General features: G+C 37.4%; 52 protein-coding genes and 5 pseudogenes (2 of these 57 only partly in view). 13 read left to right on the plus strand and 44 right to left on the minus strand.

Annotated features, from left to right (window positions below):
* The 5 genes and pseudogenes from ACFVS1_RS11975 to ACFVS1_RS11995 form a co-directional block, all read right to left on the minus strand.
* Positions 1–122, minus strand: a pseudogene (locus ACFVS1_RS11975) (VOC family protein); it reaches 234 nt to the left of the window's first position.
* A 225-nt stretch (positions 123–347) separates the two neighbouring features.
* Positions 348–1,445: an L-dopachrome tautomerase-related protein gene (locus tag ACFVS1_RS11980; protein WP_387547590.1), complete on the minus strand. Its 1,098-nt coding sequence runs from the start codon at positions 1,443–1,445 to the stop codon at positions 348–350.
* A 482-nt stretch (positions 1,446–1,927) separates the two neighbouring features.
* The gene (locus ACFVS1_RS11985) at positions 1,928–2,425 is read right to left on the minus strand and encodes an LURP-one-related/scramblase family protein (protein ID WP_387547592.1); all 498 of its coding nucleotides are present in this window, start codon (positions 2,423–2,425) and stop codon (positions 1,928–1,930) included.
* A gap of 200 nt (positions 2,426–2,625) precedes the next feature.
* Complete coding sequence (locus ACFVS1_RS11990; protein WP_352921037.1) at positions 2,626–3,528, minus strand: aldo/keto reductase; 903 nt, start codon at positions 3,526–3,528, stop codon at positions 2,626–2,628.
* A gap of 222 nt (positions 3,529–3,750) precedes the next feature.
* A complete protein-coding gene (locus tag ACFVS1_RS11995) occupies positions 3,751–3,960 on the minus strand; it encodes a PTS lactose/cellobiose transporter subunit IIA (RefSeq protein WP_387549326.1) in 210 nt (69 codons plus the stop codon).
* A 304-nt stretch (positions 3,961–4,264) separates the two neighbouring features.
* Here ACFVS1_RS11995 and ACFVS1_RS12000 point away from each other — a divergent pair, with 304 nt between their 5' ends.
* On the plus strand, positions 4,265–4,537 hold the full coding sequence (locus tag ACFVS1_RS12000) for a ribbon-helix-helix domain-containing protein (RefSeq protein WP_387547595.1): 273 nt from the start codon (positions 4,265–4,267) through the stop codon (positions 4,535–4,537).
* 210 nt (positions 4,538–4,747) lie between these two features.
* Here the strand turns inward: ACFVS1_RS12000 and ACFVS1_RS12005 are convergent, their stop codons facing one another.
* Positions 4,748–5,173: a VOC family protein gene (locus ACFVS1_RS12005; RefSeq protein ID WP_352921041.1), complete on the minus strand. Its 426-nt coding sequence runs from the start codon at positions 5,171–5,173 to the stop codon at positions 4,748–4,750.
* 193 nt (positions 5,174–5,366) lie between these two features.
* Between ACFVS1_RS12005 and ACFVS1_RS12010 the strand changes: the two genes are divergently transcribed.
* A complete protein-coding gene (locus ACFVS1_RS12010; protein WP_352921043.1) occupies positions 5,367–5,714 on the plus strand; it encodes a potassium channel family protein in 348 nt (115 codons plus the stop codon).
* Positions 5,715–6,143: 429 nt separating this feature from the next.
* On the opposite strand, the gene abc-f is transcribed toward ACFVS1_RS12010, so the two are convergent.
* The 4 genes and pseudogenes from abc-f to ACFVS1_RS12030 all read right to left on the minus strand — a co-directional run bounded on the left by abc-f (position 6,144) and on the right by ACFVS1_RS12030 (position 10,611).
* The gene (abc-f, locus tag ACFVS1_RS12015) at positions 6,144–7,772 is read right to left on the minus strand and encodes a ribosomal protection-like ABC-F family protein (protein ID WP_387547599.1); all 1,629 of its coding nucleotides are present in this window, start codon (positions 7,770–7,772) and stop codon (positions 6,144–6,146) included.
* Between the two features lie 453 nt (positions 7,773–8,225).
* Positions 8,226–9,095 carry a cation diffusion facilitator family transporter gene (locus ACFVS1_RS12020; protein ID WP_387547602.1) on the minus strand — a complete coding sequence of 290 codons (870 nt, stop codon included), beginning with the start codon at positions 9,093–9,095 and terminating at the stop codon, positions 8,226–8,228.
* A gap of 367 nt (positions 9,096–9,462) precedes the next feature.
* Positions 9,463–9,678, minus strand: a pseudogene (locus ACFVS1_RS12025) (dihydrofolate reductase family protein); the annotation flags it as partial.
* A gap of 87 nt (positions 9,679–9,765) precedes the next feature.
* Positions 9,766–10,611 carry a nucleotidyltransferase domain-containing protein gene (locus ACFVS1_RS12030; protein WP_387547605.1) on the minus strand — a complete coding sequence of 282 codons (846 nt, stop codon included), beginning with the start codon at positions 10,609–10,611 and terminating at the stop codon, positions 9,766–9,768.
* A gap of 207 nt (positions 10,612–10,818) precedes the next feature.
* Between ACFVS1_RS12030 and ACFVS1_RS12035 the strand changes: the two genes are divergently transcribed.
* Positions 10,819–11,145 (plus strand): antibiotic biosynthesis monooxygenase family protein, encoded by a 327-nt coding sequence (locus ACFVS1_RS12035; RefSeq protein WP_387547608.1) that lies wholly within the window; start codon positions 10,819–10,821, stop codon positions 11,143–11,145.
* 438 nt (positions 11,146–11,583) lie between these two features.
* On the opposite strand, the gene ACFVS1_RS12040 is transcribed toward ACFVS1_RS12035, so the two are convergent.
* Together ACFVS1_RS12040 and ACFVS1_RS12045 are read right to left on the minus strand one after the other, a co-directional pair.
* The gene (locus ACFVS1_RS12040; protein WP_387547611.1) at positions 11,584–12,141 is read right to left on the minus strand and encodes a GNAT family N-acetyltransferase; all 558 of its coding nucleotides are present in this window, start codon (positions 12,139–12,141) and stop codon (positions 11,584–11,586) included.
* Between the two features lie 159 nt (positions 12,142–12,300).
* Positions 12,301–12,603, minus strand: a pseudogene (locus ACFVS1_RS12045) (class I SAM-dependent methyltransferase); the annotation flags it as partial.
* A gap of 291 nt (positions 12,604–12,894) precedes the next feature.
* Between ACFVS1_RS12045 and ACFVS1_RS12050 the strand changes: the two are divergent.
* On the plus strand, positions 12,895–13,317 hold the full coding sequence (locus tag ACFVS1_RS12050) for a hypothetical protein (RefSeq protein ID WP_387547614.1): 423 nt from the start codon (positions 12,895–12,897) through the stop codon (positions 13,315–13,317).
* Between the two features lie 234 nt (positions 13,318–13,551).
* The gene (locus ACFVS1_RS12055) at positions 13,552–15,336 is read left to right on the plus strand and encodes a laminin G domain-containing metallophosphoesterase family protein (protein WP_387547617.1); all 1,785 of its coding nucleotides are present in this window, start codon (positions 13,552–13,554) and stop codon (positions 15,334–15,336) included.
* A gap of 134 nt (positions 15,337–15,470) precedes the next feature.
* Here ACFVS1_RS12055 and ACFVS1_RS12060 read toward each other — a convergent pair whose 3' ends face one another.
* Positions 15,471–16,367 (minus strand): DMT family transporter, encoded by an 897-nt coding sequence (locus tag ACFVS1_RS12060; RefSeq protein WP_387547620.1) that lies wholly within the window; start codon positions 16,365–16,367, stop codon positions 15,471–15,473.
* A gap of 454 nt (positions 16,368–16,821) precedes the next feature.
* Here ACFVS1_RS12060 and ACFVS1_RS12065 point away from each other — a divergent pair, with 454 nt between their 5' ends.
* Positions 16,822–17,067 (plus strand): hypothetical protein, encoded by a 246-nt coding sequence (locus ACFVS1_RS12065; RefSeq protein ID WP_387547623.1) that lies wholly within the window; start codon positions 16,822–16,824, stop codon positions 17,065–17,067.
* A 180-nt stretch (positions 17,068–17,247) separates the two neighbouring features.
* Here the strand turns inward: ACFVS1_RS12065 and ACFVS1_RS12070 are convergent, their stop codons facing one another.
* The 6 genes from ACFVS1_RS12070 to ACFVS1_RS12095 form a co-directional block, all read right to left on the minus strand.
* A complete protein-coding gene (locus tag ACFVS1_RS12070; protein WP_387547626.1) occupies positions 17,248–17,436 on the minus strand; it encodes a hypothetical protein in 189 nt (62 codons plus the stop codon).
* A 219-nt stretch (positions 17,437–17,655) separates the two neighbouring features.
* Positions 17,656–17,928, minus strand: coding sequence for a DUF1796 family putative cysteine peptidase (locus tag ACFVS1_RS12075; protein ID WP_387547629.1), 273 nt, complete (start codon positions 17,926–17,928; stop codon positions 17,656–17,658).
* 362 nt (positions 17,929–18,290) lie between these two features.
* Positions 18,291–18,563, minus strand: a complete 273-nt coding sequence (locus ACFVS1_RS12080; RefSeq protein WP_387549328.1) for a VOC family protein — start codon at positions 18,561–18,563, stop codon at positions 18,291–18,293.
* A 131-nt stretch (positions 18,564–18,694) separates the two neighbouring features.
* The gene (locus ACFVS1_RS12085) at positions 18,695–19,822 is read right to left on the minus strand and encodes an Ig-like domain-containing protein (protein ID WP_387547632.1); all 1,128 of its coding nucleotides are present in this window, start codon (positions 19,820–19,822) and stop codon (positions 18,695–18,697) included.
* A gap of 444 nt (positions 19,823–20,266) precedes the next feature.
* Positions 20,267–21,955, minus strand: coding sequence for a hypothetical protein (locus tag ACFVS1_RS12090; protein ID WP_387547635.1), 1,689 nt, complete (start codon positions 21,953–21,955; stop codon positions 20,267–20,269).
* 281 nt (positions 21,956–22,236) lie between these two features.
* Positions 22,237–22,539: a hypothetical protein gene (locus tag ACFVS1_RS12095; protein WP_387547638.1), complete on the minus strand. Its 303-nt coding sequence runs from the start codon at positions 22,537–22,539 to the stop codon at positions 22,237–22,239.
* 543 nt (positions 22,540–23,082) lie between these two features.
* Between ACFVS1_RS12095 and ACFVS1_RS12100 the strand changes: the two genes are divergently transcribed.
* The 3 genes and pseudogenes from ACFVS1_RS12100 to ACFVS1_RS12110 all read left to right on the plus strand — a co-directional run bounded on the left by ACFVS1_RS12100 (position 23,083) and on the right by ACFVS1_RS12110 (position 23,988).
* Complete coding sequence (locus tag ACFVS1_RS12100) at positions 23,083–23,286, plus strand: hypothetical protein (protein WP_387547641.1); 204 nt, start codon at positions 23,083–23,085, stop codon at positions 23,284–23,286.
* Positions 23,287–23,349: 63 nt separating this feature from the next.
* Positions 23,350–23,475: pseudogene (locus ACFVS1_RS12105) on the plus strand (transposase); the annotation flags it as partial.
* 78 nt (positions 23,476–23,553) lie between these two features.
* Complete coding sequence (locus tag ACFVS1_RS12110) at positions 23,554–23,988, plus strand: molybdopterin-dependent oxidoreductase (RefSeq protein WP_387547644.1); 435 nt, start codon at positions 23,554–23,556, stop codon at positions 23,986–23,988.
* 256 nt (positions 23,989–24,244) lie between these two features.
* Here ACFVS1_RS12110 and ACFVS1_RS12115 read toward each other — a convergent pair whose 3' ends face one another.
* Together ACFVS1_RS12115 and ACFVS1_RS12120 are read right to left on the minus strand one after the other, a co-directional pair.
* Positions 24,245–26,209: a PhoX family protein gene (locus ACFVS1_RS12115; protein ID WP_387547646.1), complete on the minus strand. Its 1,965-nt coding sequence runs from the start codon at positions 26,207–26,209 to the stop codon at positions 24,245–24,247.
* A gap of 1,122 nt (positions 26,210–27,331) precedes the next feature.
* Complete coding sequence (locus ACFVS1_RS12120) at positions 27,332–28,021, minus strand: GNAT family N-acetyltransferase (RefSeq protein ID WP_387547648.1); 690 nt, start codon at positions 28,019–28,021, stop codon at positions 27,332–27,334.
* A gap of 411 nt (positions 28,022–28,432) precedes the next feature.
* Here ACFVS1_RS12120 and ACFVS1_RS12125 point away from each other — a divergent pair, with 411 nt between their 5' ends.
* Positions 28,433–28,834: a hypothetical protein gene (locus tag ACFVS1_RS12125; RefSeq protein ID WP_352921065.1), complete on the plus strand. Its 402-nt coding sequence runs from the start codon at positions 28,433–28,435 to the stop codon at positions 28,832–28,834.
* Positions 28,835–29,082: 248 nt separating this feature from the next.
* Here ACFVS1_RS12125 and ACFVS1_RS12130 read toward each other — a convergent pair.
* The 10 genes and pseudogenes from ACFVS1_RS12130 to ACFVS1_RS12175 form a co-directional block, all read right to left on the minus strand.
* Positions 29,083–29,640, minus strand: a pseudogene (locus ACFVS1_RS12130) (FAD-dependent oxidoreductase).
* A 159-nt stretch (positions 29,641–29,799) separates the two neighbouring features.
* Entirely contained in the window at positions 29,800–31,263 is a 1,464-nt protein-coding gene (locus ACFVS1_RS12135; RefSeq protein WP_387547651.1) for an NAD-dependent succinate-semialdehyde dehydrogenase, read from the minus strand.
* A gap of 105 nt (positions 31,264–31,368) precedes the next feature.
* Positions 31,369–32,541 carry an iron-containing alcohol dehydrogenase gene (locus ACFVS1_RS12140; protein ID WP_387547654.1) on the minus strand — a complete coding sequence of 391 codons (1,173 nt, stop codon included), beginning with the start codon at positions 32,539–32,541 and terminating at the stop codon, positions 31,369–31,371.
* Between the two features lie 62 nt (positions 32,542–32,603).
* Positions 32,604–33,656, minus strand: coding sequence for an alpha/beta fold hydrolase (locus ACFVS1_RS12145; RefSeq protein WP_387547656.1), 1,053 nt, complete (start codon positions 33,654–33,656; stop codon positions 32,604–32,606).
* 146 nt (positions 33,657–33,802) lie between these two features.
* Positions 33,803–34,087, minus strand: coding sequence for a hypothetical protein (locus tag ACFVS1_RS12150; protein WP_387549330.1), 285 nt, complete (start codon positions 34,085–34,087; stop codon positions 33,803–33,805).
* A 154-nt stretch (positions 34,088–34,241) separates the two neighbouring features.
* Complete coding sequence (locus ACFVS1_RS12155; protein ID WP_387547658.1) at positions 34,242–34,697, minus strand: flavin reductase family protein; 456 nt, start codon at positions 34,695–34,697, stop codon at positions 34,242–34,244.
* 183 nt (positions 34,698–34,880) lie between these two features.
* The gene (locus ACFVS1_RS12160) at positions 34,881–35,663 is read right to left on the minus strand and encodes an SDR family NAD(P)-dependent oxidoreductase (protein ID WP_347942008.1); all 783 of its coding nucleotides are present in this window, start codon (positions 35,661–35,663) and stop codon (positions 34,881–34,883) included.
* A gap of 44 nt (positions 35,664–35,707) precedes the next feature.
* Positions 35,708–36,790, minus strand: a complete 1,083-nt coding sequence (locus ACFVS1_RS12165; protein ID WP_352921076.1) for an LLM class flavin-dependent oxidoreductase — start codon at positions 36,788–36,790, stop codon at positions 35,708–35,710.
* 479 nt (positions 36,791–37,269) lie between these two features.
* Complete coding sequence (locus ACFVS1_RS12170) at positions 37,270–39,117, minus strand: sigma-54-dependent Fis family transcriptional regulator (RefSeq protein ID WP_387547661.1); 1,848 nt, start codon at positions 39,115–39,117, stop codon at positions 37,270–37,272.
* A gap of 416 nt (positions 39,118–39,533) precedes the next feature.
* Positions 39,534–39,692 carry a hypothetical protein gene (locus ACFVS1_RS12175; RefSeq protein ID WP_387547663.1) on the minus strand — a complete coding sequence of 53 codons (159 nt, stop codon included), beginning with the start codon at positions 39,690–39,692 and terminating at the stop codon, positions 39,534–39,536.
* 70 nt (positions 39,693–39,762) lie between these two features.
* Between ACFVS1_RS12175 and ACFVS1_RS12180 the strand changes: the two genes are divergently transcribed.
* Entirely contained in the window at positions 39,763–39,921 is a 159-nt protein-coding gene (locus tag ACFVS1_RS12180) for a hypothetical protein (protein WP_387547666.1), read from the plus strand.
* A gap of 169 nt (positions 39,922–40,090) precedes the next feature.
* On the opposite strand, the gene ACFVS1_RS12185 is transcribed toward ACFVS1_RS12180, so the two are convergent.
* Positions 40,091–40,945: an ABC transporter ATP-binding protein gene (locus ACFVS1_RS12185; protein WP_352921082.1), complete on the minus strand. Its 855-nt coding sequence runs from the start codon at positions 40,943–40,945 to the stop codon at positions 40,091–40,093.
* 1,464 nt (positions 40,946–42,409) lie between these two features.
* Between ACFVS1_RS12185 and ACFVS1_RS12190 the strand changes: the two genes are divergently transcribed.
* Positions 42,410–42,745: a hypothetical protein gene (locus tag ACFVS1_RS12190; RefSeq protein ID WP_387547669.1), complete on the plus strand. Its 336-nt coding sequence runs from the start codon at positions 42,410–42,412 to the stop codon at positions 42,743–42,745.
* A 365-nt stretch (positions 42,746–43,110) separates the two neighbouring features.
* Here ACFVS1_RS12190 and ACFVS1_RS12195 read toward each other — a convergent pair whose 3' ends face one another.
* From ACFVS1_RS12195 to ACFVS1_RS12230, 8 genes are all read right to left on the minus strand, one after another.
* A complete protein-coding gene (locus ACFVS1_RS12195; RefSeq protein WP_352921085.1) occupies positions 43,111–43,239 on the minus strand; it encodes a hypothetical protein in 129 nt (42 codons plus the stop codon).
* 42 nt (positions 43,240–43,281) lie between these two features.
* Positions 43,282–43,545 carry a hypothetical protein gene (locus ACFVS1_RS12200; RefSeq protein ID WP_387547672.1) on the minus strand — a complete coding sequence of 88 codons (264 nt, stop codon included), beginning with the start codon at positions 43,543–43,545 and terminating at the stop codon, positions 43,282–43,284.
* Positions 43,546–43,647: 102 nt separating this feature from the next.
* Positions 43,648–44,688 (minus strand): acyltransferase family protein, encoded by a 1,041-nt coding sequence (locus ACFVS1_RS12205; protein WP_387547675.1) that lies wholly within the window; start codon positions 44,686–44,688, stop codon positions 43,648–43,650.
* Positions 44,689–45,034: 346 nt separating this feature from the next.
* Positions 45,035–47,191, minus strand: a complete 2,157-nt coding sequence (locus ACFVS1_RS12210) for an LTA synthase family protein (RefSeq protein WP_387547678.1) — start codon at positions 47,189–47,191, stop codon at positions 45,035–45,037.
* 167 nt (positions 47,192–47,358) lie between these two features.
* Positions 47,359–47,514, minus strand: a complete 156-nt coding sequence (locus ACFVS1_RS12215; RefSeq protein WP_352921093.1) for a hypothetical protein — start codon at positions 47,512–47,514, stop codon at positions 47,359–47,361.
* A gap of 194 nt (positions 47,515–47,708) precedes the next feature.
* Positions 47,709–47,996: a hypothetical protein gene (locus tag ACFVS1_RS12220; RefSeq protein ID WP_352921095.1), complete on the minus strand. Its 288-nt coding sequence runs from the start codon at positions 47,994–47,996 to the stop codon at positions 47,709–47,711.
* 815 nt (positions 47,997–48,811) lie between these two features.
* Entirely contained in the window at positions 48,812–50,224 is a 1,413-nt protein-coding gene (locus ACFVS1_RS12225) for a DHA2 family efflux MFS transporter permease subunit (RefSeq protein WP_387547682.1), read from the minus strand.
* Positions 50,225–50,950: 726 nt separating this feature from the next.
* Positions 50,951–51,715: a hypothetical protein gene (locus ACFVS1_RS12230; RefSeq protein ID WP_352921097.1), complete on the minus strand. Its 765-nt coding sequence runs from the start codon at positions 51,713–51,715 to the stop codon at positions 50,951–50,953.
* Between the two features lie 669 nt (positions 51,716–52,384).
* On the opposite strand from ACFVS1_RS12230, the gene ACFVS1_RS12235 reads away from it, so the two are divergent.
* Positions 52,385–53,071: an ArsR/SmtB family transcription factor gene (locus ACFVS1_RS12235; protein ID WP_352921099.1), complete on the plus strand. Its 687-nt coding sequence runs from the start codon at positions 52,385–52,387 to the stop codon at positions 53,069–53,071.
* 97 nt (positions 53,072–53,168) lie between these two features.
* On the opposite strand, the gene ACFVS1_RS12240 is transcribed toward ACFVS1_RS12235, so the two are convergent.
* From ACFVS1_RS12240 to ACFVS1_RS12255, 4 genes are all read right to left on the minus strand, one after another.
* Complete coding sequence (locus tag ACFVS1_RS12240; protein ID WP_387547687.1) at positions 53,169–54,053, minus strand: DMT family transporter; 885 nt, start codon at positions 54,051–54,053, stop codon at positions 53,169–53,171.
* 198 nt (positions 54,054–54,251) lie between these two features.
* A complete protein-coding gene (gene gloA2 / locus ACFVS1_RS12245; RefSeq protein ID WP_352921103.1) occupies positions 54,252–54,638 on the minus strand; it encodes an SMU1112c/YaeR family gloxylase I-like metalloprotein in 387 nt (128 codons plus the stop codon).
* A 323-nt stretch (positions 54,639–54,961) separates the two neighbouring features.
* Positions 54,962–56,215 carry an MFS transporter gene (locus tag ACFVS1_RS12250; protein WP_352921104.1) on the minus strand — a complete coding sequence of 418 codons (1,254 nt, stop codon included), beginning with the start codon at positions 56,213–56,215 and terminating at the stop codon, positions 54,962–54,964.
* A gap of 162 nt (positions 56,216–56,377) precedes the next feature.
* Positions 56,378–57,671 carry the 3' portion of an amidohydrolase gene (locus tag ACFVS1_RS12255; protein WP_387547691.1) on the minus strand. The gene runs 368 nt beyond the window's last position, so only the last 1,294 of its 1,662 coding nucleotides appear in the window; its start codon lies beyond the right edge, outside the window; the stop codon is at positions 56,378–56,380.

The following is a 57,671-nucleotide window of genomic DNA, read 5'->3' on the forward strand; positions in this document are numbered from 1 at the left end:
TAATCCCAGGTTCATTCTAAATCGCCAGTCACCGCTCCCAAGTAAGGCATTCCTGCGAAATCACTCCAATCTTGAAATGACCATCCAAATACCTCACCATAAAATTTCTTTGCCCGTTCCATGTCATCCACATGAATTTCGAAGTGAACTAATCTTCCCTGATTACCTCCTGGTTTTGTTCAAAATTTTTCCTCTTACCGTAAGTTGATACTTATGTAGCTTCATGCCTATGGTGCTTTATTTTTTCAATTTGAGTTAAGTCACTTCATTATTATAGGACAGTGGCGGGAATATCTGACAAAAAAGGCAGCTCCCTAATGTGGGATAGCTACCTTCGTTTACGATTACTATGAAAAGGTAGGAGCAGGGAATTCATCAATTTTCATACGAAGTAAACTATATGGTTTTTCCCGCAGGTCTCTTCCATAATGAAACCTCGCCTGCCGATGTAATTGATTCACTATGACATATAAATATTGATCGGTGCCAATCGAAAAAGTATCCGGCCATAAAATTCTCGGGTCATGTGCGATGGTTTCCATTGCCCCATTCGGCAATATCTTCCGGATACTATTGTTTTCATAGTCTCCCGCATAAACGGTTCCTTTTGCGCCGGTGATCATTCCATCAGACGCACCTTTTTCCCCCAAATACTGCACATATTGAGATAAATTCAGGTCCTGTATCCTTCTGTCCCTTAGGGCTTCAGTTGAGATTGAGAACAGCTGACGGCTGGTTAGCGGAGCATAAAATAAAACCTTTCCATCAGGAGAAATCGCTAAACTATCGGAAGCCAATCTAAATGGGGAAGTCGAGCCGTCCGGGTTTCGATTCATTAAAATTTCACCTTCTACTTTCGGTAAAAAATAGGGATCAGGTGAAGTTGATATTGCCCCATTTAACCGTCTAAACGCGTTCCCATTTTCTAAATCTACGACGATAATAGCCCCTGGCCCTCTGGAAGAAGAATCCGTTATATATGCAAAGCCTGCTCTTCCAACCCGAAAATCTAAACGGACATCATTCAGATAAGTTGTTGGCAAGACAACATCTTCTGTAAAGGTATATACTCTCCTTATTGTATTCGTGCTTAAATCAACAGCAACTAATTTTGCCCCCCCTTGAATAGGTTCAGAAAAATTTGGTGCCCCTGTATCTAGTACCCAAAGTGTTCCTCTTCCATCAGCAACGATACTTTGGACACTGACGAAAGACATCGTAATATTCTCAGTATTAACTAAATTGGTTTCTATACTGGGATAAGGCTGCAATTCACCTTCAACAATTTCCGCCACAGTAAATTGAACGTCGTCTCCCCATTTCGGAAAGCATACAAAAATACGACCGGTTTCGGAAACGCTGACACCTGTAGGCATAGCCCCATAAAAAGCATGCACCAGTTCAAACTGTCCAAAATATTTTTCCATAGGTAACATAGGTTGCATGATATCCTCCTCATCAAATCCAACTGATATCACCTATATATGATGAAATTTTTTTGTAGTGCCTGGTTCTTGATAAATTTTCTATCTTGATGGATGCTGTGGATTTATTAATCCAGGAGAAACATGGGAGTTTCGATAAATTGATTCAAACTTCCACTGGCTTTCCAAAGACGGGGAATGAGAGCATCTGAATTTACGGTTGCAGTCAATTTTAGAACTAACATTAAAACTATTATGATTTGCTCCCGTCCAGCAGCCTGGTTAGAAAATAAATCTGTCTCCTTTAAAAGGGAGTATTTTTAAGTTTAGTGTAACTTTTTCATCCTGAGCATTAGTAAGAATTTTTAGAAGCCGATAAAGTAGGCGGATATTCATTTAAAATAGATTATTTAAGAACCTCATTTACTTATGATACGGTTCGTCGCACCTATTCAAGCAGTGACTTTTTAAAAACTGTCAGCCTTTTAACTTTACACTCTACTTTAAATCGACGCTGCTGAGGAAGAAGCTGCTTGATCAGCCTTCACACAATCAATTGCAACAACGAGTGCAATAATAATGGTTTCCATCTCTTCATCAATTATTTGAACCTTGTAGCTATCGCCCCAAGTGAACCACTCCTTGCCCACTTCACCTACGATTTTGCCATGCTGTAAAACTTGAAAATCCATATCCCACCAATTACCATGTACTTCAATGCCTGCCGCATCAATTGTATATCGTGCTTTTAAGAAGGAAAATTCCTTCTTTATTGTTAATACCTCTCGACCATTCACCTCAACCAAAAACTTTGGTAAAAAGCTGAACACCTTTTTCGTAATAAGTGCTACTTCATCTCTTGCTGTATTCATAATGGAGAAAGTCTTTGGTACTTGCATAAAACTTCCCTCCACGTAATATATATCATTCTCCTGCTGATCCTTTACTGTAAATTTCCCGCTAAGACTGAATACCTTCTGCTTTATATAAAGCTGACTCATACTTATGCCTCCCAACCTTAAGTCTTTTACATTACTTACGTTTGAAATGGGCATTGGTTTCAAGCTTATGCATTAAATTCCAAATAATAGCTTCACTCAAAAGCGCCCTCCCTGTCTACAACTGAGTGATTCCCAATTTTTACGCAAAAAGAAAAGACCCCCTCTTGGAAGTCCCATTCTTTTTGTTCATGGTCTGTTTATTAGGGAATATCATGTCCCATCGAGCTGGTTAAAATGTTAAACCATTGCTCTTTTTCCATGCTTAGGTTCAGTGAATCAATGGCGCTGTCCAGTCGTTCTTTCTTACCGGATCCAACGATTGGAATGATTTTTGCAGGATGTCTCAACAGCCATGCATACATCACTTCATCTATTCCATTGGCCCCGATCTCTTCTTTTACGATTTCTAACGTTTTTCTTAAGCGAACAGCCTTTTCATTCGATTCCTCAAAAATGCTTCCACCTGCAAGCGGTGACCATGCCATCGGCGCCACGCCCTTTTCCTGACATAAGTTCATGGTTCCATCTTCGAAGTTTTCAAGATTGTATGCAGAAAGCTCCAGCTGATTCGTCACAAGCGGATATTCTAGATAAGATTGAAGCATATCCCATTGCGGTTTTTTGAAGTTGGATACTCCAAAGTTTCGGACCTTTCCTGATTCCTTTAATTGATTAAACGCCTCAGCCGTTTCCGCAGGGTCCATCAGGGGATCAGGACGATGAATGAGTAACAGATCAATATAATCCGTTTTAAGATTCATAAGAGATTGATCAACAGACTTTATGATATGGGCTTTACTCGTGTCATAATGGTGACTTTTATGAGAAGGACGGTTTTCTGATTTAAGAACTATGCCACATTTCGTAACAATCTCCATTTTATCGCGTAAAGATGGCTTTAATGAAAGTGCATTCCCAAAAATCTCCTCACACGTATAACTTCCATATATATCGGCGTGATCATATGTAGTGATGCCCCGATCCATTCCGTGTTCAATAAGAGATAGGATTTCCTCGCTAGAAAATCTCCAATCTGCCAATCTCCACATACCGTGTACAATTCGTGAAAGGCTAAGCTCATCAGTTAGATTGACTCTTTGCATGTTTTTCTCCCCTTTTATAACATGATTGGGCTTGCTAATTAGTTTTTTGTTTTCTATCATGACTACCCTTCGCTAATCAGTGTCAGTATCCATAGCTACTACTGCCATGAACCTTAGTATAATTTAAATTTTCGGAGATTCCTAATCTTGAGTGACCCTTATCTGCCATATTTATTTAGCTTAGGTTCATGAAGAATTATATCGCCGCCTTCTCGTGCAAGTTCATACGTTATGAACATAGAAAAAGGCTGCCGCAACAAACTCATGATCAGCTTCCTTTAATTTATCCTGAGCATCACTTGATTTACCTTGTTTTTGCAAGGCGATGGCTTCCATTGCACAACTGCGGGCATTCCCGCTATGGAGAATGAATTGAAATGATAATTCTGATAGATCCTCTTTCGTTTTTGCTTTATTAACACTCCTTTTGATAGTATGTTATTTTGAAATTAATTGGGGGCCGTACGCCATACTTCCTTGCCATTACATGATCCATAGTGCATTGGATTTATTGTATCTACAGGTACTCCTTTTTCATCCCCCATGTCAATATTTTTATTGAAAATATGGTTTGTGTTACAAACTTTTAAATCATAGGAGTGTAGAATCCTTGCTTCACCTAAAACAGCAAAAAAAAGCTCCCTGCCTCTTCCATTCTGTACAAGCCGTCATACATTTCCCTACACATATTTGTTTAACTTCAAACAAAGGTATATGATAGATAAAAAGATTGTAGGTGGAACGACTTATTAATTCTGAAACGAGAAAACCAATTAACATTACTTTCAATCCGTACTTGACCAATAGACTCGCTAATCTGGCTGAAGAAAGAAATATCCCTATCGAAAGATTGATGGATAAAGCTGTAGACCTGTTGCTTGAATACATGGAAGATAATGAGACCGTTAATCAGGTGAAATACAGTAATAACGAAGCGATAGAAAAGAATAAAGAAATGATTGCAAAGAGTAGAGAATTCATTAATAAAAAACAAGCACTTAACCCCTAGGTAAAGTGCTTGTTCATACAGTAGGCAAACTCGATGAAAATCGAGTTTGTCTGGTGTTTTTTGGCTTGTACAATTTGGACGTTGCTTTCCGCGGGTTGTCCGGGAGCCTCCTCGGCTTTCGCCTGTGGGGTCTCCCGTAGACACGCTGTTCCCGCAGGAGTCTCGTACCTTCTGTTCCAATCAGCGAGATCAACTTGAAATGAATCACATTCATGATTCTGTGATGTCCCACTGCGGATTCCAAACGACTTCCCAAAGGTGTCCATCAGGGTCTTGAAAGTGTGCAGAGTATCCTCCCCAGAAAGTGTCATGTGCCGGATCGGTTATGATCGCGCCAGCTTTTTTTGCTTTTTCCAACACAATATTCACTTCCTCTTTACTACCTACATTGTGACCAAGGGTAAATTCAGTAGGACTTGCCGGAGACAAAGGAACCTTGGCCTCATGAGCTATATCCCTTCGATTCCATATGGCAAGCTTCAAGCCTTTTTGCAGGTCGAAAAAGGCAACAGCTCCATGCTCAAATTCTTTGCCCACTATTCCTTCTGTTTGAAATCCCAGGCCATCCCGATAGAATTTCAGCGATTTTTCCAAATCTTCCACAGCTAATGTTATGACAGTAATACGTGGTTTCATGATTGACCTCCTTCTTATTTACTTTCACCTTCTATTGGCACCCAACGCTTTAATTTCATACCAGATTAGAATCAATACGTTATTTTGTCCATTTAATAGGAATTCCTGTATAGTAAAATGATTAACTGATCAAGCTCGATATACTAATTCACTTTACTTATTGAAATGAAACAGAAAGGAAAAGAAATTACCAATGATTTCATTTATCCTCACCTTGAAACGTTTCCTAAAAGCTCTGTGGTCCGCTTTTAAATTGAAGAACTTCCAGGTTCTTTTCGTATTGGTCCTGGTTATGTTACTTTCCGGCACAATTTTCTATGTTAAGCAGGAAGGTCTGACTGTGATTGAATCCCTTTACTTCTGTGTTGTTACTCTTAGTACGGTTGGGCATCCCAGTTTTGAACCCCAGACAGCATTAGGAAAAGTGTTTACAATGATTTATATTGTAGGCGGCACCGGATTATTTATGGGGCTAATAGGATACCTTGCATACGCAATCATAAAGAAACCGGAAAACGAAAGCAACAGCAGCAAAATCTGAATGCATAGGAATGCTTACAATAATTAGCATTCCTTTTTGATTGATGTAAATATCGCCGTTTAAAAGGAACCAAGTGAAGATTCTCCCCCAAATTACTGAAGTTTGTGCAAGGACCTCTATTTCTCTATGTATTGGTTTTCTTCAGTTGTTTTGATCACAAGTCTATCATGGCAGGATACGGATTACTGATTTTAATCGTAATTTCCCCCTTTCCCCATATAGCGTCATCCAACGTATATTACTATGAAGTCCGGGATGGGGATTATATGTCGGAAAAACTGCCATTTGATAGAATCTCCATTTAATACCAATCAAGGTTAATTAGGTCTAATCCATTTTATTGCTATTTTCTCTTCACCTACTTTTACGGCTCTTTATTCATCAAATGGCCCCTCTCGATTAAGAAGGGCCTTTAATAATGGATGGCACTTATTCTTCCAGCTCCTTTTTCTTCTTCAAGAGTTGGAGGTATTCCCTATCCAATTCACCTTTCTCCTCTTCCTTCGTAACACTGGACAGCTTCCCAAGTGTCTCGATGATTTGCACTTCAATCATAAGAAGTTCAGCCTGATTATCTTGATGTTCATCTTTAAGCGTGGACGATTTAGTTGTTTCCTGATTGATAGCACTTACTCTCGGAGGTTCATCTTCAAATGAAAGTGAATGCGTTGCAAGCGATTGGACCAATGAACGATCATGAGTCACAAAAACGATGGTTCCTGGATATGCTTTTAACACTTCGGTTAAAGCCTCTTTAGTATGAATATCCAGGTAATTTGTTGGTTCATCCAAAACCAATACATTATAGTTCCCCAAAAAAACTTTAGCTAGGGAAGCCCTGACTCTTTCCCCACCGCTTAAAAGTGATACTTGTTTGTGAACGTCATTTCCTTTAAAAGCTAATCGTGATAATAGCGTACGAATAAAAGCCTGATTGTAGGGACTGTCCTCCAATATATTTTCAAGTACCGTTTTACTTTCATTCAAATTTTCTTGTTGTTGTGCAAAAAATCCAATCTTTGCCGGCTTCGCGACATATAAATCTGGGTGCCGTTCTACTATCTTTTTCAGTAATGTCGATTTTCCTGAACCATTTTGACCATTGATGGCGAGTCTGCAAGCTAGTTGGACATCTCCAAAAATATGTTGCTTCAGCATACTTGACCCGACTTTCAGTGAGCAGCCATTAAATCGAATGACCCTTTTGCTATGCAAAGATGAAAATTCTGAAATATCAAAAATGATAGGAGGATCTTCCGTCGGTTTTTCTTTTTTTGCTAATTTTCCGATCCGAGTTTCGATTGCTTCGGCAGAACGGTTCAATTTCGCCTTCTGTTTCCCTGCGCTCCGTTTATGCAGCCTTGCTTCTGAATTACCCATTCGTTTAGGGGCTTTCCTAATTGAATCAGATTTGGCTTGGAGGTTTTGTGCAGCCTGTTTCAACCGGTTCTTTTCGCGGGTATACTCTTCATATTGCTTATTTTCCTTTTCTGTTTTTGCTTGCTTTTGTTTGATATAGGCTTCGTAATTCCCTTCATATACCGTTACCTTGCCTTGCTCAACTTCCCATATTGTTGTACACAGATGATTCAAGAATGCTTTATCATGTGAAGTAAGCAAAATAGCGCCATTAAAAGATTTTAAATCCTTTTCCAATTGTTCAATTCCGGACATATCCAAATGACTGGTAGGTTCATCCGCAATCAATACATCACAATTGGAAGAAAGGGCTGCGGCGATTTTTCTTCGAGTACGTTCGCCGCCGCTTATGTTTTCTTGATCCTCACTGGGCACTTTCCATATGCTCGTTAATATACCGCTTATTTCTTGTTCAGTTTCTTCCATCTGCGGGATATAGCTTATTGTTCCATAGCTCTCTATATAGCCGGAATCGGGTTCCCTCACGCCCGCAAGTATAGAAAGCAGTGTCGTTTTACCTTCTCCATTCCTGCCAACCAAACCAACACGGTCATGACTGTAAAGATGAAGTGTATCAACAGAAAGAACTTCACGGGTCCCGTAGCTTTTCTTTAAATCATTCACTTTTAAAAATAACATAAAAAAATCCCCCTCCAATTTTCTAGAGAGAGATCGCCTGCTACTAAATTAATATACATAAACCAAATATACTTCATCTGATTTGATAACAGAAAAAGTAGTTGTATATGAATTAGTACCTATAAACGAACAGACGTATCCCATCTCTAAACATAATCATTAAAAAATCTCACATGGGTATCTAAAATGATTCTTGTTCAAATGAAAAAGTGAATTCACTTAACTTACCGAAAAATACGGTAAGCAAACAAAGTGACACGTATTTTCATTGAATATATCTAACCGTTAACACCCATTGAAATTGATTTAGATTTACTGTTTATTTGATAAGATTACTGCTTCATTGTATAAGGTACCTATTCCTTCCAATGTAATGAATTAATGATTGCATATTATTCATATGTTTGTAAAGCAGATTTATACCCTTTTTTTCTTAATTCATAAAAAGAGAAATTAATTGGGCTCGACATGGACATGAACATCAAATACTCCATGATCTTTCATCATCACTTTTTCTACATGTGTCGCTATATCATGTGCTTCTTTAATATCCAAGGTAGAATTGACAAGGATGACAACATCAATCACTTCATTGTTCCCGTAATTTCTCCCTTTAATTGCTTTTATCCCCTTGACTCCATTGACATTTGTAATTACGTCCTTATATAGATGAATTTTATTTTCATCAAATCCGTCAGAAAGTTCATGCGAGGCTTGAATGAAAATCTCCCAGGCTGTTTTGCATATTAATAATCCAACAATGACTGCAGTAAGTGGATCCAACCAAGGCATGTTCAATTGGGAGCCGAAAATCCCTATAGCAGTTCCGATACTTACCCAAGCATCAGAAATATTATCTTTCGAAGCTGCCATAACGGCTTTACTGTTAATTTTCATAGCAAGCTTTTTATTATATCGGTATACAAAATACATGGCTATTGCTGATAAAACACCTACATACCCGGCAATAATGTCAGGTGATTCCTTACCCCCTTTAAGCATGGAAGCAACGGCATCTATCAATACTTGTACACCAACAGCAAACATGATGAATGAAGCTACCATCGATGCAATCGTTTCACTTTTCCAATGACCATAACCATGATCTTTATCGGGGGGTCTTTGAGCTAGCCTTAAACCGATCAGTACGGCAATGGACGCGATAATATCAGTCGTGTTGTTCAAACCATCCGCTTTCAAGGCCGCTGAGTCGCTTATGTATCCTATAACCAGTTTCATTATTGATAGACAAATATACGCAATTATACTAATGATTGCACCACGTTCGCCTAATTTGAGGTCATTATATTTTTCTTCTTCCATTCAACTTCCCCCCACAATTAAGTACCTGAATATCATATCAACTTAAAAATGGGTGGGTCTATAGCAACCTTTTTGTATCGCTTTATATATGTAAGATATAGATAACTATGTTGCATATGGCAAACTATCTGAAAAGAATGATATTGATGAATCCTCGACCAAATCCCCGTATGTCATCCCCGCAAAATAACCAACTTCAAATGAGATTTATATCGTTTTTTCGGCAGTAAAACGAAATAATGTTCCGCTTTCATTTGATTGCAAAAAATAAATTTCTAATTAATTTTCATTTTATATCTTCAATAAAGAAAAATTCACCTTTTTAATGTTCATTGATGTGCATTAAAAAAGCTGCACCAGCGCAGCCCTAAGTATAAATAATATTATATGTCGGTTTAATCACACCGTTTGGATATTGTTTCATTTCAACTAAATCTAATTTTAGACTTGGTTTAACGCTGCCGAAAAGAGGAATGCCTTCACCGATTATGACTGGATTCACTTTCAGCACCAATTGATCAATGAGTTTATGTTTTAATAACGTTCCAGCCAGTTCTCCGCCCCCGCAAAGCCATAGCTTTCCACGGCTACATGATATACCAATTCTGCCACTTAGTCACCCCTCCAAAAGTGATTACGCATTTTACACGATGAACGAGTGTCCTATAACTCAGATAGCCATATCCATTATCCTCTTGATATGGTCTTCATTTATTTCGACACCCACTTGCGTACATAGGTATTTATTTAGTCTAAGGAATTCTGGGATCATACATCTCAATGTTTTTATCATTTCATTTGAATCGCGGCCACAATCCCAACTTTCCAATAGGGTTAATTGCTTTCCAGCTAATTTACTTCTATTGCCCTCGATCTTTGTCCATACTCCATAGGGCACATCTACATGTTTTTCCATTTCCATATACCACCCAGACACAATCAGCCACCGTATCCTATCAAGATTGGATAGTGCATATAACATTTCTCTTCTCATAACGGCCCTATAGGTTTCATGGACAAAAGCAAGCAGCTTTCCTCTCCAATGTTCAACTTCATCAGGTGAAGGTTTATACACTAGCTTAGCTGATTCCTTAACAACATGACTCATAATATTAAAAGGATCATAGAGAACATCAACCTCTTTTAACCAAATGGAAGGTACAATTTCCTCAGGTGCATGATACCAGCTATCCACTTTCACAAAGATATTATAATGAGTGACGACATAAGGTGAAGAGGGATTGCAGTCTTCGTGAAAGGACACATCTCCCCAATTGTTGGCTCTATTCCTTTTTCCCTTTAAAAAATCTCCTTTCCGTTCAGGTATGACAATAGTGTGCAAATCTATATCAGAGTAGTTATCATGGTTTCCTTTTGCTAATGAACCGGCTAAGTAAATAGCCAAAACATCAGGATCTGCCGATAAATCTTTTAATGCATTTTCCAAAAGAATATCGCGTTGTTTCGGTAAAATTGCATCTCTTTCTATATGTTTGCTAACAAATCCCGCACACAAAACCATCTCCTTTTTTTGTAAAAGCGTCAAAGTAATATATATTCGTGAATCAGAATGAAATCCCTTCCGTAGAATTCCATGTCAGTGACATATACAGCTTCTTACCTCCTCGTTTTCTTTACTGAGTACCTCTTTACCGAGCATCTATCCTCATTCTCGCCTATGTGGTATTATTTTGAATATTGAGTTAAAAGGAGGCATCATTTCATGTTTTTTGCAAATACTCCCGAACCGCCCTATTACGCTTGTATTTTCACTTCGCAAAGAAGCGATACGGATGCCGCAAGCTATAATTCAACCGCTGAATTCATGGATGAACTTGCCGCCCAACAAGACGGCTATTTAGGAGTCGAAAGCGTAAGAGATCAAAACGGTTTAGGAATTACCGTATCCTATTGGAAGTCATTGGATGCCATTAGGCTTTGGAAGGAAAATGCGGCTCACAAAAAGGCACAAGAAAAAGGGATGAAAGATTGGTACTCGTCATACACTACCCGAATTTGTAAGGTTGAAAGAGATTATACGAGCAAATAATGACTTCAGTTAAAAAAACGTTCTAACCGCAAGCGTCTTTTGGTATCTGCCAGTTACTCTCCAGTAGTAAGAGTAAATATCTTCAATCTAATAATTGTTTCATAAAACAGTAAAAACCTATAATGGAAACTAGTCTTAAACAATGGTTTGGGATGAACAGCCTAAAGTGCAAAATAACTCTAGTTGATTGGAATGGAAGGTACGAGACTCCTGCGGGAAAAGGGAGGCTCCCGGACCGCCCGCGGAAAGCGAGTGCCTGGAATGGAAATCAACGTTCAAATTTACAAACCCCCAAAAAGTAAAAGTGGTTTTTTTATGGGTGAAATTCATAAATTTTAGTTCTAGCTTTCCATTGAGTTTGTCTTCAACATGAAACCGCTAAAATCCCCTTATAATTGGAAATTATTACCTCAGGAAAGTAAAAGAGCTTCGGAATAATTAAAAGGAAATGCCGGTAAAATCTTCTTTTATGAGTGAGTACATATATAAATCATCGAATTTGCCACAGGTATATTCATAATGCCTTAGCAATCCTTCTCTTCTAAAGCCTTGCTTTTCCACTAGTTTTTGGGATGGGAGATTATCCGGTTCAATCAAGGCTTCAATCCTTTCCAGGTGAAAGTGATGATAACCATACATAACAACTGCTTCCAACGCTTCACTCGCAATGCCTTTTCCCCATTGATCTTTAGTTAATTCATATCCAATTTCAGCTCGATGATGTTTGGTGACCATATTCAGAAAACCACAACTTCCTATAACCTTACCGGAATTCTTTAATGTAATTCCCCATCTGATTCCCGAGCATTCTTCGAATATAGATTCGTACCACTTAATTTCATCCCATACGTCATTTACGGTTTGACATGGATCTAATCCCATTGGCTTCACTACATCCGTATCAGATAGATATTTAAACATATCATTCGCGTCTTCTATTGTTACTTCCCTTAAAATCAATCGTTCTGTTTCAATAAGCGGAAATACCTTCTTCATCATTCCCTCCTCGAAATCTCTTTTCCATATTTAACTATTTTAATCATTACCTAATTAAAGCAGATAATCAATGCATTATTGCTTAAAAATTAATGTTAATAACTAAAAGGCGTCCCTACTTCGTAGAAACGCCTTTTTCCCATTTATTTAATTCCTTCATTAAAAGAATTTTTTTTCCTTTACTGCTGAAATGATTAAAAACATGGGCCTTCGATTTTCATCTTTCATTTCAGGAACACTTTTTAACATTTCACTGAAACCAGCACAAATTAAGTCATTCATATATGTTGATATCGTACCATGATACTTGACTACGTTTTCGGTTAAGAAGGTCGTTTCCCTCACACCTTCGGAATGATAGTTGTCAACTGGCCAATGCAGATGATTTCCGTGATCATCTACATACCAAGCTTGTTCGTTGCGGGAAGTAAAGATTGGATGTTCAACCGAGAAAACAAAAGTTTTGTTAAGTCAAAAAGGGATAATTTTTTTCTTATTATTATCACAAAATAACTTAAGCACCCATAGTGTTTAAAATTCATTAGGAGGTGAAAAAAAAAACAGCCATTAATATTGTTGTCTTTTATTTTGACAACAATAAATAGGCAGCCCTGTTTTGTTGTCCATCATTGTCCATATAGGACCCTTCTCACCCTTTGTACATAGTCTGAAAGGGTAAACAAAAAAGGAGGATTTCTTGAATGTATAATTATAATTACGCTTATTACCCTAATAATGTGCATTATTATATAGATGGAGAACAAATACCTGGCCCGGGCGGTCGTCAATGGGACGGACACGGTGGTGGTCATGGCGGTGGTCATGGCGGTGGTCAGTGGGACGGACATGGCGGTGGACATGGCGGCGGTCAGTGGGACGGACACGGCGGTGGTCATGGCGGCGGTCAGTGGGACGGACACGGCGGTGGTCATGGCGGCGGTCAGTGGGAACACGGACAATGGAATCCACGCTGTAGGAGAGTATGGGTTCCCGGATTTGGTTGGACTTGGATTTGTAGGTGGTGAAAAAAAGACAGCTTATGGCTGTCTCTTTTTTTGCTTTTTCTTCGTTTTGTCCAATAACTCCAATTACCAGTATGCTTGTTTTCCTACCACCCCATCTGAAGTTCAAATTACTGCAAACAAAACCCTTCATATTGAAATTGATCTCTTTTGATAATTACCTGATTTCAACAAGATAAATTGCACATATCAGGACTTATCTCCTAAATCATTTTAAAAGAATAAGACTTTTTTACTCATCCTTAATAAGTTATCGAGAAGATAAGCAAACTATACCATATTGCAGCTGTACGGAATCTACCTAGGCTTAGTTCGCAACAAATTAATCCAGGTAGTAAAAAGGATAAATGTATATCGATTAATCAAAATGTAATGGGGTGAATGTTTTATGAGAATGAAAAAAGCATTAATAGGTCTCTCACTCTTATGTATGATTGTTCCTGGTATTGCCAAATCGGCTGATTCCGTTGCTGAACATAATCGAAGTCATATCGTGGCAAATTGGAAATTCACAAAACAACATGTAAAAAGCGGTTCAATCGATAAAGGTAATTTAATTATAGAAGATACAAGCAAACATGGAAATGATTTAGAGTTAGTGACGATAGGGGATCCTGCCTCGCCTGAATTAAAAAATATGATTCAATGGTCCGAAGAAGATTATCATAATCAAGAAGAAGTGGATAGCTTGAAGTTCGCTAATTACGAAAACGCCCCTTCAGGAAGATATTTTAAAACCAAAAAGAGTTCCCCTATCAATTCGGAGATATTCGATAAGGGGTTTACCATTGAAGCAGTGTTCAAGTTGCCAAGTGATTCCAAGAATGTCATGGGGCTTTTTTCTAGACAAGGGCAGGCAGCAGATCTTAATAAAATGGAAGGCGAGAAGAAAATCCTTTCTGCTTTAACTGTATCAAGTGATCAAAAAATCCACTGGACAAGCCATCCATCTAATTTAAATTATAATGTAAGTAATTGGTCTCGATCATTAAATGCTGAGGAATGGTACCATTTGGCGGTTGTTAATGATGGTAACACGACGACTCTGACTTTGAATGGCGTCAGTGATTACGGAAAATCGGAAAAAGTAATCGGTATTGCAGCAGTTATAGGGAAAGGCTGGAACATTGGAGCATCTGAGTGGGGAAATAAGTTTAATGCACTATTCAAAGGGAATATCCAGCAAATACGAATTGCTAATAAGGCTTTAACTGAAAAAGAATGGCTTGTACAGGATGCCCGTGACGATGAACCATTTGAAGGATCAAACAAAGCTTTACCCTTTCTAACGAATAAAAAGAATTATAATTTTCTTTTTGTCCCGGATACCCAGAAATATTCAAGCCAAAATCCAGAGATTTTCAATAGCCAAATGAACTGGATTTCAAATAACACCAAGAAGAACAATATCATCATGAATACATTTGTCGGGGACATAGTCGATAGTGATTCAGAAAAACAATGGCTGAATTCCCTCGGAGCCATTTCCCATTTGGATAAAAAGGAAGTTCCATATATGATGGCGGCTGGGAATCATGACTATGCGGACGGCGATCCTTTTTTAACGCATTATGGGCCTAAGCGTTTTTTAAATAAAAAATACTATAAGGGCTCGTCACACTCTCAGTATAGTTCATATGCAATCGCCAAGGCTGGGAGTTATGAATATCTGATTTTAATAGTGGATATGAAAAATCTGAATAAGGACTTGGAGTGGTCAAAAAATGTTCTAAATCAGCATAAAGATAAACCGACAATCCTCGTCTCGCATGATATCATATTCCCGAAGGTTAAGGATGATAAGACCATTGCCGTCGAATCGTCTAATGGCCGGCTGATTTGGGATGAACTGGTAAAGAACCATAATCAAGTATTCATGACGGTTAATGGACATTATTATGGGATAGCACATCGGGTAAAACAAAACTCAGCAGGAAATGATGTCATTCAAATGCTGGTCAATTACCAAACAAATTATCGAGGAGGTAATGGCTGGCTAAGACTTGTAGAATTTGATGAAAAGAAAAATGTATTGCTATTCCGGACCTATTCCCCATTTGTCGACGAAATGTCTAAAAAAGAAAAATCCTATATCGATTATAAATTTTTAACAGATGAAAATAATTACTTTAAAATGGCTTGGGACTTTAAAAAAAGATTTAGTTTTAGGTAAATGAAATTCAATTCCCCAGGTGTAACTGATCGATCTAAAGTAACCTGGGTGAATTCCTTTAATGGGTGCCCTCCTATGTTTAGAGTCGTTCAAATAGGATAAGGTTGATTTCTTCCAGTTAGTTTAAACAACTTTCATGCTGCTTTTTTCATCACCGATTTATACTTTCCGAACCCATTAACGACAAGAACCCCTAATATAGCAATTGCGCCGCCAATGACTGAAAGAGTACTAGGCACCTCATGAAGCCAAAGCCAAGCGACAAAAATGGCAATTACAGGCTCAATGTATAACAGACTGGAGACGGAACTGGCTTTTCCTAATGATAATGCAACTGCCCAAGTTACGTAACCGATGGCCGCTGGGAAAACACCAACAAAAACCGCAGATAAATGACCTTCCACCGTTGCATGTTGAATTTCTTGAAATAGCCCAGGAAAAAATATAAAAAAGGGTATTGTACCGATCCATGTGAAATACGCTGTCAATTCAATCGGATTATAACGGCTGAACAGTGGTTTCTGGAAAACAAAAAACACTGCAGAAGCAATAGCCGACATCAGCACTAAAAAGGCTCCTTCAGAAATATTCAGGGAAGGGCCTGCAGTACCTAAAGTTATTAAGGTAATTCCTGTGAACCCTATTCCTAAACCAATCCATCCGAATAGGCCGAGGCGTTCTTTTAATACGAAAGCAGCAATGATCGCGATGAAGACAGGTGCTGAACCAATCAGCATTCCAGCCGTTCCCGCCGAAACAGTTTGTTCCCCGAATGTCACCCCAATATGGTAGATACTAATTCCAATAAATGCAAGGATTGATATCCTCAACAAATCCGCTTTTTTCGGGAGTCGAAATTTCACCCCAGGCCATAGAGCATAAAGGACAAAAATCCCTGATGCTATAAGATAACGAACAAGTACCAAATGACCAGCTGAATACCCGCCATGCAAGCTTGCACGAATAGCAGCGAAAGTAGATCCCCAGATAATAACTGTAATTGATGCCAATATAAATGCCTTCGTATTCAAATCCTATTCCTCCCATACCCATTCACTATAAACTGAAGGTATCATGGATACGGGAGAACTTCAATAAATTTTCTATCTCACTGTGAAGTGGAACAGTAAAATACGAATAAGTGTACATTCCGAGATGTATTATCGGCTACGAAAATCTATTCAGTATGGGAATAGATAGGAAATCTTCATGTAAAGATTGATCAGGTTAGAAAAGCATGCTAAACAAAAAAGTTCTATCTAAAAGTTAAAACGAAGTTGATGGGAGCGGATGTGCGAGACTCCTGCGGGAAAAGCGCGTCTACGGGAGAACCCGCAGGCGTATGCCGAGGAGGCTCCCGGACCGCCCGCGGAAAGCAAGTGCCTGTAGTGGAAACCCACGTTCAATTTGTCAAGCCTCTAATAAAAGGTGAAGATCGATAAACTGTTTCTGTCTTTATGATTTTTTTAAAGTAACCTCATTGGATTGAAGAAATTTGCGACACTCCTGCCGAATGACTTGGTAGCCGGGACACCGCATCCGCATCCGGCAAGGATGCTTGGCAGACAGTCAGCGGAAATTGAATTTAAAGCAAAGTTGATGGGAACGGAAGGTGCGAGACTCCTGCGGGAAAAGCGCGTCTACGGGAGACCCCGCAGGCATATGCCGAGGAGGCTCCCGGACCGCCCGCGGAAAGCGAGTGCCTGTAGTGGAAACCAACAATTTAGATAATTCACTAGATTACTGCACAAAAAAACACTCATTTAAAATCATGAGTGCCCTTTTACTCTTGAGATACAATTATCTGCTTCTGTAAAAATAGCTCTACTGTTCATCCTTCAAAAAAAAAGAAAATGACTAAGTTGTCAGTCCATTAATGCTTTGCAATATAAAGAAGTGAAATCACTACTACTAATATGTTTTTGTTAAGGTTAGTCCATTATAAACATAATCCCACATTGAATCATCATTAGGACCATCGCTTGGTACTTGCACTGTACAAATGCCCTTGATTCCCCAGTCGATTTCATTAACATCTTTCAAGCCCGCTATTGGATCAAGGAAGAGGATATTAAATTTTCCCGATACCATTTCAGACAAGACGGATTGCAATTCCACTGCTTCGCGAACAGAAACGGCCCCCCATCTAACAAATAAGACGGATTTGCTATTTGAAATTATTTCAATAGACTTATTTATTCGGTAATTAAGTTTTTCTTTGTAAGCAGGGTAAAGATGAACCCAATCTTGATTAGGTATAATTGGGAAATCATGGACTGAAATAATATTATAATAGGTATCTTGGATAAAATGCGCGTTTTACTGCTTACCGCCTTCATCAGAAAAAACCGCATCTCCATCATCAAGATAAGAGGCGATGCCATCTACCTGCTTCATATTGTTTAAGTCCATAAATCCGACAAATCTGTCCTTCAATAATCTGCTTACATCCGGGAGTGAATTAGATACAACCCAATCAAGTGGAAATGAAAACCGCCTCAAATTATGCCGCCTTAAATTAAGGGAAGGTCCACACCAACTGCCTAGGCTAATGATTACATCATAAGATCCTTTTATTTCTTGTAATTTCAATTCAGTCATCCTCTCTACTAATTTCCCTCTTTCATCAAATCTTTTGGTAGTTAACTATTTTTTTAGTACTTTTCACTTTTTCCGGAATTATATAGCCAATCCAGCCATAACTTCTTTCAGTTCTTCAGCCATTATTTCGAAGGTTGCTTTATCAGGAAATGTACCTATTGCCTGTACCTCATTTAATATCTTATGAAGCTCCTATAAATCTGTATAGTACTTAATAGATTACTAACAGCCCTTTTTATGTTTCTGAAAAATAAAATAAGCCCTACTTGGATAAAGTGGGCCTGTTGGGAGCTGAAGGAAATATGGGGAATGCAAACAAAATTAATGGAGAAGAATGCCTAACCTAAATACTGTCACCTTTTTCCTGTCATCAATACGGATGGGTTCACCAGGAATGTTTTCTTTTCTAAATTCTCAATCGCTTGATTAATATCATCCACTTCAAAGGCAAGATGGCTAGGCCCTCTTGCTTCACGATAACTTGGACGATTGGGGCTATAAGGAAAAAGAACAATTCCAAGATATTCCCCTCCGACCATTAGATCCAATTTATAGGACTTCCTTTCTGCCCGATATGTTTCATCCTCGATATCACATCCTAAAATATTTACATAGTACTCCCTTATCCCTTATAGAGATACCTTCCCTTCTACATACTGGGATAAATTAAGATGTGCTAACGAGTTTTGCTATGACTCACTAAGGTATTCCAAATGAAAAAAGGGAACCACCGGGCTCCCTTTTTGTTATATTGAATTTAATGTTTTACAACTTTAGTAGTTGTCTTTGAACTAGTATTACCTGCCTTATCCTTTGCAGTTATTGAAAGTGTAGTTCCTTTTTTCTGTGCCTTTATCTTGACTGAGTAGCTTCCCTTAGAACTTACTTTAGCTGAACCGAGGGATTTACTTCCTACCTTCACAGTTACAGTTGAATTAGCTTCTGCTTTGCCAGTAACAACTTTGTCATTGTCATCTACTTTATTTACTGTTGGCTTGCTTGGTGCAATAACGTCTACAACAGTTACCGTTGTACCTGAACTCACATTCCCTGCTCTATCTTTAGCTGTACTTGTTAATTTAGTACCGGCTTTTTGAACTGCAATTTTAACTGAGAATGTTCCTTTAGATGTTGCCTTTGCAGAGCCTAATACTTTACTTCCATTTTTAACAGTTACAGTTGAATTAGCTTCTGCTTTGCCAGTAACGACTTTGTCATTGTTATCAACCTTATAAACAGTTGGCTTAGATGGTTTAACATCATCTACAAATGCAGTTGCGATAGCATACATGTCATCACTTGTATTATTATCAATGTCGTATTCATTATCTCGGTCGTAAACACCTACATAGTATGTGCCTTTTTTAACATCATAACCTCTATATTCAACGCCATCTTCATATTCGCTACCTAGATACTTTAAGTTACTATTTTCAACATAGTCTTTTTGTACTGCTGCAAATCCTAGATCAATAGCATATGAGGATGCTGTTCCTGCTACAAGCAACAATCCATCACTAGGAACGACCACTTTAGAAAAATCCACATCATACAAAGGAAGCAATCTTCCAATTGTTGATTTTATGTATGACGAGTTATCTGCTGTAGCAAAGTCGTTATTGTACTCAACCTCAAAAATATAGTCATCATCACTCATTTTACTATAACCCTTGCCTGACTTTGAATGTGAACCTTTTACTTCTTTTTCAAGTTGATTAAACGTTTTAGAATCCACTAAACCTTTTTTAAGTGGTTTTTCCACTTGACGTTCAATAGCTTTCCTGGCTAAACCGTTCTCGTTTCCTTCAGCCTTCACAGCACCTACAGACAATGATGAGGCAAATAGACCTACAGCAACCAATGACAAAATACCTTTATTACGCACGTTTCTTCCCCCTAAATTCGTTATTAAGAACTAATCAATACTTTTACAATACTAATACATAAGTACCAGATTTGCCATAAGTTTCTTTAGCTTTATTTTGACAATAACTGCAATTTATGCGAGGAAGTGGTAGGTGTTTGAAAAAATTCCCCTTGATTGTAAGAGCGTACTCATACTATTTTTTAGCTAATTGGAATTTGGTAAATGGCAACATATCCCCTAAATCATCAAGATAAGTATAAGGGCTGCGCTGTAGATTATAAAAACTTAATATAAAAAAGGGTAAACTAGTGACTGCACTCCCCCCTTTACGGATCAATCTTAAGAACTATCAGCCATAACATATTTAAGAATGACTAATTCCCTTCTTTATAGTAAAAAGACGGCTCTCAATTTGAGTGCCGCCCCCTTTTCTATAAAATACTGTCCCAACTCTAATATGCATTATTCTGCTTTGAATGTTTTCTTCACTTTGTCGCTTTCATTCATTCCAGGCCGTGTCACTGTTACATAAACAGAACCTGAACCCTTACCTAACTGCTTAACCGTAAGGGTTGCAGAGGAAGAAGTGGATGTTTTACTAGATAGATACTTCCCGGAGGATGAATAGAGTTTAACAACGTCGCTTTTTTTCAATCCTTTGACTATTACTGTATCTGACTTCCCCTTATTATTCTTAATCGTAATGTTAGAAGCGCTTGGCTTAGGTGTCTTCGGTTCTGCTTTAAACGATACCTTTACTCTAGAACTCTCGAGCATTCCACTTCGGGTGTTCGACACATAGATAAAACCGGCATTCTTTCCTAATTGTTTGATGCTAAAAGTTGTAGAGGTACCTGATACTGGTTTAGATGTAGCAAATAGCTTTCCTTTCGAATCGAACAACTTCACTACATCGCCTTTAGCCAGGGCACTCACTTTCACGCTATCCGATTTGCCTACATAATTTGTTATTTGTACCGACTTACTGCTAATAGACGGCGTTGGAACTTTTACAGCCAGTTGGTATTTATGATTGCGAGTGTTTGTATAATCATTCACCGATATATAGTACCGCCCTGCAGGAAGGGAATACCTCTTCGATTCTATTCCATTTGCAAACTGGTCATACTTCGTATTAAAGGATCCCACTTCATCACCGTTTGAATTATAGAGGCTCATATACCAACTAACAGATGGCTTCCTTCCCATCTCTAGAGATACACTTGATGGTTTTGATAGAAAAAACGTAAAATAATCAGCGTCATTGTAACTTTGGAGATGCCCATAATAGTTTTTGCCCAATCCAATACTGTTTGCCTGCTGGGCGTTGTCATTGAATTCTTTTTCATAGGCAGTTGACTTTGCAAACTTCACGCTAAAGGCATAGGGCTGGTGAGTTGAACTGGAATAGTCTTCAATATGGATTAAGTACTCTCCTTTAGGTAGCCCGACCGTCCGTTCCGTCGGTTTTGTGACGTTCGAAGAATATTCTGTCGTCAGCTCACTAAGCACTTCACCCTCTAAATTTAAAATACTCGCATTCCATCCGATGCCAGCTTTTTGACTCATATTGAGAGTGACAGCTCCACTTTCAGGAAGGGTGAATCTATAATAATCCTCATCACTATAATTTTGTATCTCACCCACGTAAGGTGTATTTAATTTAATTTTATTTGCTGCACTTGAACTATTGTTGAATTCGTATTCCACATTTGCATTTTCTTCAAAATTAACAGCAAAATAATAGGTTTTGTTAATAGAATTAGTATAATCTTCAATATGTATGTAATATGTACCAGCTGGCAATCCTACTTTCCTTGCCGTCACACCCATGGCTTTATTGCTGTAATCGGTAGTTCCGCCTGTAAACTCATTTCCACTACCATCCAGGATTTCAAAATCCCATGCATATCCCGGATAGTTATTCATGTTAAAGGTGACTTGACCCGGTTTTGTCAGCGTGAATTTCCAATAATCTTCGTAATCTCCATCTCCATTAAGGATTGCATGATTAACATCATTTACATTAATGGGCTTTGCTGATTGCATGGAATCCTGTCCAACGTTTGCTGAAACCTTCAAGGCTCCGCTAACCAAGATGAGACATAGTACCCCCAAAAAAGCACTTGCTGCCATTAAATATTTTTTCATTGTTAAATTCCTCCTATGACATTTTTACTAGAATATTATTCTACCATGTTTCACAAATAATCTTCCTAATTTTTTATTCTTTTGGAATTTTTTTATCTAGATGTCAGTCGTTCTTAAGCTGTTAATTCCTCAATGTAAAGAACAGTTGAGACAAAAAGAAGAAATTTCACTAATTGATATTCTTATTTATATATTTGTGATTATAAACAAATAAAAAAAACCACATATTGTGGTCTCTCTATACCTTATTTAAACAAATGTACCTGTTATTTAAGATGTCACTAAGCTAAATTTTGCTTACGGAATCCATATCTATATAAACCTAGAAAGAAAGGATACATTATGGATAGCGTGAAAGCTGTAACGAAAATTATTCCACCTAATCCAAGTTCTGGATCATTAAGTACATCCAACATTATGTAGGCAAGCCCCTCAATTACAGTTATTATAAATACGAATTTCCAGAATAACTTTGACAACAACTGCTTCTTATATACATAACCGAATAATCCAATTGTGGAGATAACGCTAATAACCGTATCCGTAATTTCTACCACCGGACCATGAACCGTTTCTACAAGCATTGAAGCTATCTCTATAGCTAAAATTAGCCAAAAGTAAATTTTCCAGAGCATTATTTACACTTCCCTACTCATTAAAATGATTCTCTCAATTTTTCCATTTCTAGTATATCAAACCAACCTAGTAAAATGGGCTTATTTTTAAAAGAATCCTTTTGAAGCGCATCCAATACAAAATACGCTCATTACTCCCAAAATACCTAGAATTAATTGGGGGTTTATATTTGCAACAAAAAAAGCCCTCAAAAGAGGACCTCGAAAAAACCTACTCTTATGTAAAGCTCCCGGAAATTGCTTCATTGAGCAGATCTTGTTGGACGAGCTTTATAAACTTATTTCGCTGTTCTTCAATCACCACGAGCAACTCTTCCCCCGTCTTATATTTGTGGTCTTAACTCATTTTGTATAGAACTAAAGTACCGTTAGTCAAAGGTTTTCTGAAAGGTCTTACTTATCTATTTCAATATTATTCTGATTAGAGATAACCATTTTCTGCGTAAAAATTGAATTTTACACAGAAATCAAACTTTATAAAGGAATTAACCAATGTCCAATACTAGACAACATCAAGTACACGAGCAGAAATTGGAACAGCTGATTAACTCTATGCCTTTCTACATCGTTGAATATGTTGACAATAAATTGGATATTCGATCTTCTTCCCCCCTCTTGAATTACGTTCTTGATTATAAATTATTCTTGGAGTGGCTGATAGCCGAAGGCATTGCGGAGCAGGAACATTGGAGTTAGTATAGTTTCATGGACACATTTTAGTTAAGTCCTTACAATGATTTTTGAGAGGATGTGTCCGTCTTGGAACGTAAGAATACAGGTAAAAAATATAATAATGAATTCAAGAAGACTATTGTAGATCTTTATCACTCGGATAATTCAGTAAGAGAATTAAGTGGCGAATATGGTGTATCAGACGTAACTATATAACCATTAACATCACTAAACCAGTCCATCATTAGAATCACTTGCAATCACCCCATCCCCTTCAAGCATGGTTTTCCCTTGAGACTAATTGTCCCTGGATGGTATGCAATGGGATCTGTAAAATGGATTAAAAAAATTACTGTGATTGACAAGGAATTTAAAGGACCTTTTCAAGCTGTTGATTATGTTTACTATCTAAACAAAGAAAACGATAATGGAAAATTCCCTGTCACTACTATAAATGTTAACTCAACCATACAATATCCATTAAATATGCAAGTATTGCATACAGGAGTTTATGATATTAATGGGATTGCATGGACCGGTAAAGGGCATATTGCTAATGTAGATATTAGTATTGATGGAGGTCAAACTTGGCATAAATGTAAACTAACTTCTTCATCCGAAAAATATTCATGGGTTCGTTGGAATTATAAATGGGAGGCACTTAAAAAAGGCGAATACACCATAATATCAAAAGCAACTGATTCTAGGGTAATGTACAACCGCTAGAGCCGATGTAGAACAGAAAGGGCTATGGATACAACGCATTAGATATTATAAAAGTTAAAGTCTAGTAGTTTCCTTTTTATTTACACTAATAAAAAAGGTCGATTCAAAAGTAAAAAAACACTTTAGAAACGACCCCCATTATTCTTAAAGTAAACTCTCATGGATAACTCCGTGCGGCATTCAGCATAAAGGAGCCAGGGAAAACCCTAACTCCTTTAGTTCAAACCTCACTCATTCTGTCTCAGCAAGGAGATTCTTATTCGTCACGATCTTGGTGATTATTTTCGCCGTGTTCGTTGTAAGAATAATCCCTAACTGAAGGCAGGCCAGAGATATAGCCAACACCGCCAGTTTCTTGAATGCCAATCGCCTGTTTCATCGCATCAGCCAGCTTCGTCTTGTCCACTGCAGTAATTTGTTTGCCTGCAATATCTTCTCCAGGATGCTGGAAGTTACTTAAGACATAACGAGAATTATTGGCATTGTCCACTGCTCTTAATCCTGTTGCTTCAGCTCCAGCAGGTACGGAAAGAATTCGGGACAATTTCTTTGTATTTACATCATATGCCCACACAAAGTTGTTCGTATGCATGCCGCTGTCTTCGCCGATAAATAATGTGTTTAAATCATTTGAAAAGCTTAGGTTATCTGGATTTGCAACTTTATCCTGAGCAGCCGTATTGCCAAATGCATCTGCCGTTTGTAAATCTTCACCGACAATTAGAGCTTTCATGCTAGAAGGTACAAATTCACTGTTAATGTATCCGCCATTTTGATCTGCTTTAAATCTATTTAAATCAATCTGCCAGGTAGCTCCTGAATTAATGGCAGGGAGCTGAATATCATCCTTGATGCCCGGTTCTTTTTGCATGCTGCCATTTTGATATGACATGGCTACATATGCTTTTTTATCCTTCTTGTTGACAGCGAACCCTTCCATTTTATTAAATTCGGATGTTGCTCCCAGCAGTGCTCCATATCTGCGGGATTCAAGGAAAGCTGCCGCTTTTTCCATGCCCGGTTTTACTTTAACATATTCAACATTTTTATTTGCCTGCGTTTTGATAGCTGTAAATCCGTCAGTCGGCTGAGTCGCAGTTTCAAAAATATCACTAAACTTGGTACCTTTATCAATAATCGCTTTTACTTTATTATCAGTTGCATGGCCAAGCTTGATCCAGTCTAAATTCCCCGCTCCGCCATTTTCAGAGCTTGTCTGTTTAAATTTTGCTGCATAAAGTGTTCCCGAAGATAGAACCTTTGCTTTGTCAGCTACATACATAAACATCATAGTATTTCCACCGTCATCACCGAATAATGCGGTTTTGTTGTCAGGTAGCATTTGCATTACTTCATGCGAGAATCTACCGGTGCTATAATGCTTAACCACTGATGGTTTGCCTTTAGTATCAATAGAAATTTCAGGAATCCATCCATAAAAGTAAGGGTTAGCTTTTGTTTTGTCACCGAAGTAATAATTAGCAAAATTCGTTACAGCTTTGTTTGCAGATGAATTAGGATCTTCAAATGTGCGTGCGTCCGGTTCATATTCTTCAGAGCCAAGGTGTGTACCCCATTCTGTTGTCGATCCGTTACATGGAGTCCAAAGGCCATTAACGTTTGAAAAATCAATTTTTTTCGCATTATTAACCGTTAGTTCACCAGTTTTCTTATTTTGATTCACTTCAGTAAGTGTCATGGATGCCGGCAATCCAGAAATAGATTTTCCAGCATTATCGATAGAGTCATACTCATAGTGAGAAACAATATACGTTTTCCCGGAAATGGTGATCATACTGTTGGAATCAGGTGCATCGGAAACAAAATAGGACGGTTTGTCGGGAACACTATTATCAACAATTGGATTGCCCTTCGCATCAATTGGAGTTCCAGCTGGAATCATTTCTCCTTTATTGTTTACGATCTTATCCTTGGATAAAAAGAGTGATTTGTAATTTAAAGGAGTTTCCTTTACTTGTCCATCTTGATATGTAATTTTTACAGTAGCTTCACTATAGGTTTTAATCATGTTTTCAATAGTGCTAGGTGCTTTCATGGAACTGAATTCTACACTTTTAATTTTATTATTTTCCTGATGGCTCAGGTAGTGTTTCGATTTAGGCTGTTGATTTCTAGATTCATGGTTATCGTGTGCAAAAGCTGAAACAGCAGAAGATGCCAGTATGGCCATAGATAGTCCAATGGAGACTGTTTTTTTCATAGTAGATACGACCCCCTAATTTTTATTACATTTATATTAAACCATTAGACTATTAAGAGAATATTAAAGAACTGTTTTAAAAGTTTTAATATTATAATTTATAAGTCTGTCTTGTTAAAGTTCATTGTTGATTTTGTTAATAAGATAATGGGCAGAATATAAAAAAGTTTTTTAGGACTTACCAGTAACAGTTTGACGGTCTAAACTCCTTAACAATTTTCATTAGCTTTATGTTTTCGGCAACGTGAACAAATATCGGGAGAGCTTTAAAACCATAAATGACAGTAAGGTAAATAGCATTATTTTCTTCAGAAATATGTCCCCTTTTATACTGGTATCAAAGATTATAGTTCCCTGATATATTATGGACGTATTCAGAAAATGCGGAAGTGGATCAACTTGTGAATGAAAAGAAATTAGCAAACAAATGAAGATGACAGACAATCTATGTCATATCTGAAACGGCCTATGAAGAAGCGGCCGGATTACTGAAACCATCTGAATCCCAACGCCCAAAACGATTTGAGTATTATCATTCTAGTCAAGATATCGCTTTATTTCAGAAATTCCATTCAAGCAAGGTGCCTAGAGCACGTGTTATAAGGAATAAGGACAATGAATGGGGTTTTTACTTAGCTAATATTCAAAAATGGTTACCATTTGAAAAAGGGATAAGGAAATATCAATTTAAGCGGGTCTATCCTATCCATCAATTCACTTTGGAGTATGGATACCCCCCTTTCAGTGCTGGAAATGTTGAAGTTGATCGAAGCCTAATCCTTTATTAAATTTTTGGAACGGAGAAATATCCCTATAAAATAAGAAGGAAACAAAAAAAGCCGAAAAGGTTTCACATGAACTGTTGTTCATTCCATCCGGAATAAATTCCGTTGTTCCGATAGCAGTTTCATTTCATCTAGGATGATGTATTTATCGGATTGTGGGGTAAACTCCAATTCAAATCCTTTTTCATTCCAGCATTCGATCCAAATGCGATTAAATGTATCAAGTTGTATCTGATTTTCTTCATTTATTTGATGTACATAGTATCCTCCTAAAACACAAAAAAACCTGCAGCTAAAAACGACAGGTTCAAACAACATCTGATATATTCCATTTATTTTAGCCTTCGACTTGTTTTGTCTTTGATGGGCAAAAAGGATTTTTCCACTCCATCAGTGTTCCGTAATTATGTGATTCTTCATCTTCCAAATAGTTTGCCACTACTTGAACAGGGGTACGACCACAGCGGAGCAGGAAGGTGATGACTGGATCTTTCAGTTCGCCTTTTACGACAGCTTCAAGGTATTGTTCCGGCGTCAGATCATTCACTTTTTTATGATATCCAGGCATTATTCCTCCTCCCAGTAAGCGTTCCAATCCTTTATGAACAACAACGTCATACATCGAGAACATCAGCCATTTTCCTAAACCAAATTTTCGATAGGAGGGACTTACGCAAATATCCACGACATAGAGCGTATTGCCATTTGGATTATGGTTTCGAATATACCCATTGTCCGTAATTTCCTCCCATGTATGTTCCGGATGCTTGGAATCAAAATCAACCAACAATCCAGTCATCGAACCTGCAATTTCACCATCGATTTCGATGCATAATGCTCCTTCGGGGAACATGGTAACATAATTATGCAATTGCTCCGTATTCCACCACAATTCAGACGGGAATGGTGGTGGAAAGCTTTCCTGTTGAACGCGAATTAAGCCGGGAAAGTCTTTTTCTTCATAATTTCGAATCACGGCAGGGACAGATTGATCATGGTTGAAGACAAAAAGCTCTTTTCGATACAAAAAGAAGACCCTCCAATAATAGTTAGTTTAGTAAAATTATATAATATAAATAGTAAAAAGGGTAGAGAACTTACATTAAGGTTACCTCCTTACTCTTTAACATAATGTTAATTTAGTTGAAAGACTGACATAAGTAAAAAACCAGAGATAAAAATCCCTGGCTCAACATACTAAGGACGTTTTATTTGGTCTTTTGTAATAGTTTCAAATATGTCAGTATTTAATAAACCCTTTGGAATAGAGATTCGGAAGGCAATTTTATAAACCATTGTTTTCACTTAACTAATGCTGTAATCATTTTTAGATAAGAAAAAGAGTGTGCCTTAAAAGATTATTCTGTATTTATCTATCTCCATTTAATTGCCATTATAGTATAATACTTTTAAGAAAATATTGTAAAGAGGACTCCATATGAATGAACTTTACCTAAAAATATTAATTCTACTTCTAAATGTCCTAATGCTTATTGTATTAATTGCCATTCCATCTTTTTTTCTCGTTAAAAAAAGAAAAAGGGATATGTCTGCAGCAAACAGTAATAAAGTTGTTAATAAAGAGATGAATAAACGAGAAGTGTCTATGTCAAAAGAAAGCTTATTAGATAATTCAAATTTATCAATTCATAAAGTAGACCCTTCTATAGTAACAACAGGTAAATTAATAGAATCTACTGATAGATTAAAGAAATATTCAACTGATTTATTACGTCTAGCCAAATCGAATACACCGTATTTAACCACAGGCAAAGAAGTATTTGAGGTAGTTTTTATCCAAGAACTTACTCTTTCTTACCGAACGATGCATTTCATTTAATCCGTATCGAAAATGCTGTTTCGCAATTTTCCAAAATGCAGGGTATGACAACACTTCAAGCAAATCGCAAATCGGTTTTTTTATATCCTTCCCTTTTAAATGCTAATACTGCGTTTGGACCAACAAATTTCCCCATTTATCATTCTTGTTAAATGTACACCACTGAAAGGAAAATGAGGATTTGGAAGGGATATATCAAGTTGTTCACTAAATGAGATTTTGATTCTCTCAGCTTATAATATTCGCCCCTAAAAGGAACTATTTTCATTTTTGGATCCAAGCCAGCCATCTTGGTTTATCCTATCGCTAAACAAACCGGCACAATTAATAAAATATTTGGTATGAAATATCCCTTGGTTTGTAACAATTTCAATTTCATTACCTTTTTCGTTTATGTCTAAAACTTTTGTGTTAAACTTCAACTCTCCACCTTTACTGATAATATCGTTTGCTAAAGATTCTGTTACTTTTTTATAGTTGACAATGCCTGCCATAGGAACTTTAATGGCTGATATACCATTAACATTTGGCTCTATCTTTCACATTTCGGCCTGATTTAAGACTTCCATATTAAGCCCGTTCTTTAACCCGCGTTTATATAGATTATCTAGACCAGCTAATTCTTTTTCATCGGTAGCCACAATCAATTTCCCGCAAATATCATAAGCTATATCGTGTTGTTCACAGTATTCTACTAATTTTTTTCCGCATTCTTTTGCAAAGCGTGCTTTTAAGCTTCCAGGTTTATAGTAAATCCCCGAGTGTATAACACCACTATTTCTCCCGGTTTGGTGGCTGCCAAAAATCCTTCTTTTTCAATTAACAACAATTTTGCCTTATGATCCTTTTTTAAAAGGGCTTACCCGGTGGACAACCCCACAATCCCTTCCCCTACAATAATATAGTCATAATTCATTTTAGTTCCTCCCTTCTGGTACCTGTAAGACAAGTTTCAAGTGAAATGTTTACAGACTTAAGGAAATGTATTTTTCTTCAAGATAGTCTCTTATGCCCTGGTGCCCACCCTCACGGCCGTAACCACTATGATTCACGCCGCCAAAAGGAGCCTGTGCCACTCCCGGGATGGCATCATTTAAGCCAATTACTCCAAAGTTCAACGACTCTGTTACCCTGATAGCTCTATCAATATTAGTAGTATATAAGTAGGCAGCCAATCCATAAACTGTATCATTGGCTTCAAAAACTACTTCATCATCTCTGGTAAAACTTGTTAATGGTGCCACAGGGCCAAAAGTCTCTTCGGTCATTATTTTCATATCTTTGGTTACATTGTCTAAAACGGTTGGCTGATAGAAATACCCGTTTTCATTGTATGGTTTCCCGCCATACAATAAAACTGCTCCTTTTTCCTGAGCATCGGCCACATGCTCTTCGACCTTTTTCAATCCTTCTTCGTTAACTAGAGGTCCGATTTGAACGGAACTGTCAAGACTATTGCCGACCTTTAGGCTCTTTACCTTTTCTACGAAGATTTTTATAAATTTATCCTTAACCGTCTCATGGACATAGATTCTGTTTGCACAGACGCAGGTCTGTCCGGCATTTCGGAATTTACTTGCAAGTGCACCTACTGCGGCCTTCTCAAGGTCTGCATCTTCAAAGATAATAAAAGGTGCATGTCCTCCAAGTTCCAAAGATAACTTCTTCAATTGCGGCGCAGATTTTTCGACGAGCGTTTTCCCAACCTCCGTTGAACCAGTGAAAGAAATCTTCTTAATAATCGGGTTTTCAAAAATTTCATCTGAAATTTCCTTGGTTGCACCGGCAACTATATTAACTACTCCTTTTGGGATTCCAGCTTTTTCTACTAATTTAGCAAAAGCTAAAGCAGAAAGCGGGGACTGGCTTGCTGGCTTTACCACACCAGTACAGCCAGCTGCGAGTGCAGGGCCCAGTTTTCTTGTCATCATTGCCAGCGGAAAGTTCCAAGGTGTAATGGCCGCTATAACACCTACTGGCTGTTTTATCACAAACAATCTTTTATTCGTTGCAGATGCTGGTATTGTTTCTCCATAGATCCGGCGGCCTTCTTCGGCATACCAGGATAAGAAGCTAGATGCATATTTCACTTCTCCAACAGCCTCTGTGTAGGCTTTCCCCATTTCGATGCTCATAATGGATGCCAATTCTTCAACATGTTCCAACATTAAGTCACGAAGCTTAAGCAAATAGTCAGCTCTATCATAGGCTGTTAGCTTTGCCCACTGGGGAAAAGCCTTGTTGGCTGCCTCTATTGCTTGCTGTGCTTCTTTTTGACCTGCCCTTGGAATCTCCGCTACGGTTTCACCGGTGGATGGATTAATAAGTGAAAATGTTGAATTTGAAGCTGCAGTCACCCATTCTCCATTTATGAATAGTTTAATATTTTCTAAATCTATCAAAGTAAATTCTCTTACTTTTTCAACCATCCTCAAATTCCTCCTGAAATATGTGGTTTTTTATAATTTTATTCCTACGTTAATTTTGAATGTCTTCGGTTTCCCCTGTGAACTCATGCGTTTTTAGTAGTTAGATCAAATAGTCCTAACTTTAACACTGCCTATTGATTTTCTATAAAGATCTATAACGTCTTCATATGTTGTTGTTCTGGGATTGACGGTAATATTTCCACTTAATAAAGCGTCTTTTGCCATTCTGTCTAATGAACCTTCATCTATGTTATACTGTGAAAAGTCGCTCGGGATATTGATATCTTCAGATAGTTTTTTTACTGCATGAATTGCTGAATTTGCCCGCTCCATTAATGTAAGGCCATCCAGGTTTTCTCCCATATCTTCTGCGATATCACTAAACAACTCGGGTACTGCAAGTGAATTAAATTCCATAATATGTGGTATTAGAATTGAATTTGCTACTCCGTGCGGAACCCCGTAGATGGCACTCACTGGATGACTTAATGCATGACAATTTCCTAACCTAGTATTATTAAATGCAAGGCCTGCCAGAAGACTGCCCATTAGCATATTCTCTCTTGCCTTTATGTTGTCTCCGCTATAAACTGCCTGACGAAGATTCGCGCTAATTTTTCTTATCGCCTCTCTTGCAAGCGCTTTCGAAATTGGCGTTGCCATTTTCGATGTGTATGATTCCAGTGCGTGCACAAGAGCATCCAAACCTGTCGCAGCTGTTATATGTGGAGGCAGTGATTTTGTAACTAAGGGGTCTACTAATGCCCATTTAGGTGCCAAACGGATTCCGCCAATTGTAAACTTATACTGGCGTACCTCATCAGTAATCACTGTGAATGTTGTAACCTCGCTGGCTGTGCCGGCAGTTGTCGGGATTGCTATCAGCGGTAATATATCATTAGAAAAAGTATCGATCCCTTCATATCCCACAATGGACCCTTCATTTGTGGCTAACAGACAAACTGCTTTCGCTACATCTATCGAGCTTCCTCCCCCCATTGCCACAACAACATCTGCTCTGATTTCTACTAATAACTCCAGTGCATCTTCACAGTTTCGTACAGTTGGGTTTGGTTTGGTTCCATCAAAAATGGCATAATTAATATTGCCCAGCTGCCTTGTAAGCAGCTCAATCAAACCAGTTTTTACAATCCCTGAATCAGTTATTATAAGTATATTTTTAAAACTTTCCTGATCGATGATATCCCTAAGTTGAGTTGCCGCCTCCAAGCCATATGTTATCTGGGTGGGATTTTTAAAAAAGCCAAACTTGTTCATTCAAATCCTCCTAACCTTTATGTCTTTCATTGGTACCAACTTGAAATTAATAATTTCATTGCCTAAACAGATGTAGCTAATAACTGATTTAGATGATTATTTATTTGATTCATATAATCTGTACCTTCAGCCCCAAATAAAGCATAGTGTCCACAGATACTATGAATAACCCGAAGTTCACTATTCGGTATCATTTTTTGCTCCTCTTCGCAATCCTTAGGTGGAAAGAACATATCTTCATCGATTGGCATTACATAGACCTTAGCTTTGATTCTATTGAATGCCTCTTTCAGATTCCCGGAGGTGATTCTGCTCACATTATTTTGCTGCCATTTCCATCCCATACAAAGAAGGGAGTTTGGATCTTTTACTTTATAATTCGTCTCAAGAAAGTCTGATAAAAATTTGTCTAAAGAGTCTACACCAAATAGCCTCCAAGCTTCCTGCTTGTAAAATTCAGTACTACACCCCATTACCCCCCATATCTTCGCATGTCTTTTTAGTCCATTTACGACTTCCGTGCATGATCGATAATTCCCGTTATTCCAGTTCGGATCAGATGTTATTGCTTCCATTAGCGTGTCTGTAAAAAGAATGTTATGAGGGGTATTCTTTGCGGTACCTGCAATTGGTGCAGCACGCTTAACCATATCAGGATATCGTACAGCCCAATCATATGTTTGCTGTGCTCCCATTGAAGCACCTACAACAAGAGCTAGTTGCTTAATATCAAAATGTTCGGTAAGAAACTTATGTTGAGCACGAACATCATCACTAATTCGAACTTCTGGAAAATTACCCATGTCTAAAGGAGCTGGGGTGTTATGAGGAGAACTTGAAAGCCCGTTTCCTATTTGGTTTACAATAATAATAAAATAATGATCCGGATTAAGTGCATTTTCATTCCCTATATAGGTCTCCATTATTTTGTTGGTTCCGGAATACCACGTAAGAACGAGAATCGCATTATCTTTTGCCTCATTAAGTTTCCCAAACGTAACATAAGCAAGTTTACAGTCCGGGATAATGCAACCGTCCTCTAATTCAAAATCTCCTAAATTATAGATTTCATACGGTCCATGATTCTCTTGAGTATAAAAATTGTTATCAATCAAAAAAATTACCTTCTCTCAAATTTTATTGATTAAAACTCTGAGATGTATATAAGAATATCGATCATTTGGTTACAAAGATTCTATAGAAAAAATATAAACTTGTTTTCTAAAACAAGTTCATCAACTATGAAAAAGAGTTTCCTACTTTAAATAGATTTTCGTGATAAAATGGCGCTTTCATAGTATTCATTTAACTTTTTTGTTAAATTTCCATGTCCGATAACAATTTTTCCATTATTGTTCTTAGAGACTTCCTGAAGCCATTTTGCAAGGAAATGATAGATTTTATTTCTTCGTTCCATAATATTATTTATCCCTTTTTGAAAAAACCACGAATCAATAGTATTATAAACACCACGATTTATTCCAAATTGTTCCTTGCAATATTGTATGAATGATAGGTCAGGTAAATGGATAATGTCTGCTTTCACATTCAATTTTTCTCACTCCTATTTTCAAGTACAATGATGTACTTCATAAAAGCGGTTTAAAATTATAAATAGTGATATTTCAGTTCCATAGATATTAATTACGGTAACGGATAGTTGCTATAAACTATCCGCCGTAAAAAAGTGTGTGTGCGAATTAATTCGGCCATCCAGCAGGTACCATTCCGACATTCCAACGGAAATATAACAAAGGTTCTTTATCTTTTTTATCAATATTAATTATTTGACCAATGAAAACTATATGGTCACCTGCATCAATCTTTTGTACGGTTTTACATTCTAATACACCTAAAGAACCCGAAATGACAGGTAAATTATTTTTTGATAATGACCAATTAGCCTTAGAAAAACGATCCGCATCCTTGCCAGCAAAAGTCCAGCATAAATCTTCCTGATCGATTGAAAGTATATGCACAGCAAAACCTTCAGATTGTTGGAAGGTTTCAAGGTTAGTCGATTTACGATCAATGCACCATACAACTAATAAAGGATCAAGGGAGACTGATGCAAATGAATTGACCGTAAGACCACAAGGATTTCCGTCTGCATCTGTGGTAGTCAGGATTGTTACTCCACTGGGATAATTGCCCATAATTTATTTATATAAAGATACTGTTTCAGTATACAAAAACACCTAAATAATCGCATTTTCGGGGATTGTTGAGGTGTCTTTCTTTAAACTGTGCTAAGTTCTCAAGAATCCAACAAGTTTCCTAACAGAACAGATTTTATATATATTTTTGTTACTTCGTTTACTAATAATTTTTCAAGTATGTCAATATCCTCTTACTCCAGCCAATTGTCCACCATCAATTCTATGATCTGTACCAGTTATAAAAGAGGCCTTGTCTGAAGCTAAAAACAGCACTAAGTTAGCAATATCTTCTGGTGTACCATATCGAGCCAACGGAATGGCCTGGGTAAAAGCCTCTCTAGCCGCGGCGACATCATCAGGTGATGCAGCTTCCTCAAAGGTACGCATTATTCTTGTGTCTACAGTAGACGGATTAATATTATTAACTCGAACTCCGTACGGGGCCATTTCTAATGCTGCTGTTTTGGTTAACCCATTAACAGCGTGTTTAGAAGCAATATAAGCACTAACACCGGATATTCCATTTAAGCCAGAAATAGATGATGTATTAATAATAGATCCCGATTTCTGTTCCTTCATGACTCGAAGGACATGTTTTAATCCATAAAAAACTCCCATAACGTTTACATTTAACACCGATTCAAATACATCGGTCGGATATTCCGTTATAGGTAAAATCTTTCCTTCTATACCTGCGTTGTTAAAGAATACGTCAATTCGTTCGAAGGTGTCTATCGTTTTTGCCACATATCTTTCTACGTCCTCTTCTTTCGTAACATCCGCTACAACCAATAAGTACTGTCCATCTGTAAGATTTAAATCTTTTGCTGTAGATTCTAACGTTTCTTGGTTCAAATCAACTAAAACAACCTTGGCTCCTTCTTCAGCAAATCCCTTAACTGTTTCTTTCCCGATTCCCCCAGCTGCACCTGTAACAATTACTACTTTTTCAGAAAAACCCACTCAAGTTCCTCCTCTATTTTTTAAAATGGTTAATCAAGAAAGAGTTATATTTTTACTTTTAACTTCTTTTCCACCCTTGGAAGTACTTCCTCCTTTAATAACCGCATGGATTTTTTCCACATTGCAGGGTCTTCACTATAATCGTAGCTAACTACAAGTAAAGTCCCAAAACCCCCAACCGCTTCATAAAGATTTGCAAATTTAGTTGCGACCGTTTCAGGTGAACCGACCAACCAATTGTGTTTTGCTACATATTCCGGTGTAATATCATTTTCATCTACAGAACTTTTATGTTTAAACACTGAAACTCCTCCAAGTTGTCTAAACAGAGGTAAATAATATTCACGATAATGTCTGCCCATCATAGAATTCAATGATCCTTCCAGTGCTTCTTCATCTGTATCTGCAACAAACACATCTCTGGTAATTCTCCACTCACTGCGTTGTGGATTTCTTCCGCTCCTTTTTGCCCCTTCTTCGACATCCTTCCAGTGATTAGCAATATACTCGAGGTTATTTCCAAGACTCATTGGAATAAACCCTTTTTCCCCTGCCATTTTTAGAGTTTCTGAACCTGGACTGAGTCCAGTAACACCAATTGGCGGATGCGGTTTTTGGAAAGGCTCCATATGTGGTTTTAAGATATCGTTTCCTTCTACTTTATTTGCGTTCCAATACTTTCCTTTGAATTCAAAAGGTTCTTTTTCATTCCAAAGTTTCAGCATAATTTCTAATGCTTCCGCCATCATCTTTCTATTTTCTCCAAATTCAACACCAAATGTTTCTAAATCCGTCGGCATCGCTCCTGCACCTACTCCTAGAAGTAATCGTCCTTGGGAAAGGTGATCAAGATAGGCAACTCGGTGAGCTAATTCTACTGGATGATGATAAGGTAGCAGGTGGGCACCAGGTGCAAGCTTAATTTGTTTTGTAGATTTAAGAGCTTGAGCAATCATTAAGTCTGGAGCTGGAATTGGCTCCCATGTCGAAGTGAAATGCTCTCCAATCCAGGCCTCATTGTAACCTAATTGATCTGCCAATTGAATCACCTCTAAATCCCACTCAGTGGCATCATAAGGATTCCTTTCTGGTGGATGTGATGGCTGTAAAAACATTCCTAATTTCATGAAAACAACTCCTTCATAATATTTTGTAACTCATATAAGTAATATGCATGATCCATGCCAGATTCAAAGATGACTATAAATCATTCTTTTATTTACTTTTTCGAAATATATTTTTCTTGCTATAAACAGAATGCTAAAAACCCATTTAATCTTAGTGTCCTAAAAAAATCGATAAAAAATCAATCAAACGTTTACATTTTATTAGCTATATTACTTTATTAAAAAAATAATATAATTAATTTCAAAAGCATCAAAAGGTATAATTTTAGTTTTCAAATTATGTTTTATTGGGAAAGCTGATGTTATATAAGAAAAAGTGCGAACTTATGAGAATAGGTGAGAATTTGCGAGAAAAATGAAGGAATTTGACCTTAAGCGTTAAATACTTTCTGATAATCCCAATCACAGCAAACCTGGTCCAATTTAATCTAGAAATTGATACTGCAGGGAAACAAAAAAAGGTGATAAATTATTCACTATCACCTTGATATTTTATATTTAATTAATTTGCGATAAAATGTACTTATTGGCATACTTATAAATTCCGCAGCTTTTGTTACATTTCCCTCTGCTTGTGCCAATGCTATAATCATTTTATCTTTTTCTTTATTTTTATAGTATTTTAATGAAATAGAATGATCTAGCAGATTTCCTTGAAGAAAATAAGGAGAGAATTGATGAAGTTGTGGTTCGCCATCATCAGCTAATACTTTCATTTTTTCAAGAACATTGAAAAGTTCGCGTATATTACCAGGCCAATGATAATTTGCAAGGTAATCCATTATATGATCTGAAAATTTAACATTCCAGTCTTTTGTTTTAAGAAAGTGATTTACCAGACTTGGAATGTCATCCTTTCTCTCTCTAAGTGAAGGGAGGTTTATGTTAAAAACATTTAAACGATAAAATAGATCCCTTCTAAATTTCCCCTCTTCAACCAGCATTTCTAGTCTTTTATTTGTTGCAGTTATGATTCGGACATCAACAACCCTTGCATGAGTTCCCCCGATTGGAACAACTTCCTTTTCCTGCAAAACACGCAATAGAGCAACCTGCATCGATAAAGGCATATCACCTATTTCATCTAGGAAAATAGTTCCTCCATCAGCTTGTTCAAACTTTCCTTTATGTCCTTTTTTTCTTGCTCCAGTAAATGCTCCTTCCTCGTATCCAAATAATTCGCTTTCCAATAGATGTTCAGGAATACTACCACAGTTAAGAACGATAAAAGGTTTATTTTTTCTATTACTATTTAAGTGAATCGTTTTCGCAGCAATTTCTTTCCCTGTTCCACTCTCACCATGAATGTATACAGTTATGTCGGTTTTTGATGCTCTTTTCAAATTATTAATAACGTTCCTGAACTTCTCGCTTCTTCCACCTTCACCAGCAAATTTGAAAACGCTTTCATTATTTTCTAATGTTTTTCCCTTATTTTCATTTTCTTGTTTTAGGCACACATATATTTCATAGCCATATAATTTCCCATTCATGTGAATAGGGATTCTTTTCTTTTCCTTAAGTCCAATCTTCTCCAATTTTGAAATTTTGGTTTTATACTCTTTAATTTCATCCTTAATCATATCCATGATAGATGAACTGGCTGTTACAAAATAATCATCACAGTCACAAATAACGATGGATTGTTCCCGATTCTTCTCTATCTTGTTATAAAATACTTTAAGCAGTTCCAACATTTCATTCTCTTGATGCAATTTCCATTGTAGTTCAATGGCATATGCTGTTGATACAGCAAGACTAAGCAACTTTAAATCGAGCTGCTTTCTTATAGTAGAAATAGCTAACACTCCTACTAATTTACCCTGGTTATTTTTTATCGGTGCAGCAGAGCATGTCCAGTTATGAAAAGCTTCAGAAAAATGCTCAACACCAGTAACATGGATGGGTTCATTAATTTCCAATGCAGCAGCAATTGCACTTGTTCCAGACATTTTTTCATTCCATTGAACTCCATTGATTATATTGAAGTCTGTTGCAAATTGGATGGTTTTATCTTCTCCATGTCCTTTTAATACATATCCTTCAGAATCAGTTAAAATTAGGATCGTTCCTGTTCCTTTTAAAAAACCGTCCAACGAATTAATATAGGGACTTGCTAACTGTAATAAGCGATTGTTTTCTTCTCTTTTTTTCAAAAGATCTTCATTGCTTAAAATATGAGCCACTTTTTCAAGATAAGGATTAACATTATTCTTTTTAGACCGGTGCCATGACTCTATTATTCTTTTCGAAAGCCTAGAAGTATCTACAATCCCCTCCTCCACAAAACGCTTCCATGTATTTTTTGTAATAATGAAGTTATCCAATTATCTACTCATCCCCTTTATAAAAGTCCATTTATTAAACTTTATTACTAAGATAGAAGATAATCATGTCGATCAAAGAATATTAGATTATAAAAATCATTAATAATATCGTATGACATTTTCAGAAGTTTATCAATTGCAACTGAATGCCAATTCTCGATCTTCTTTGACAAAAACAGTTGCATGATTGCATAAAATATTTTCGAAATATGTCGTTTCTTACACTAATGATTCGTTTGTTCTACTAAACGAAAAACTGTGGAGTTATGGAATATTGACCGATCTTTAAAATGCACACATTAGTTCGATTAGCCCGTTCAGTTATTTTCAAGATTAATATGATATTTCTGTTCAATACGGCGATTTGTCTTACTAGTTCTGTCCATAGTGATATGGGGATCCGTGATTATTTTTCCCTATTTTTTTGATACATGTTTCCCTAGATGAGAGGATAAAAACTCTTTCACAAAAAATTCTCTACCATTTCCTTTATGTAGAGGATGACTTGCACTGTTCAATGATTTCCCTTTTACTTCGAATATATCTTCTACAGCCCGAAAATTCTCTTTTAACATATTTAACAAACCCCTTTTTACGACTCTGTCAATTTCAATAATGGAGCAGTCAGGAGACATCCAGTTACTGATGACTCAACTTGGTCATACTTCAACCACAACGGTTGCCCTCTATACAAACCCTGAACAGGAGAAGGCTAAGAAGGAAAGCTGGGTGAGAGAAGAACCAATTATCGTGAAAAGGATTAAAAAAAGGAGAAGATTTCTAGTCTTCGCCTTTTTAGTTTGAGAGCACATAACAATGCTAAGTACAGTACTCCCTTATAGAGACACCTACCATTCTACATATTGGGATAAATTAAGATGTCCTAACGAGTATTATTATGACTCACTAAATTAAGTTATTTAATTAGGCCCTCCAATGGAAAGCAATCTATATTCATCTTGTAATTTTACCATTACGACTGCCTTACTTTACTCTTCAACATACTAGGTTTATTTTTTTCAGTTAATAACAGGGATTTAATCCGGATCCAGGGACGCTCATTCTCCCATTCTACTTTGACTGGGACATGAAAGGTCTTTTCCAATAATGATTCGGTTAATACGTCCCTTTTTTCTCCTTTATCCATAACGTTCCCCGAATTGATTAACATAGCATGGGTTATAGATGGTACAATTTCTTCAATATGATGTGTAACATATAAAATGGTTGGGCCGTTCGGTGCAGCAATCATATCTTCAATAGATGTTAACAGCTCTTCTTTAGAGTAAATATCCAGTCCATTGCAAGGCTCATCTAAGATTAATATTCGCGGTGAAGACATGAGGGCCCTTGCAATCATTACTTTTCTTTTTTCACCTTGAGAGAGTGTGTGGATAAATTGGTTAGACATAAATTTGATTCTGAATTGGTCAAGTAATGCTTTGGCTTTCTTTACATCATCCTCTGTAATTTCCTCATATAATCCAATTGAAGCAAATTTTCCGCTTAAAACTACTTCAAGTGCTGTATCATTTGGGCGTGACTGATATTCCTGATCTAATGAGGAACTGACCCAGCCGATGGATTTCCGCAGTTCAGGAATATTCGTTTTTCCAAAAAGATTTCCTAAAACGGACACTTCACCACTATTTGGCCATTGATAACCTGTAATCATTTTTAAAAGTGATGTTTTCCCTGATCCATTTAGTCCTAGAAGAGCCCAATGTTCCCCTTTTTGGACCTCCCATGAAACCCCATTCAATAACAGCTTTCCATTTCGTTTCCAGATAATGTTTTTAAGTGAAATGATGCTTTTCGTTCGACTCACTTTTTCTCCTCCTTAAGGTATTAAAGCCTTTTACAGACGGTTTTCCCCATGTTCAATATTTTATTAAATGATTCCATGGTCCGTTGCTACGTTAATAGACGATAATCAATGTCCCCTAACAATCAGGGTTAGTGTAAAAAACAAATTAACTGAATAATGTAATTATACTTACATTTTAACATTTTGTAATTTTTTCAAGAGCATTGTTTTGTTTTCTCAATTTTTTTAGTTGATCCCCTTCACCCAAGGGGCAGAACTAGAAGAATATATCCATTACTACAATCGTCAACGATATATTAATATTACCTTTTAATTTAGTATCTAAATATCTTAGTTTAAAGTAGTGTTCTAATATAAATGACCCCGTACCAACTTTTAGGTTGTTACAAGGGCACTGGGAAGAGCTGTATTAAGCCGAATTGAATGTGTTTCTCACATAGTAACTTACCTGGACAATAAAACTACCCCTGCACCAGCAACTGATAACAGGGATAAATTTTAGGTTGTTTTTCCTATTTAAAAAGTACTGTGCCACTCGAAACCTAGTAATTTTAGGAGCACAAAATTACTGGATTTTATTCCATTATAATTCCCATAAACTGTATATTGATAATCAAATGTTTTTATTGCTTAATATTGTTGCTTTTTGTTAAATTTTGTAAAAGGAAAATTGTAATATATCTCATGTGAATTGCGGCTCTATTGTTAAAAACCATTAAATGCCTATCAACCTTTGTGCCAGTTCATCATTTAATAAAGAAACAAGAATTATTATGAATAGGAATGATTGGGAATGGCAAAAAGAAACCGAGGAAAAACAATCAGCCACTTGCCTTCAAATGGCAGAGGGACATGCCCACTGTGTGAAAGAACAGGAGTAAAGCTTCTCTACCCGCACAAAACTGAAACAAACCAAACCATCAAAGTCTGCAAAAACTGCCGCCATAAATAAAAATCTCATAGTATAAAAAAACATTCAGCAATTGACCGTGAAAATGAAACCATGGAAATGGAAGCAATACTATGGTAAAAGCGCTACAAGCAAGTAACAACCGCACAGAAGCAGAATCAGCTATGGCGAAAAAGAACCTATACTTCGGCTCGTTTGCAGAGAGATATTCTCGAGCTTGCGATAACAGATTTAATCGAGAAATATAGTAAATAAAAAACGCCAGCATCCATTGGGTGCTGGCGTTACATCTATACGGTAATTCATTAAAGTCTATGAATATAAAAAAAATCTGGCAACATTAGAACAGTTTGAATAATAATTCCCATTCGGTGGGATAGTATTATATTTTCTCAATAAAATTTTTGTAGAGCCGATTTTTATCTGCCCCTGATTTTACGACAAGATATTAAGTACATTCAATTTACAATAAGCTTGTATTAAAATTTCTAGCATTTTTGGGGTGCAGTTTTTGACAAAACAAAAAGCAGAAATGGAAAAGGAATTTAGTGGTGATGACTGCCATAACCGGACTAAGGTTCTCTACATTTTATACAGGCCTAAGTATTCCGGTTGCAGCGGTCGAACATCCTGACCAGCCGATTCCTAAGGAAGAATCGGTCTCAATTGTTCAACTTGTAGTACCAAATGATAAGGCAAAGGACAAGCTTCTTGAGCTTGGAATTGACCTTACCCACAGAATCGAAGCACACGACGGAGTCTATGAAGTGGATGCCGTTGTCACAGCAAGAGAAATTGAAATGAATTGGATGTTGGATGATATTCTATTGCACATAAGGACTATGAGATTTTTGAAACATGATGATATCACTCGAACGTCTAGAATATAGGCGCTCATTTTTATTTCTTTAAATACTCTTTCAACTAAAACAGAATTTAGTTGAAAGAGTGATAATACGATTATAGCAATTTTTCAGAGAATATAATCAATCGATTAAAAATATATTATGTGTTATGAAAATAAAAGCTGGAGAGGCATTGATAATCTCATCTGAAAAACTACATCTGCTAAAATAGGTGTTTTACCTCCCCCTGTCAATGCTGAAAGGGCCTGATAAAAAGGGGTAGGTCTGGTTCTAGATTATAGATCCGTCCTATTCTGCTTTAAAACTCTGTTTTTGTTTGTAGCTTTCAAGTGATGAATTGCGTATTTTGGTTATATATAATGCCTTTATTTACGCCTAGTTGTTTAATACTAACGGACGCGGAAGTCTTCATATTTCCCGTACACACCCGTTTTTGAAGAACGGGATGGTTTAACCAGCTGGAAGATCGATTTTGCTGCCTGGAGCTGACTTGTTCCTGTTTCCTTACCCTTTATCATTTTAACGCCGTTTCTAAAGCGGATCGTGACATTTGAAGGGACTTAAAGAGTATTCGGAATCGTATAGGTTCCACTGTTTAAGATGAGGGTTCCCCCGCCCCTTTTTTCTAGCTCTTCCAGATAGGATTTTAAAACATAATACTGTTTGGTGTATTTATTGTAAGTAGAGTAGTTGGTCATCACATTTTTATATGTAGAGCTCGACGGTGTAATCGAAAAAGTCGGTTTTGATGCTGCAGATGTATACGCTGCAAACACTGCTAGCAGAGTAAATATTCCTGCTAAAATTGATATCATTTTTTTCATAGGAGTTCTCCTTAACCTGTCTTTAGTCCTATTATCGGCATAACCTAGCAGATTTTTACACAAAAAAACCTCCAGATATATAATAACTGAAGGTTTTCATGCTTATGCGGTTTTCGGAAGAACTTGATATTCTTTATACTTTTTACGAACCTTACGTCTTGTGTTGCCCACTATATAGCTTCCAAACGGAAGAAGTGAAATCACTTTGATAATGGCCAGCGAGATGATCAAGGTAATCACGAATACGCTAATTACCCTGGTACTTGTGCTATCAAAATATGGCGCTACATATGGTGCAATAAAACGGAGGACCTGCCAGTGTACCAGATAAATTCCGAAAGAGAAGTTGCTTATCATATTCACAAATTTGGAATTTGGAAGCAGCTGTCCCCAAGCAAGGATTGCTAATGTAATTCCGATAGCCAGAGGAAACAAATCATGTCTGTAAGAAGCTACTCTAAAGTTTCCAGATTGATACGACAAGAAGAAGTAGCCAAACGCAAGAGCCGCCCCTGCGAGAGTTAACCATTTATATTTTAATAGTTTTTTCGCAAGGCTTTGATAATGCTTTCCTATTATATATGCGAGTGCAAAATAACCTAACCAGGCAGTAAACGGAATCTTGAAGTGGTTACGATTTTCCTGAATAAATGGAAGGTTTCCATTAAGAAGTGATAAGTGCGCAACCATGATCATTAAACTTATAGGAAGCAGCCAGTTTGTTGGGATTTTGAACTTAGCAACCACATAATGAAGAACGTAGAATTGGAATATGATCAGAACAAAGTATCCTTCATAGTTTCCCATGAATATGTTTAAAAATAGCCTTTCGCCAAGGTCAACGGCCGGGCTGAAATGTTTTGTGACGAAAGCATCGATAATTGCAAACGCAAGGTACGGGGCAAATATCCATTTAATTCGTTTAGACCAGAACTTTTCCGGAAGACGGTGTGGGTATCTGTTTGCCAATATAATCTCAGACAAGACAATGAAAGTAGGAGTCGCATAACATAAGGCAGTTCTGAGCAGATTATAATACTCGATTTCTGGGTAGCCAACTGCTCTTGCTGTATGTGTTGTGCTGTGCAGGAATACAATACTTAAACAGGCAATGGTCCGCAGTAAATTCCATTCTTTAATCATATAAACTACCTTTCTAATTATTATTTAAAATGTCATTACTAAAATAACATGAAAAAAATGTCGAAACAACTCACATCTTGTTCCAGTTCGTTATATCTAAATAACTTCAATTATCTTACAAATCACAACCTGATGTCCCCATACCTAATAAACACATAGGCTCATTTTTTAGATATACCGTTATTCCGAATGATAAAATTATAGAAAGAATAGGATTTATTAACTATACAAACTGGAGTGAATTAATTGTTAAAAGAATGTAAAAAAAGAAGAGCCTTTTAAAAGGCTCTCCTTAAATCCTGGGGACTGTCCCCCATTTCCCGATTATTTCCCAGCTGTATCTGCTTTACTTTTTTATTATGAAAGGTTTTGTACTCTTCAGCTCTTTATGTGTGGAATCAAAGACAACGAATCGATATTTCTCCTTTGCGTGGATGCTCGCTTTACTCACTGTAAAGATCGCAGTATCATCCTTGCTGCCCCTCCAGATCACCCTGGTGATGCCTCCATCTTGATCGACTAACTTCGTATACTTAGGGGCACCATGTACCTCCATAACATAGGCATTTCCTTTAGTAGACAAGCTTTGAAGCTCCATCTGTTTCATTTCTCCAAGAAAATATGATTTATCCGGGTGCACATTCATGTTTGCTGTAGTGTCTACCGAGTAGCGTTTTCCGTGAAGCAAATCATATTGAATGAGCTTTAAATCAAGCATTTCTTTTGACGGACTTCCCATTTCCTTTTTAAATTTTGCATAAGGGATGACTGACTTTTCCTGTTCCCTCAGATTATCTAAAATAGCGGTAACGTTATTCCCTTTTACACCAGCCATTTTCAGGGATAGGGCGCTAAACTGATTGGGTGATAGATTAAGCTGCTGAGATTGATTTCCCTCAGACTTCCAGATAAAGTAGGGAACACTATGGGTGGTTATAAAATCATCGTAGTCGTTCAGCATATTATTGGCAATTTTCGTTCCTTGCTTTCCGTAAACCAAATCGTTCGACGAGAAGGTTGGATAGTGATCCCCGAAAAAGATAAGAATCGTTGGTTCCGGTCGTTTTTTCACTTCATTGATAAGCCGTCCCAGCTCATTATCCACGCTATGAATCAGTTCAGTATATCGATTTAGGTATGTTCTTGTTTTCTCCGGAAGAGTCCCTTTCTGAAGAAACTTAGAATCCTGAAGCGGCTGATAGGATTGATGAGCCTCAAGCGAGACGGCGTGAATGAAATCGGGCCCATCTGTACGGTCAAGCTGCTGCAGGATTGTATCCGTCATATGCTTATCCTTCGGGTAACCGTGACCAGATCCATTGACATGATCCAGATCCATAAATTCCCCAGAAATAAATTGCTGAAAACCAAGCATTTTATATACTGATTGTCTTTGATAATACCAGTTATAAAAAGCGTGAATAGCAGTTGTATGATAGCCTGCATCCCTTAATGCATAGGCCACTGAAGGCAGCGGATGCTTCACGAACTGTTGATAAGCCACCACGTTATCTGGGAGAAACTGCCGGCTTAGCCCGGTAAGTGCTTCAAATTCAACATTCGCAGTTCCGCCGCCAAATTCCGGCGAATACATCGTTCCATGCAACGACTCGTCATATAAACGATGAAAGTTGGGAATCGGGTCAGCTGTAAAATGCTCTTTTCGAAAGTGCAATGGATCCGTGAAGGCCTCGCTCATTATATAGATTACATTCGGCTTTACAGCAGGCTGCTGTGGTGATGCTGGCTGATACTTTTCCCCTATCGATTTTACTGTATCTTTTGAATACCCTTTTGGCGGCTGGATTTGACCTTGCTTGGCCATTAAAATAAAGTTTCCAATCAGTCCATTTCTCATGGTGCCTAGTTCAAGCCGCCAATATGTATTTTCGAACTGAACTTTTGCCATAGGAGAAATAGGAAACCCTGTCCATATAACCGCCCAGGCGGCAATTGATAGAACAAAAACCCCTGCTTTTAGTATCCATCTGTCTTTAAAGCGCGGGACCAAATAAATTCCTATGAGGACAAGAAGGATAGCCGCAGCAGAAATGATGATTGCCATTGTATTAATATCTATAGGCTGCTCAAGCCCTTTGAGTTCTTTAGATAAGGCAAGGTCTCCAATTGTAATCGGCGAATTCCTTAATTCTAATTTTATTTTATTCGCAATGGCAAATATGATAAGGAAGCCACTTAACAAAACACTCATCATCATATAAAGTCTGCGCGGAAGAATATAAAAAATATTATAAAGAGCCAGGATCATAACCATATTTAAAGCAAAACGCTTTGTGTACTCGCCTGTCCAATGTGTAAAGGGCATCCATAAATAGCTGCGGACGATCGTTTCGCAGACAGCTAAGGTCATCAGCGGCAAAATCAGCATGAAAAACGCAGTCAGTAAATGAAGGGCAAGAGCTTTTTTTCTTGAAAGTATATATTCTAGAAATATAGCTTTTTTCTTAGAAGTATCAATGTTAGGTAAAGGACTTTGCGTCAAACTTACTCCTCCTATATTTTTCAAACAAATTAATATCAGAAAATTATATAGCTTTTTTAGTTGTTTACTTGTCGTTTTATGTTTGAAATACACTAAATTTATCGACAACTTTTGCATTACCCGCTTTGCTGAATTTAACTTCAACTTCTTTAGCGTTAATCGCACTTTCATCCGCAAGAGGAAAAATAAAAAAACGCCTGAACCCCTACATAGGACTTACATAATATGTACCAACAGCCCCTAGCCACTGCTTCTACACCTTTGTGTATGACAGCACCAAAATCTTCGTCTGTTTCATTAAGTATTGGCTGTTCTTCCAACATGACATTTCCTCTCCTTGAAGTAATTTCTGTTAGTATTTCCCTAACTTACATTCAAGAATTTACCATTCAATATGGTTTTGCTATTCTACTTAAAAATAAAAAAACACCTAGCTAATTAGGTTTTCATTCCATGTGAATAATTGATGATTCTGTAGGATATTCGGGATATAGTACCCCAATAAAGACTTCTACAATTACTTTAATATCGAGGATAATTTAAGCTCTATCCACTTACTAATACTTATTTCTTCTTGTTTTGCTATTTTTGAAATCCTGTCTAACAATTCGATTGGTAACTCAAAACTAGTTTTTCTATTGGAACTACGCATGATCAAAGTATCATCTTCATGATGTATTTCCCCACTGATTAAAAACGATAAGATATCAGCAATACCAAACACCTCGGATTTTAACGGTTTTTCCCCTGCCTTGATGTAGAGTAGTCCTGTTTCACTTTGTTCTCTAAGTCGAATATTTTCCATTTTATTGCTATATGTATATATATCTCAGTATTAACTATTCATTCATATATCTATTATAATATATAGTATAGACTTAAATAAGTATAATTCTAAATTCCTCTTATATAATCATTATTAATTTAATATTTGAATAACAATATTATTATAATTTTTGAATCTAGTTATATAATAATTATCGCAATCCTAAATAAATGGAGGATTTATTTAGGACCTCATACCTTTAGGGATGCCTTTGCCATCATTTCTCACTTAAATGGAGTGGATGTCTATCAGATTATGAAGAGTTTGGCCCATGAGCAGCTTTCCACTTCAGAGATATATTAGGAGAATGATTTTGAAAAAGAACGCCATGCGATTCATTTGTGGTTTGGGGAGTATATATAGAAGAAAATCTTCATATTCAGAGGGGTTTTTGTGATTTTTGTCGCGCTCTTAAAAGATCCAGTTTCGAAAATGGTTTAAAGATTAAGGATTTGAAAAATAGTCCAGATTTAATAAAAGATAATTCCACACCTACATATAATTCATGTATGTTTACTTTTTTTATAAAGAAAGAAAATGATAAAAGAGGGAGAACAAATCACTTGGATGACTTGTTCCCCCTCTTTTTTAGAATCCCTTAGATAGGCATGACACTTCATTTATCCGTACAAACATTCAAAATGAAACCTGAGAATAAGCGGGTATTGGCGAGAAACTGATGAAGTTCAATAAGGTGAGGAGCTTGACGCCAATAGGTTATTCAGTAAAAAAAAGAATCACAAATAGATGAATCTAAATTGTGATTCTTTTCAAGCATACTCGGATTCAAATCTTTAATTCTTCTCTCCGATCTCTTTTGCTGCTGATTTTTGATCCTTTATTTTAAAAGCAATGAGCAAGCTAATTAACGAAAGTGCAGCGATGACAATAAATGAGATTTGCGCGCCATACATATCAGGATGGACGATCTCGGGACGCTGCTGAGCATTTTCGGTAGCTGTTGTCATTACAGTAACAAGTATGGCCGTACCTACAGATGCAGCAATCATTTTCATCGTATTATCCATTGCTGCACCATGGGCGATTAACCGTTTAGGCAGCTGGTTTAAGGCGGCTGTTGAAACAGGCATCATAACCATGGCTAATCCGAACATCCGAATACTGTACATGACCATTATAAATGTAAAGCTTGTCGAGGGACCAACATCCATAAAAGTAAAGGAGGAGGCGGTTATGAGGAGTAATCCGCCAATAACCAGCCACCTGGCCCCAATCCGGTCAAAAATACGTCCAATGAACGGTGACATTATTCCGGTAATAAGCGCTCCAGGGAGTATGGCTAATCCAGCTTCAAACGCAGTAAATCCTCGCATGTTTTGCATAAATAACGGGATGAGCGTTTCGGCACCTATCAGACCCATAAAGGTAATGGCTCCAATAATGATGGCAATCGGGAATAATGAATACGTGAACACACGGAACTCCAGCATTGGATGCTTCAATCGCAATTGCCTTTTGATAAACCAAACAAGTGAAATTGTTCCAATGCCAAGCGATATGATGGTACTCTCGTCTGTCCAGCCATAATTACCAGCCGCTGTAAATCCATACAATAACCCACCGAAACCTATGGAAGATAACACAATCGAAAGCACATCCACTTTTGGCCGTGTAACTTCTGTTACATTTTTTAAAGCGAAGAACGCAACTATGATATCAATAATAGCAATTGGAAGAATGATAAAGAATAACACCCTCCATGAGTAGGTCTCCGTAACCCAGCCCGACAAAGCGGGCCCAATAGCCGGCGCGAAGGAAATGACCAGACCGACCAGTCCCATGGCTGCACCCCGTTTATGAACAGGGAAGATCATTAGGAAGACTGTCTGCATTAACGGGAGCATGATTCCGGCTCCGCTCGACTGAATCATCCGTCCTAGCAGCAGCATTCCAAAATTAGGAGCTAGCCCAGCCACCAATGTACCAATTGCAAAAATCCCCATGGCTGAAAGGAAGAGCTGTCTGGTGGTAAAGCGCTCCAATAAGAACGCGCTAACAGGGATCATGATCCCATTAACCAGCATAAAAACGGTTGTTAGCCACTGTGCACTATTTGCCGTAATATTCATTTCCTCCATTACAGGAGGAATCGCGGTAATCATTAATGTTTGATTCAAGATCGCAATAAATGTGCCCGCAAGCAAAAGGGCAACTATTGTTGACTGTTTACTTTTTGTTGAACTCAATTATGGTCCCCCTTTACGATTTGGAAAAAAACATACTTTTGTAGATTACACGAATTTACATACGTTTTCCACTTATTTGCTGTTAAAAATAAAAGCAATAAAGTTGGCATGAAATCATTCCTTTCCATACAAATAAAAAGGGATTTCCTTTGAAAAATAGGCTGCAATGAATGTCCGTTTTGGCCTGGCCACAGCTGTTAAGCAAAACGGTAGCACCTCAATTGTCACTCCTCTATAAGAGCAGATCAAATAGCGGTAGCAGTATCAAAGCATTCATATCAAGTGATCGTATTATTGCATAAAAACTTAACTGGCTTATAATCATTAATCACCATTGCCATTACGTTGCCGATATTTGCTAAACGTATATATCCGCGTTTTGATACCGTAGTCCCTATGATATAAAAGCGAATGATACTTTTTTAATTTTTAGCAAAATGACCATTATCTACAGTATGTTTTTCCGCCATATTCATAGTTTATTATGAATAACAATAGAAGAAAGCCGTCAGTTTCAGAGCGTTTATTGCTGAATTTTGGACTCTATTGAATCGCTCTCTTAAAAGTTCCAAAAATGGTTTATAAACTCTTTATATAGAAAAAGTCCAAAAGAGGGAGAACTAGTCACCTGGATGACTTGGTCGCCCTCTTTTAAGAATAATCACTATACTTCTTTAAAAAGCTCTATCCTTTCTTTATCCCTCCTGTAAATAAAAAGCACCCAATTTAATGGATGCTTAGATTTCCTTTCTTTCGTAATCTTATTTCAAATTTATCACTGAAAAATTCATTTGCATTAAAAATAGTACTAATGTCTGAAATATCACCTATGTTCACAATTAAGGCTTCATCAACTTCTTGATCTGTGAGAACTATGCGATATTCATATTGATTTTCAAAGTATTTATCTTTCCAAAAATAAATATCAGTCCCTTGATTTTTATAAGAGCTCATCCTAGCTGAGGAATTGATGTTATAATCATCATATTTTACCAAGCCCCCTCTGTAAGCATAACCTTTCTCATTTAGTGTTCTAGTAATTCTGTCAATAAATTGCGAGGGGGTAACAAAAATCAAGCTATCTCCGAACTCCCTAATCATTTTATCGATTTGTTCATTAGGTAAATCAAATTTGGTATAGTAATATTTTTCATCCTCCTTAACCACTTTTAACATATCGCCAACAATTGCAAACATGCAATATAATGGTCTTTTTTCATTTATATTTTTTCTGAAATTCATTTTTTTAGTTCGCCCCGACATGATTAATTCATGGGTATCTTGAGTAAAGAAATTCATGGTTAATTCCGTAAAAACATGTGTTGCTTCAAATTTGTCGCCTACACCCTTTTCTCCTGAAGCACTTTCTATATCAATATACTTTTTGAAATTATTCATATATAAATCACCTGACAAAAAACTTTCCACAAAAGGTGTGAACTTTATAAATCCAAAAACTTGACCTTTAAATCCAACCTCAGATATTTTCATACTCTTCGTTCCCTCCTATTTACTAAATTCGACAAAAGGGACTATTCACCGGTATTTATTCCAAGACTATTTAAAGGAACGTTTAAGTTAGTGAATATGTAAGAATGTATGCCTAACTCACAAAGAATATACTTCATAAAAAAGCTTATTCAAAGGATAGACAGTCTTTCTTCTGTTTAGCTTCCACAAGCATATTCGTTATGATTTCCTGTTGTCTTAACAAATCCTAAGGTCTAAAAGCTTAATTTTGTGAGGTTCACCTTTGTAATACAGCACACACAACTGGTTCGCATCGATTGCGCATGTTTTTACCTACAGTAAACTGGTATTCTTTACCTGATAAGAAAATCTCGGGTTTAAACTAAAATGAACATATCCAGCCTTAGAGCTTCAGCCCTTATTTCGGCTGTTTCTTTATCAGGGAACGGTTATTTTCCACGTTAATTATTTCTTATTTATTGCTTGTACTTCCTTTTTAATTTCTTATAAAGCTTTCTATAAAAATGTCCTGGACTTAAAAAATATTTAAAGCAGGAATCGTGAATATACAGAATATCACTAGGGCAGCAGTACTGTATAATAGAAAAATAAGTTTACATATTTTGATGCTAATTACGTTGCGTTCAGCTTAATCAAACTTAAATATCGGTAGAAAGGCTGGTAACTATTTTGAGTATAAATCCAAATATGGTGGAGATAGCCTCCCTCCTTGGGGAATCGTCACGTGCAACCATACTTGCAAGCTTACTGGATGGTCGTTTTCATACTGCAGGCGAATTAGCATTGATGGCTGTAATAACACCTCAAACCGCCAGCTTTCACCTTTCTAAATTAGTGGAAGGTAACCTTGTTAAAGTTGAAAAACAAGGACGACATCGTTACTATCAGCTAGCAAATGGAGAAATTGCGCATATTTTAGAATCGTTTCTTGCCATCTCCCCACCTCCTCAAGTTCAGTCGTTAAAACAATCAAGCCAAGTTAAAATGCTTCAGGAAGCCAGAACTTGCTATGATCATTTGGCAGGAAAACTAGGAGTCCAATTAACTGAATCGATGTTGAAAGCCGGATATTTGAAAAAAGAAGAGAGAGAGTTTACAGTTACATCCAAAGGAGATCATTTTTTTTCTGAATTCGGCATCGATTTACTTGATTTAAGAAAAAAACGCCGTTCATTCTCCCACTCATGTTTAGATTGGAGTGAACGTCACCATCATCTTGGTGGAGCTTTAGGGAATGGGCTCCTTACACATTTTTTTGAATTAGGCTGGATAGTCCGTGTTCCATCTATTCGCGCAGTAAAAGTAACACCTCAAGGGAAAGAAGGATTTAAAGAAGTTTTTTGTATAGAGGTATAATTTAATAATCCCTCATGGTGAAAAAGAATAGGGCTCTTTTCTTTTTCATTATGAGGGATTTTCTGTCTTTAGCAGCTTAGAACAATTAATACGATTACTATAAAGTACTTTTAACGAATTTATTTTCCTTTTGGAAATTGCTATTTACAAGATAGATGCCAATGATTATAAACAGCCCGCCAATTAGCAGTGAAGTGTATATCGGTTCACCTAATAGTGCCCACCCTGATAAAACACCGAAGAAGGGTGCCAAAAATAAAAAAGCACTTGTTTTTCCTGGATCACTCTTTTGTAAAAGGTAATACCAAACAGCAAATTGCACGATCGATGACATGATACTTAACCATAATAAAATGAACAACGAATTGCCATTCATTACGAAAAATGGTTTTTCAAGAATAAAGCTGCCAAGTAAAAGCAGTAAACCGCCAAAAAGCATCTGATAGGCAGATAATACCCAGGTATCGGGAATCTCTCCCCATTTTTTCGCCAATAAAGTGGCTATGGCCCAGAAAACAGCAGAAAGAATGCCGAAAAGAATGCCAACCTTAAATTCAAGTTGCGCCCCCATCGTTATCATCACTCCAACTAATCCTAATGAAACTCCAATCCATTGATATAGTTTATAGCGTGTTTGAGAAAAAATCGTACCGAATACAACAACAAGTAACGGGTTCGTGAATGTAAGAATGGAGGATTCACTTGCTGAAATCGTGCGTAAACTCAGGAAAATGCACCCCATTACTCCGGCTGTTTGAAAAGTTCCGATAATAAGCATTTTTATCCAATCCCCTTTAGAGTTTGGATGCGGTCTTTTTAAAAAGATCACGATCATCGCCATTATGAGCCCGGCAAGTGTGAAGCGTAATCCTGCTAATAATAAGGGGGATGAATAAGGTAGACCAATTTTAACTACTGCAAAAGAAGAACCCATTAAAAATGTCGTTAAAAGTATCAACAGTGTAAATTTGAAAGCATTCATTTTTTTATCTCCTGACATATTTATATGACCGATCTACAGCTATTATAGCTGGTGATCATTTCAGTTATTATCGAAATATGGAATGCAAGTGGAGATGACTTTAATAGTATCGATATATTCAACTAGAAAGAGTTTGTCTCAATTTTTGAAGTTAGCTTGCCTTAAAGCTCTCTCATCAACCTATCTAGGCTTGTAATCCTACTTTTCATATATTTCTAGAGGCAAATCATCCGGATCACAAAAAAAAGTAAACCTTTTTCCTGTTAACTCATCGACACGGATAGGTTCGACTGGAATGTTTTCATTTTCTAAATCTTCAATCGCTTGATTAATATCTTCCACTTCAAAAGCGAGATGTCTAAGCCCTCTAGCTTCAGGATAACTAGGACGTTGGGGACTATCAGGAAATGAGAATAATTCCAGCTGATATTCCCCTCCGACGATAAGATCCAATTTATACGATTTCCTTTCTGAGCGATATGTTTCCTTCTCGATATCACACCCTAAAATATTTACATAGAAGTTCTTTGACTTTTCATAATCAGAACAAATTATTGCTACATGATGTATTTTTTTTACCTTCATTTGCTTCCTCCTTAAAAGATGTTGGTTAGTTCTAAAATCTAATTTTACCAAAGTTATACATTAATAAAAACTTAGATTTCAGCGCTTCCTTTGGACTCCTCTGCACGATACTGGTACATCCATTTCCCTTTCACCGAACCCTGGCCATACTATATGAATAATAGTGATAATATCGAATAAAAAATAAAAAGCCCTGTTAACTGAAATTCAGTAACATCAGGCTTGTCAAGATAGTAGCTGGCAGAATTATTTCACTCTCTATATACCATTTCGAACAAACTTTTATAAATTCTAACGCCCACTTTGCCTTCATTTATATCCATCTATTTTACAGCAGGAATTGTTTGTGGATTTTCTGATATGAAATTTTCCTTACCCGATTTCAAGGTCATAAAAGCGATAAAACAAACGACTCCGAATGAAACCAATAACCAAACAGCCCCATTAAACGATCCATCGAAAGCGTCTATGACAAAACCGATCGTTAAAGGAGCGATGAAGCCAGCCACTTGCATCCCTAAATTGACCACTCCCACTGCAGAACCTCCGATTGCTTCCGGTAAATACTTCAGCGGCAGACTAAAAATGATAGTGGATAAGGCTGCGGAAAATATAGGTATAATGGATTGATAGATGATAACTCCCGTTACGGTTTCTGCATGAAACATGAGATACACGAATAACGCTAGTCCTAATCCACTAAAGCCCCCTATCCATTTTTCCCGGCCAACTTTCACTTTATCCAGTACATAACCGGCGATAATATAGAAAGCCACAGAAGCTATTGCAGGGATCATCTGTAAAAGACCCATGGAAATTAAATTCAGGCCACGTTCCTGCACCAAGTAAGTCGGCATCCATGACATCACTCCCCAGCTGATGAAACCGTATGCAAACGAGGCAACCATCAAACTAAGGACCAAGGGGGTTTTAAACAGCTTAATAAAAGAACCTTTGACAGGAACTTCCGTTAAGGAATCTACTTCTCGCGGGCCCTGACTCCCTACTCTTGGTTTTAAAAAGAACAAATATAGCAACCCAATCGTAAACCCAAAAATCCCAATAATGCCAAACATCATCCTCCATCCGATACTAACAAGAAGGGTGGCTGCGAGAATGGGTGAAATGACACCTGCAACAGTGAGTGCGGAAAGAAACAAAGACATTGCCCGGGATCGCTTTTCTTCCGCAATGGATACTGCTATCATTTTGGCCCCAGCAGGAAAGAAACTTCCTTCCCCCAATCCGAACATAAAACGAATGACCAACAACGATACAAAAGACCATGCCAATCCCGTCAGACTGGTAAAAATGGTAAAACTAAAGACAGAGACAATAAGCACGATTCTAGCGCCGAAACGATCGGCCATCAAACCGCCGGGAATCTGCATAATTGCATATCCTAAAAAGAAGATGCTTAATATCAGACCTGTGGAGGATGCGCTCAATTGGAGGTCATCGGATATATGGACAATCCCATAATTAATGACAAAGCGATCCAGTGCCGAGAACAAATTACCTGCAAAAAGTAATAACAAAATCATTTTTGGATTTTGACCGAATGCTAATTTGTTCACTAGCATAGCCCCCTAGTTTAGCTTTAATTTTCATCACGAGTCTATAAACCCTAAGGAAACAGGATCGTGGAGTCTCTAATGTCGAGGATGCGGGTTCAAAGTGCCTTTATCAAACATATAGGATTTCCTTTTGATTAGACGCAGTTTATTTCTGGTTAGAAATTAAGTAGTCTTTACCTTTTCTTGTCCATATACTGGGCTTCCATCTATGAAGGTGGCCAGAATTGCTATGTTCCTAATTTCTTCTGGATGAACAGCTGTAGGATCAGTCTCGAGAATGGTAAAGTCTGCTTGTTTTCCAATTTCTATGCTGCCTGATCGTGACTCATCAAAATTTAGTTTTGCGCCAAAAATCGTCATCGACTTTAAAGCTGTTTCTACATCAATGCGCTGTTCTGGGCCTAAAACATGGCCTTCTCTCGTTATTCTATTAACTGCAGCCCATACTGAAAATAGGGGGGAGATTGGGGTGATTGGACAATCGGAATGCAGGGTGAACAATAAATTGTGTGCAACAGCTTCAGCTAACGGACTTATACGCCTTCCACGCTCCGGACCCAGGAAAATTTGTTTATGCCTGTCCCCCCAATAATATACATGATTGATGAAGAAGGATCCGGCTACATCAAGTTCCCTCATCTTCATGATGTCCTCGGCGGTTGCGGTTTGGACATGTTCGATTCTATGGCGATGCTCTGTACGAGGGCTATTGGATAACGCATATTCATATGCCGCTAATATCGAGCCGATCGCACGATCCCCGTTTCCATGCGTTGTGATCCTAAATCCTCGTCGGTGCAGGTCTAAGACTTCTTCATTAAATGCTTCCTGCTGATGAATGAGATCTCCATATACATCTTGATTTTGATAATATGGAAGACGTAAAGCTCCTGTTAATCCTTGTATGGAGCCGTCCTGAAACATTTTTGCGCTATCTAATTTAACCCGTCCCGCAGACCTTTCCCTGAGTTCCAAGTCCAGTTGAGCTGGAGAATAACCCCCGAATGGCTGTCCTTCACGAAGCTGCTGATGCATGATCATCAGTCTCGTTCGCATCGGATTAATTTTTTGTTCAGCCGCTTTAAGATGAACCTCCAAATCTTCTAAATTATTAAATCCAACTGCAGCATCTGTATTCGTGGTAATTCCTTGAGCGACATAATCTTTTGAAGCCTTTCCTACCATATCAACCTGTTGCCCTATTGTCATTTGTGGTATGTGATCATTTATTGGTGCCATTGCCGCTGGTTCATAAATCACCCCATTAAGTCTTCCGTTCTCATCCCGTCCATAATGTCCGCCCTGGGGATCAGAAACATCATCAGTTAAACCTGCGAATTGCAAGGCAAGCGAATTTACTGCGGATAAGTGCCCTGAAGTGTGTGTGATGACTACAGGGTTATTTGGCGAAACCTTATCTAAATCACTCCGTGTAACATGGCGCTTTTCATACAAA

The sequence above is a fragment of the Peribacillus sp. NPDC058075 genome (assembly GCF_042885195.1).
Lineage (GTDB): Bacteria > Bacillota > Bacilli > Bacillales > DSM-1321 > Peribacillus.

Bases quoted from the DNA above. Each gene is read 5' to 3' on its own strand.
- ACFVS1_RS11980 (WP_387547590.1), bottom strand. From the start codon at position 1,445: ATGCAACCTATGTTACCTATGGAAAAATATTTTGGACAGTTTGAACTG.
- ACFVS1_RS11985 (WP_387547592.1), bottom strand. From the start codon at position 2,425: ATGAGTCAGCTTTATATAAAGCAGAAGGTATTCAGTCTTAGCGGGAAA.
- ACFVS1_RS11990 (WP_352921037.1), bottom strand. From the start codon at position 3,528: ATGCAAAGAGTCAATCTAACTGATGAGCTTAGCCTTTCACGAATTGTA.
- ACFVS1_RS12005 (WP_352921041.1), bottom strand. From the start codon at position 5,173: ATGAAACCACGTATTACTGTCATAACATTAGCTGTGGAAGATTTGGAA.
- ACFVS1_RS12010 (WP_352921043.1), top strand. From the start codon at position 5,367: ATGATTTCATTTATCCTCACCTTGAAACGTTTCCTAAAAGCTCTGTGG.
- abc-f (WP_387547599.1), bottom strand. From the start codon at position 7,772: ATGTTATTTTTAAAAGTGAATGATTTAAAGAAAAGCTACGGGACCCGT.
- ACFVS1_RS12020 (WP_387547602.1), bottom strand. From the start codon at position 9,095: ATGGAAGAAGAAAAATATAATGACCTCAAATTAGGCGAACGTGGTGCA.
- ACFVS1_RS12035 (WP_387547608.1), top strand. From the start codon at position 10,819: ATGTTTTTTGCAAATACTCCCGAACCGCCCTATTACGCTTGTATTTTC.
- ACFVS1_RS12040 (WP_387547611.1), bottom strand. From the start codon at position 12,141: ATGAAGAAGGTATTTCCGCTTATTGAAACAGAACGATTGATTTTAAGG.
- ACFVS1_RS12050 (WP_387547614.1), top strand. From the start codon at position 12,895: ATGGAGAACAAATACCTGGCCCGGGCGGTCGTCAATGGGACGGACACG.
- ACFVS1_RS12055 (WP_387547617.1), top strand. From the start codon at position 13,552: ATGAGAATGAAAAAAGCATTAATAGGTCTCTCACTCTTATGTATGATT.
- ACFVS1_RS12090 (WP_387547635.1), bottom strand. From the start codon at position 21,955: ATGAAAAAATATTTAATGGCAGCAAGTGCTTTTTTGGGGGTACTATGT.
- ACFVS1_RS12095 (WP_387547638.1), bottom strand. From the start codon at position 22,539: ATGCTTGTAGAAACGGTTCATGGTCCGGTGGTAGAAATTACGGATACG.
- ACFVS1_RS12100 (WP_387547641.1), top strand. From the start codon at position 23,083: ATGTCCAATACTAGACAACATCAAGTACACGAGCAGAAATTGGAACAG.
- ACFVS1_RS12115 (WP_387547646.1), bottom strand. From the start codon at position 26,209: ATGAAAAAAACAGTCTCCATTGGACTATCTATGGCCATACTGGCATCT.
- ACFVS1_RS12125 (WP_352921065.1), top strand. From the start codon at position 28,433: ATGAATGAACTTTACCTAAAAATATTAATTCTACTTCTAAATGTCCTA.
- ACFVS1_RS12135 (WP_387547651.1), bottom strand. From the start codon at position 31,263: ATGGTTGAAAAAGTAAGAGAATTTACTTTGATAGATTTAGAAAATATT.
- ACFVS1_RS12140 (WP_387547654.1), bottom strand. From the start codon at position 32,541: ATGAACAAGTTTGGCTTTTTTAAAAATCCCACCCAGATAACATATGGC.
- ACFVS1_RS12155 (WP_387547658.1), bottom strand. From the start codon at position 34,697: ATGGGCAATTATCCCAGTGGAGTAACAATCCTGACTACCACAGATGCA.
- ACFVS1_RS12165 (WP_352921076.1), bottom strand. From the start codon at position 36,790: ATGAAATTAGGAATGTTTTTACAGCCATCACATCCACCAGAAAGGAAT.
- ACFVS1_RS12175 (WP_387547663.1), bottom strand. From the start codon at position 39,692: ATGTTAAAAGAGAATTTTCGGGCTGTAGAAGATATATTCGAAGTAAAA.
- ACFVS1_RS12180 (WP_387547666.1), top strand. From the start codon at position 39,763: ATGACTCAACTTGGTCATACTTCAACCACAACGGTTGCCCTCTATACA.
- ACFVS1_RS12190 (WP_387547669.1), top strand. From the start codon at position 42,410: ATGACTGCCATAACCGGACTAAGGTTCTCTACATTTTATACAGGCCTA.
- ACFVS1_RS12195 (WP_352921085.1), bottom strand. From the start codon at position 43,239: ATGATAAAGGGTAAGGAAACAGGAACAAGTCAGCTCCAGGCAGCAAAA.
- ACFVS1_RS12200 (WP_387547672.1), bottom strand. From the start codon at position 43,545: ATGAAAAAAATGATATCAATTTTAGCAGGAATATTTACTCTGCTAGCA.
- ACFVS1_RS12205 (WP_387547675.1), bottom strand. From the start codon at position 44,688: ATGATTAAAGAATGGAATTTACTGCGGACCATTGCCTGTTTAAGTATT.
- ACFVS1_RS12215 (WP_352921093.1), bottom strand. From the start codon at position 47,514: ATGTTGGAAGAACAGCCAATACTTAATGAAACAGACGAAGATTTTGGT.
- ACFVS1_RS12220 (WP_352921095.1), bottom strand. From the start codon at position 47,996: ATGGAAAATATTCGACTTAGAGAACAAAGTGAAACAGGACTACTCTAC.
- ACFVS1_RS12230 (WP_352921097.1), bottom strand. From the start codon at position 51,715: ATGAAAATATCTGAGGTTGGATTTAAAGGTCAAGTTTTTGGATTTATA.
- ACFVS1_RS12240 (WP_387547687.1), bottom strand. From the start codon at position 54,053: ATGAATGCTTTCAAATTTACACTGTTGATACTTTTAACGACATTTTTA.
- gloA2 (WP_352921103.1), bottom strand. From the start codon at position 54,638: ATGAAGGTAAAAAAAATACATCATGTAGCAATAATTTGTTCTGATTAT.